Raw genomic sequence first — 55,791 nt, 5'->3', positions numbered from 1 at the left:
GATGTTGCTGAACATCAGCGAGGGTCATGGCGTGCGGGTCTTGCAGATAGTCGATCGCATGCAGGACTTTCAAAAGCGACCTGGCCATCGCCGCCGGGTCGGGCGGCGACTCACACCCTGCCCGCACCGCGTTTACAAGATCCTCTCCCGATGAGGTGGAAAAGAGTGCGCATGTCCATCGGCATGGGTCGCTTCAAGCAATGGCACGATCGATGCACGCCATGATGTTTCCGGCTCCGGACCGCCGCTGCATCTCATGCCGTCAGCACCGAACGCTTCTTTCCCCGCGCGTACGGCAAGGTGTTTTTCGGCCGCCTCCGTCGGACAATATTGCGTATTTCCGTCGCGATCATATAGCCGGATCTGAAACCCACATTCCGTCAATCTTTCATGCGCCGCAATACGGCCGGGCAAGCCCAGCACGGTGGCCAGCTTATCGACGGATAATCCGTCGCTCTGGTCGGACATGCGCGTAGCACGATGCCGGGCGGGATTTCGACGCGTCTGACGCAGAGCGGGTGCGGGCTGTATCGTTTTTGTGACATGATTTTTGGCCATGATTATTCTTCCAGCGATTTATCGCGCGTCACAATGGCAGAGTAAGGGCGGACCGTGCAGCGCATGACTCAGTTTTCAGAGGTATCCTGTCCCGACCGGAAGCTGGAAACTGCCAGCTTCCGATCAGGGGTTGCGGTTAAAGTGAGCGGATCTCACTCAGCAGGGCATCGAATGTCTGGTCTTTCGGCGATTTGCCATCATCGCCCAGCCAGTTCTGACGGCTGAGCAGGCCGTAACTCTCGTCGGAAATACAGGCCCACGTCGCCCAGGGCATGAAGCTTCGCGCGCCCCAGGACGCAAAGAAAAGCCCGTCCTTATTATATCCCGTAATCGCAATGGCATGGCCGCCCACCGGCGTGAGGTCCGAGACCTTGTTGAGATCCCATGTGTCCCCTGGCTCAAGCTCCATAAAGCCCTGCACCACCTGCACACCGCCGATAATCCCGCCGAGGAAGGCGATGCAACGTTTGACGGACATGATATCCTTGCGCTCAACATAGCCGAAAGCGGTCAGAATATCCTTGTCCGGGCCAGGGCGGCGAAAGCCGTTTTTACGCCAGATTTTCAGCACATCCAGAAGAATGACGCCGTCATCGTTAAGCCCCGTCCTAGGGTCGTAGCCAGACACATCAGAATAGTTGGCAACCACCTGATCGGTGGAAAGCAGGACTTGAGACTGCGCGTTTTTCGTCCAGGTCGCAACAAACCCCGCCTGCGACGCCAGGCCGCAACAGCCGCATGTGTCATTGCCCCACATCTGATAATCGACCTTGTCGGACCAATCCTGTTCCTCCGGCACGGCGGGCCAGTGGGCGGCGAGGGCCGGTGTGAGGCGGTATGTTCGCGGGTCACGCTTTGCGGGGCGCTTGCCGAGTTTATAGGCCATGTAATGTCTCCTTGAGATCTTATTATTTGTTTGAAAATGTCGCGACGATGCGCGATGCGGTCGCAGGCCGGGTAAGCGCCTTGTCCGAGCCTGTCGCCACATCATCCGGGATCGCGTTATTGCGCTCCATCCCGTCTTAAGTTGCCTGCTGCGAACTCAATGTCGCGACGTCGCTTTTATCCCTGCCGCAGCGGGGACGTCATGAACCGACGCGACGCCAGGAAGGCGACTGCGTCGGTCTATCGACTTTGTTTAGGGGAAGCCCGCCATGAACGGTGTCAGCGTTGTCTCGCGCGGTTTACGCAAGATATAACCTTTCAATCGGTCACGCCGTGACATGAAGCGTGGCAAGCGCCTGGGCCTCTGTCATCGACGGACCTTTCGCACGCCCGCAGGCGGCGCCGACGGCGATCGTGCCGCTGAGAAGCGCCTCAAAGATGGCGACAATTGTGCGCAAAGCATCCAATGCGGTGGTCACGTCGGCACGGGTCTTGTCATCCAATTCCGTTGAGACGGAGGTGAGCGCTTTTGCAAGACTTTCTGAAAGTTTTTCCAACTCCGTCAGCAGGGCGTCGACTTTAGTCTTCAGGCTGTCGGAATTATAAACGATCGTCACCTGATCCCCGGCCTCCGCTTCAAAAGCGCTGAGCGCGGCTGAAACGCCCTCACTCGCGGCTGAGATGGCCGCGGCGACACCCACACCCAGCGCCGCTGCAACCGGGGGTATGGACAGGATCGTTGAAGCCGCATTGAGGCCTGCCTGCGCGTAGGCGCGGATCTTCGCGACATTAAGGACGAGCGTCGTCGTATTTTTGCCGTCAATGACGGTACAAGCCGGTAAGGCCCCCATAATGGCGGCGGCGGCAGAAAGTCGCAGAGCCTCCCGACGGCTAAACATGTTTTTCATCAGTTGTTCCTGAATTTTTGTTTTTCTCTAAATCATGGTCGCGCTTCAAAACATCGAAACCCGCTTTGTTCAGAAGACTGAACGCGGCTTCCGCATCCTCGCGTTTCACCATGAGGCCCGTGCGCTCACATTGAAGTCGATTTGACGCACGGCCGAGATTGAGCGCGCCCCATGTGACCAGGAGATAATAAATTTTGCGGATCGTATAATTTTTACTTCCCCAGGTTGGTGGCTTGAGCCCTACAGCGAGGATATTGCAAAGCCCTGAAAGCATGAGGATGACAAAAGGCGCGTAAACTGCCCAGTTATCCGGTAGGGTTTTGACAAGCTCGGTGCAGAGCGGATTGAGATTCATGAAACACCTCCAATAAAAAACCGCCCCGGAGGGCGGTGCATCTCTTAAATTCACGATCAGGACGGAGCGTCCAGTTTGCGGGTTGTGTTCAGCGCGTTTCAGCACTGACGCGCCTATCCGAAGCGCCTAGTAAGACGGGGGCCGAGAAGACGCCCGTTCAGGCACCTGTCGCGCCGCCATTCAGGGCGGGGAAACGACATGGACGGAACAGATTGACGCGATGGGACCGCAAACTTCTGGCACATCGCGCCCGGGTCACATGTTTAACATTCCTCTCTGCAAGGAGGGCGCGCAGCGCCGCTTGGTCGAACGAGACCGATGAAAAATAAGGCAGAATTCTCTTATGGGGTTTTGATCCTGATCGACGGCGCGCTTCATCATCCTGATAAAAGCGCAGCGTGACGCCGGCAGGCGCGCGGCGACAGGTGAGTTCGCCGACGAACAATCAGGCCGGATATGGCTGCATCCTCAGACGGGCACGCAACGCATGTTGTTTCAGGAATGCAATGGATGCTCCCGGAATAAATGCCGGATAACCTGACCCTCGCGATTGACCGGCTCGGCATAATCCATACGGCGTGACATAAAGGCGTAACGTCGGAAAACTTCGATGACCCAGGCCCACAGAATATGGCCCAGACTCTCCGAGAAAATTTCTGAAAAAGGCAATTGCCAGAAAGGTGGCGCCCAATGCCCCAGAGGAAGCACGATGCCATGGAAACCGACCGTCACGACAAGACCGAAGGCAGCACCCTGCCACAGGGAAAGGCGGGGAAAGCGCAAACAACCAAGGCAATAGGCCATGGCGAAAATAATGGAGAAGGCATGATGCACGAGAAGCACGCCGAGATTAACGACATGCTGGGCGTAGAAATAGACAATTTTATCAATAGGCAGGCCGCAATCCCGCAGCATCTGGGCTGGCGGGCTCACGCGATCGGGAGTTCTCGGGGGTAAGGGGATTTCACTGCCCCATTTAACGAAGCTGGCAATGTTTCCCCCAATGAAACCCGCCCATATCGCCGTCCAGAAATCCGCTTTTTTGTGACGTCTTGAACCAGTCTGATCTGAAATCATGACAATTCACGCATCGCATTACTCCCATCATTATCCGGGCGAAGGTTGCAATTTATGCAACCAGCGCGCCGGAGAAGGGCCCCGACGCGAAAAGCCGTTGAAAGCGTTATTTTTTCATCTGGCAGGCCGGAAGCTTCATACGGAAAATTGTCGTCGGTCCGGAAATTGGCGGGCTGTTTCGGAAGGCCAGCTCATCAAGGCGTGAGTCCGAGATATAAAGATAGCCATTGGCAATGGCGAAGCCATCAGCCCAGTCCATCACTTTCGGGTTATCGTAGATCTTGTGCGGGATCAGCCTTTTCTGATCTTTCGACAAAGTGAGCATATAGAGCCGATGATGTTCGATATCACCCGCCCAGATCCTGTCGCACGCATCCATCTCGATACCGCCACTCATGACCGATTGGCCGAGATATTGGACCTTCGCATCAAGCTGCTTATCCGTCAGGCCTGTGTCACGCAGGGCGGCCGCGGGGATACGGTAATAATGATGGTCAGTCAGAGGACGGTAATAAACCCAGCTGCGATCAGCGGAGAGCGCGATACCGTCATCCTGCGTGACCGGAAGGCCACCATCTTTCTTCCGCGCGAGCTTGCCGTAAATATGCAGATGCTGCCTTTCATCCGCGACACCGGAGCGCGTATTGGCCAGGACGAGGCGATAAGCGCCCGTATCCAGATTCAGCACCACCAGCCCGCCGCGATCCCATTCATTGGTAATATAGGCGGTGCGGGTTTTGGTATCGACGCGCACATCATTGAGACTGTCTGTCGGCAATATGTCGTGATTAAAAAGATAGGTCCGCAGCACCCTGCCGGAGGCGGGGTCGAATTCCACAAGTTTGGGTGGCAGTTTCTTCTGATCAACAGAAGGGAGAGAGGAATCGAGCACCCAGAGGTGATTTTCATCATCAACCCATAAAGCCGGGACGGACACCCAGACGGGTCGATCACCCGGGTCAGCGTCGAACCTGTTCCACCCCGCATTCGGGAAGGGGATAAGGGCGCCGGTTCTGGCATCGACGCGCACAACACTGGCGCTGTAACGCTTCATGGTCGCCGGGGCGGAGGCAAAGACCGTCCCATTATGGCTGACGCCGACGCCGATCATATTGAAATCAGGCGGGAATTTTTTGACCACCTCAAGTTGCGTCGGCGCTGCCTGCGCCGCGACGGAAAACCCCGCGAGAGTGAGGGTGAGGACGAACAGCTTTTTCATGCGTAGCCAGCTCCCTGTGTTGCGACATCAAGTGTGAAAATAGCGTCCTTCGCGCACATGAACAGGCAATTGCGCTGCGTTCCGCCGAAGGTCAAATTCGAAACGCTGCGTGGAAGTCGGAGACGCCCGATCAATTTGCCTGAGGGATCATAGACCAGCACGCCCCCAAAACCCAAGGGACCGGAAACGCCAACCCATATATTGCCGCTGACATCCGCCTTGATGCCATCCGGCATCAATTTGTGCTGCGCGACATTTGTATGCGTGAAGATGCGCTTGTTACGCAGGGTTTTGCCCTCAACGTCGAAAGCATAGAGATTATAGTGACCGCCCCCTGCCCTCGACGTGTCAATTTCGCTTGACGCGATGTAGAGCACGCGCCCATCGGGGGAGAAGCACAGCCCGTTCGGGCCCGCCAACTCTGAAGCGGACAGGACAGCAGTAATTTCGAGCGTGTGCGGATCAACGTGGAAGACATGTGCCTCCCTGTGCGCGCGACCCCCGATTTCCGTCATGACTTCCGCATCGAGATTCCATTTCAGGCGGGATGCCGTCGCGCCATGGCCTTCAGGCGCGTCAGGATGGCCCTCAAGCAATCGGTCACCATAGGGTGGATCGGTAAACCAGATGCCGCCATCCGGCGCCACAACAATGTCGTTGGGCGAATTGAGTTCACCGCCCTGATATTCCTTAGCGATGACCGTGCAGCTTCCGTCATGCTCCCACCGGATCACCCGTCTGAGACCGTGCTCACAGGTCAGGAGGCGCCCCTCACGGTCAAAACTATTACCGTTGGAGTGATAACTTTCCTTACGGAAAACCGTCATATTATGCGCGTCATGGGCATAACGATATTGCACGCCACCCACAACATCACTCAGCAGCAGGAAGCGCCCCTCCGTACACCAGGCCGGCCCCTCCAGCCAGCGCGCAGGGTGGTGCTGTGTCGCGCGCCAGGCAAGTTCCAGCCCGGCATTGCCGTAAAGAACGTCATTGAATGCAGGATCAAGCGTCAGAATATCGGGGTCCGGCGTGAAGGCATAGGGCGCCCCCGGGCCCCAGAGCCGTGGCGGATTGCTGATGACACTGGGCGGCGCGACAAGCATCCGTCGCGCGACGGCACGGGCGGAATCCGCCGAGGCCAACCCGGCCAGACCGCCTAAAAGCACCGTGCGACGGCTTAAACTCAACCGATTTTCAACCGACGCGGTTCTCTGACTCGTCGACTCGACCTGATCCAGCCGCGTTCGTTCAAACATCATATGCGTTCCTCTGACTTTTCAACGTCCCGGCGATACAACACAATCTTAACAGCCCCAAGATGAGGCCGTGTCGCGGGATGACGGCATCCCGCGCGATTTTTTCATGCTAAAAAACGTGCTGACCTGAGAGAGCTTCCTCTTTCCCCTTCCTCTCGCGCGCTGCGTGATTTTTCAGTGGCAGCACCATGCTGAGGGCAATAGCGAAGATGCTGATCATGGCAATGGCGTAAAGGCCCGCCTTTGGCGTTTCGTAAAACCGGTCGGCGAGAGAGCGGATATTCGGCGCAAAAAATCCGCCCAGATTCCCGATGGAATTGATCAGGGCAACCACGGCCGCCGCGCGCTTGCCGGTAAAAATTGAAAGCGGCAAAATCCAGAACAGGGCGGACAGCACCATGATACAGGAGGCCGCGAGGCTGAGCCCGACAATGCCCGTCACGACGCCATGGATCGCCGACAGCACCAACCCGCCGGAAAATCCGATAAGGCACAGCACAATGCCTGGGCGCAGGCCCAGTCGCCTCTGCACAGGTTGCGGCATCAGCCAGACGGCAAAGGCGGCCGCCAGCCACGGAATGGCCGAAACAAGCCCGACATAGACGCCCTGCCCCTCTTGCAGGATGCGCGAAACCTGCTCTGGCAGGTAGAAAACGACGCCGTAGCTACCAATCTGCATCAACCCGTAAAAGACGACGAGGCAAATGGTTAAAGGGCTGGTAAAGGCTTTCCACATCCCTTCATGGCGCGGCCCTTCGATTTCCCGGGCCTCCTCCGTCAGGATTTCATCCAAAGCGGCGCGTTCCGCCTCCGTCAGCCATGACACCACTTTGGGCCCGTTTGGCAGGATAATGAAAGTTGCGATGCCCATCAGCACGGCCAGCAACCCCTCGACAACAAACATCCATTGCCATCCGGCAAAACCCCAAAGGCCGGAAAGATGGAAGAGCAGGCCGGAAAGTGGATTACCAGCCACCATGGCCATGGGGTAGCCGATATAAAACAGGCCCAATACCTTTGCGCGGGACCTCTGCGGGAACCAGAATGTCAGATACAGCATAACGCCGGGGAAAAACCCAGCCTCCGCAATGCCCAGCAAAAGGCGCATGACGCAAAAGGATGTCGGGCCGACGACAAAGGCCATCCCGGATGAAATCAGCCCCCACGTCACCATGATGCGCGTCATCCAACGCTGCGCGCCAACCCGGTATAAGATCAGATTGCTCGGGATTTCGAATAAAGCATAACCAACAAAAAATATGCCGGCGCCCAATGCAAAGACAGCGTCCGAAATACCGAGATCAACATTGAGCGCCTGTTTCGCGATGCCGACATTTGTCCGATCAAGAAACGCGACCATGTACATCAGCAGCAGGAAAGGCACGATGCGCCGTCGCGCCTTGACCACCGCGCGGGACGCGGCGGGCGGCAACCCGTCTTCAGGGCGATTTGCGGGCGCGCTCACAGGCGGATCTCTCCGCCAAGTTCATCCTCGATATGGGCGCGGATCACCTCGTCATAAGACGTCTCTGACGTGAAACCGAGCGCGATGGCCCGCTTCGGGTCGAAGCCCCGCGCCCAGCCGAGGACGATCTTTTCAATTTCCGCATCCGGCACGCGCCGGATCAACCTGACCGCTTTTTCCCCTGCGACGCGCTTCAAGGCCGCAATCTGCTCCCCGACTGTGATGGAAAGGGCCGGCATACTCAGATTGGGGTCGCCCGCCAGTAATGACGTATCCAGCGCCGCCGCGCGGCGTAGAAACCCGATGGCAGAGCGCGGGCTCGTCATCCAGTGGCGCGTCTCGTCACTGACAGGCAGGATCGCCTCCTGTCCGACAAGTGGCTCCCGAATTATACCGGAGAAGAAACCGGATGCAGCGGCATTGGGCCGGCCCGGTCGGACGGAGATCGTGGGCAGGCGGATGCCGATCCCATCGAAAAAACCTTTACGGCTGTAATCCTGCAAAAGCAGTTCGCCAATGGCTTTCTGCACGCCGTAACTTGTCTGCGGCGTCAGGTGAAAATCATCCGGTATAACATCCGGGAAATCCCCGCCGAAAACAGCATTGGACGACGCGTAAACCACGCGCGGCACCCATTTATGCCGCATCCCATTCAGGCGGATGGCCTCAAATAAAGCCTGCGTGCCTGCGAGATTGACATGGTATCCTTTTTCAAAATCGCGCTCCGCCTCGCCGGAAACCACAGCGGCGAGATGAAAAATCACATCCGGGCGCGGCGCAACGAGATCATGGATGATTTTCACATCCGCGATATCACCCGTGACAATGCGGGATTGGCCGATAAAGGAGGGCAGTGTCGGGGGTGGCACGACATCTGCCAATGTCAATTGCGTAATGGGCTGGGCGGCGATTTGTGGCTGGCGGGCAAAGCTTTCAACAAGTTTGCGCCCGATCATCCCAGCAGCACCGGTGACAAGAATATGCATCGCTCATTCCCAACATTAATATGTTATATTCTGTTTCTAAAATTGAGTTTATTGAGCGTTAAATGTGACGACTACCTCAAATTTTCGAATGAAGTGATCTGATTATGCGATCACTGCTTCGGATAAATGGGCGCGGACCAATGTCGCCGCGGGACTCAAAGTCCGGTTCTTTATCGTGATGACGTGATAATTTCCTAACAAATCCGGTAAAGTGATATCAAGTGATGTGATTCCTGACCAGTCGGAAAAGCTTTGCGCGACGGATTTCGGCACGATCGCGCACATTTCTGAGCTTTCGACAATTTTGAGTGTTGCGTAAGTCGATGCCGTCTCAATTTTACAGCGCGGGATCGAAATGCCGCTGGCGATAAACATCGTGTCAATGGCGCGACGCATCGGGCTCGGCGCCGTCTGCAACACCCATTGCAGCCCGGCCAGGTCGTGCAATGTCAGGGCCCGCTTTCGGGCCACAATGTGCCCACGCCGCGCAATCACCGCGAGAGGCTCGGACCTCGGACCGGCGCAATCGAGCGTGGGGTCGATCACCGCCTCAATCTGACGCCCGATCACAATGTCGAGTTCACCCGCATGAAGGCGTTGCAGGAGGCGGTCACTCGTGTCGGTCACAAGATGCGTCGTGATGCGCGGATGAGACGCTGTCAGCGCCCGCATGGACGGCGCCACCACATCGCCAATACTGGCGACAATCGCACCCAAATGGACCGACCCCATGATACCCGTCGCATATTGGGAGAATTCCTCCTGCAATTTGCGGGCTTCATGCAACATGCTGCGCGCCGTCTGGGCGGCGATTTGTCCGAGCGCGTTGAGTTGCAGGCCCCGCGCATGGCGAGTGCAAAGGGGTGCGCCCGCAAGGGCCTCCAGCTCCGACAAAAGGACGGAGCATGAGGGCTGCGTCATAGCCATATATTCACTCGCGCGTCGCAAACTGCGCGTCTCAGACAGGGCCACGAGCAGGCGCAGATGCCGCAATTTCAGTCGGGAAAGAAAAGCCGAGCGCGTTTCGTCCATTCTGCACCGCGTTATTTTTCCGGACGGCCTCGTTTGAGGCGGCCTTCATTCATTACGGCTTTTTTAAACCAATCTGCACTGCGTGCCTATCTCCATCAGCTCATCGACGCTTCAACCATTCGTAAAGAAGCGAGACGAGGAGGGCGCCCAGCGCAACGGCTTTCGGGCCAAGCGTATTGGCCGCCCAGATCATCTTACGCATGGCCCGATCCCGGGAGTCGCGCGTATCTTCCTGTCTCTGCAGCATTTCCGCGATTTCCAACAACCGGCTATTCTGCTCCTGCCCCTGCGCAAAAAGTTGCTGCACCACCACATCGAGACGCGTCAGATTTTTTTCAATGGATCGCACCTCCTGTCGTAGCACTTCAAATTCCGGTCGCTGGATGTAACTCGTCGGGGTTTCTTTTTCCGTCATCTTTTATTTTTCTCGGATCTCATGGGCCATCGGATGCCACCGATCCTCCCAAATCATTTTCAGCATAAAATTTCTGGACATGACGCGGCGGGTTATTCTCCGCATCTGCGTCTCAAATAATAATTTCTCTCTTCGACCCTCCGGTTCCGTGAAGCGCCGCGCCGAATAACGGCGCACGCCTTAAATCAATCGACGGACAGGGCGGGCGCGCCAGGCAGGTCCGTCACCGTGTCACGGCCGGAACTGATCGCCGTCAGAATTCTGAGATAATCGGCCCATTCTGACGGGACTGATGTCCCCATCAGGACAAATTGATTGAGGACGGTCTCCCGCGCCTGGAGAAGACGCTTCTGCGCCGTGTTGACCCGCCCTTCCTTTTCGGACAGGCCCGTCCCGTCATCCTCCCACATGGGCATGAGGTCCACGCCGCAACCCCTGCGCTGACCCGGTTTCGGCGGGGCGCCACTGAACGCCCGGAAAACATGGTCCGGGATCGGACGCGCATCATCCGGCCAACTCCCGTTCCTCTCATAAACCGGCCTTAATTTCGCGGGGTAAAATCCCTTCTTGGCAGGCGACCAGTAAATATTTTCCGTCATCGTTAAAATCCGATCGCAAGATACGAGCCGGATGCCTCATGCGGCACATTCTGTCCGGCGGCTGTAAAAAGTCGGGTGACGGCGATAAATCCGGTGGGCGTCCAACCCTCAAACACGCCATGGACAGTCGGTGTGGAGTTAAACCATGTGCCCTGCGCCGCGGACTCACATAGTATAACGGCCGCACAGGTGGAGGGGAAAACCATGGGGAATTCAACATTGGCCATGCCCCGCATATTGTCGGTTTTGTAAAACCCCCATTGCAACACCACACCGCCCGGCAATGTGCTATATCCGGGGTTGGCGCGGCTGACTTTCAGGCCCGCACCCTCCAGGATCATCTGCATGACATAAGGGACGGAGGGGAGGCGAAAATCCGTTCCCTTTTTACCTTCCGCCGCAACGAGCGGGCCTTTCGCATCAGCATTTTCAAACCCGGAAAGCGCGGTAATGGCCTGTGCCGCATCCGCGTCAGGATGTGACCGCACGCAATCGGCGGTGGCCGCGGCGGCAGCGGCCTCAGCGATATTCTGCGCCAGCGCCGAGGAGGTCAGAGTCAGTTGCCTGCCATCCTGGTCAATCACGACGACAAAACCACCGCGCGCGTCTGAAACGCTGTTGGCACGGATCAGCCGGACCAATCTTTCCTGGTCACTGGAAATCGCGCTTCGGACAACATCCGTCAGGCGTGCTTCCAGAAAGGCCAGGCTTGGCATGTCGATCGCGCTGCCGGACAGGGTGACGACCCTTAAAATATCTGCCGCATTATCTGTTGCCGGCTGCATCACCATAAAGCGTATTTTGATGTCCGCCGTTGCTGAAGACGGGGTGGTGACGACATCTTCCAGCAAACCGCGCCATTGCGCGCCAGGCGTGCCCGGCACGGACTGGTTCTCATCCGAAAGGGACAGATAAAAGAGGCTCTCCGCCCCGTATGTGACGAGCGCATTTCTGGGATAACCACCGATCAAAGAAGCGAAATCGGCGGAGAAAGGCAGGATGACGCCCGCCTCCCCCCTTTGGCAGGAGGCTGATAACATGCGCAGGATGCCATTAAGGTCCGCGCCATGCGGCGGCAGGCCACCCGCCGCGATCGGGGTCATTGTTTCCAGCGGAAAGCCCTGCCGAACGCCCACGCGCCCGGCGGATGGCTTGTCCTGCGGAAGAGGATAGGTGATTGTCCCGGCTTCCGCCTCGGACGCGAAAACGCGCATGAAGAGCGCTTGGAAATCTGCCAGCTTCATCGGACGGATCTTCCTTTAAGAAAAGGTGAAAAGCCTCACGCGTGCAGGGCCACTTTTTATGGGGCGACATACCGGTAGGTCAGGCGCAGTCCGCTCGGGCGTGGCAGGGCTTTTGAAGTCACGATAATCGTGCTCTGGGCGGGGGTGAGGTCCCAGCTGTAACAGATCGTCATGGTTGTGGCAGACGTTTCCTCGACCCAAATATCCCCGTAAGCGCCGAAGAGAGTCATAAGAATAGCGTTGATATCGGCGATGCTGCCGCTACAGAGATTTGCCGCCGCCTTCGCCAGAATCAGTTGCCGGTAGGCATCGTCTGTCAGGGCGAAGCCCGATGTTACCGCCGTGCCGCGATAGAAAACACCATCATTCATCGGCCGCGCCGTGCCGGAGCGATCATCGGCCTCCTCAAAACCCAGATATTCTGTTTTGGCGACAGGAATGACCCGCGCGATCCCGACAATCCGACCCCAGACATCGAGCCCCCAGCCGGACGCCGTCTTCAGATCAAAGACGCGCTGATACCATTGATCGATGATATTTCGCGGGTCGATGCTTTGATTGAACCCGTCAAGGATCATTCGCAGGCGCGGTGATGCCGCATATTGCGCCAGGATGGTCTCAGACAGGTCACGCATCGTGACTGTCCTTGAGGGTCAGGGTAATGAAGTCTTCCTGAATATAGGGAAGCTGGTAAACCTCCATCGTCAGGAAGGTTTTTTCCGTCGGGATGACCGTCTCCCCGTCACGAAATCCCAGCCTGACGCCAAGAATCTGCACCCAGTCCCCTAAAGCGGCCAGGGACGCATTGAACTGGCTGGCCAATATCTCACTCCCCATCCGCAATCTCGCACGGCCATCCGCACTTTGCGCGGCCTGGAGGACGGCACGACGGATCTGATCCAGCGCATCGGCGGGGATGCGATCATTCTGCAGCAAGGTGACGTCGATATAAATCGCCACATCGTCGGGACGGCTGAAATGAAATTCATATTGCGGTTGTCGCGTTTTATAAGCTGCGTTGCCATCCATGACCGTCACGGTCTCTTGCCCGAATGTGGCGCAACAAGGGGGCTTTTTCTTCAGGATGACCTGGCCGATCGCCGCTGTCTCCCCACCCGCCACGCAGATAAAGAGGTTGTGGGGCGGCAATGTCAGCGCGCCGAAACGCATCGGCTCATCCGTCGGGTTATCCGTCACCCATGCATCCACCACACCATTAAGATCGCGCAGCGCGCCGAGCAGCGCCGCGTTTGTCCCCGTTGCATTGCCTGACAGGATCTGCTGGCGTCGTCGCTCAAAAGCCTGTCGGCTTTCCGTCTCACGACCCAAAGTGCCTGCATGCGGGTTCATGACGTCCTGCAGCCCGGCGACCCCGTTATAGGCACGCAAGGCGCCTGGTGGGCATGTGATCGCACCCGCCTGATCGCATTGCAGCCAGACGGTGGCGGTGCCATTGGCGGGCAGGGTGAGATCATTTTCCGTCAGCCATGCGTGACGCCCGTCAGTCGCCATACGCGCACCTGATCTGAAGCTCTGTCCCGGCGTGCCGGACAGGATAGCTTCCACGCGGGATGGCATCGCAGGCAATCGCGACATAAAATAAAGGGCACCGATCGCGTCCTGCATGCGTCCCGCAGCCAGGGCCGGGTCAATCCCGTTGAGGAGTGCGACAAGCTGGTCGTGACAATCCGCAATGATGGCGGACATGGTCATCGCAATCTGCCCCTGAGGCGTATCGAGGGCCATATTGGCAGCCCCACCCAAAGCCGCGTTGATATCGGCCTGCACCCCTGCCAGCACATCAGGTTCTGACGGAACGACAAACCCCCGATCGGTCAGTTGCAGTTTCGGTACGGATGTCGTGGCTTCAGAACGCGACACGTGTCGTCTCCCCGTTTCGCAAGGTCAGTTCGATCGTGCCATGCAATCGCCGGTCTGACCGATTGAGCGCGGCGATGCAGCGCGCACTCTCCACTTCGGGAACCGTTGCGGCGACCTCCTCGGCAAGCGCGATGAAGCTGGCCTCATTGTGAGACCGTCCCAGTAACTTGCTGAAATAGGGAAGACCGCGCCCCGTATCGTACCAACATTCACCCTGAAAAGTGCGCAGGGCGCAGGCGACATCCTGTGCGACATCATAGGGTGAGGTGCAGAGGGCAAGGTCGCCATTGCGGTCGACGCATAAATCCCAGTCCGCGCCATCAAGTAGAAGCGACGTCATCCGACTCTCCTTTCCCGCTGAACCGGCTTTATCAGATGATGAAGAAGACGAGTGGCCCGACACGCACCGCAGGAGCGCTCAGCCCGACCTGACGCCGTCCCGCTTGTCGGGACCTGTCATGAAATCGCGACGACGATCCCGTTCTCAACGGCAATCATATGGCCGTTCATGGTTGTGAACTGTCCGCTCGCCCCTGTCGCCACACGCAATTTCCCACCGACTTCCGCATCGCCCTTGAGGGATGTGAGGCCCTGCACTTGCACCCCGTCATCAAAACGGGCGCTTTTCCTGACCGTCATCGCTTCAGTGACGTCGAGCCGGCTGCGCAGGGTCGTATCTTCCGCCAAAATGGTGATCTCGTCATTCTCCAGTTTGATGTAGGTTTCCGGACGCGTATTGAGCAGCCCACCGATATAGATGGCGTCAGACGCATCATGCATGCGGAATGTCCGCGGATGGGACGCGGCGCGCGTTTCCTTCACGCCGGAAATATCGCGTCCGCAGATCATAATGGCGCCAATATCCCCAACCTGCGGGTCAAGAATAATGGCCGTTTTACCTCCCTGCACCCGAATATAGGGGACGTTATAAATGACATCGTGCGGGACGGCATGTCCGTCCCCCGTCTGTTGCATCACGAGGGGCAGCACATCCACGGAACCAAGCACGTCCGTCCCCTCGGCATTGACGGCAACCACTTTCACCAGCGTATCGGCCCCCATCATCATCAGCATCCGGCGGATGAGTGAATTGATCGCGTTGAAAGATTGCGCACTGTCAAAAGGGCGCATGGAACCGTGATAAAGCCCCGCCTCCAGAGGCGGGAGCGAATCGACATCGTCATCCATGACCATCCTCCCGATGAAATGATGATGAACGCCGTGCCTCAAACGAGTAGGATGCCGGCATCAAGCGCGGTAAACCAGGCGCCACCCGGCGTTTCAGCGTCCAGCGCATGCATGATGCGGTTAATCCGCCAGAAGCCATTATAGGGCGCCCAGGCGCGACCCGCATGTCCCGCCCCCACCGGGTTCGGCGTGATTTTCGCCCCGATCGCGGGGAGAAACGGGCTCTGAACACGGATCTTTCCGAAAAATCGCAGGCGATGATTAAAGATCATGCGCACGCTGATCCCGGTTGAGGAATAAGACGGCGTGCCGATCATCCCCGTCTCAGCGGAGATCAACGTTGCGCTCTCATCCGTCAATGCCGCATCTTCGGGCCACACATCTAAGGCGCTTCTTCCGATATGATAGACGGACCGGATCGCGTAGCTCAGCAGGGCGATCTGCTGGGCGGCCGTCCCGGGCAGATTGGGGTTGGCGACCTGGGCGGTCACGCCATGATCACGCAGCGTCATGCCCGATTTGGCGGCGATGAGTTGATAAATATCCGCCGCCGCGACATGACCCTTAAAAGATGTCGCCGCAATCGGTCGGGCCGCTGCAATACAGCTTGAAGACGCCGCGACGACAAAGCCGATCTCCGGCATGGTTGAAAAATCAGCCGCGGCACTGACGATCCCGCCCGAGAAAACTTCGACCCGCCCCCTCACTTTATCTTCCACCGCAACGGACACGTAATTATCCGAGATGGTCGCCGGCGCCCGTTGAATGACGCTCAGGCGGTTGATGATATTCAGCGAGAGCCCGTCAATGCGAAGAGACGCTGTTGAACTCGCCTCCATCCCGGTTTCGAGGATACGGCAACGCACGCGGTAATCCTCAAGGATCACCGTATCCGCCTCCCGCGCCGCGCCGAGGCCACCCTGCGTGATGGTGAAGGTCACGACCAGTTTGCGTTTCTCAAACGCGATGGCGCCCGCCTCCGGGTAAGTGCGATCAGCGCACATGATGGCCCGCGACGTAAATCAGCACGAAACGATCTGTCAGCCCGGAATAATCCGGGTCACTCTGTCCATTGAGATCCATGAAAGTGAGGTCACCCGGCGCGTCGAGATAAGTCTCACGAACCAGCCAGGTGCGATCACGGCAGAGGCGGTTCAGTAAAATTGGTGTTCCAGCGCGGTAGAGTGAAAGGTAAAGGCCACTTTCCCTCTGTCGCACATCGACCCGCATGGATTGCCCCGATAATGTGACGCGCAGGGACTGGGCAGGCAGGCTCGAAAGGGGAATCTGCACGCCGCCATAAAGGGCGACAGGATTTCTCACAGAATTTCTCCCGAAAGAAAACGGTCGATGGTGGCGCTGTCCGCCTCTGAGTCATCAGAAAGGGGAAGGGACTGCACAACCCCGGACGCAATGGTCGGCGCGGCGGAGACCCGGCGCGTTGCGGGTGCCTGCGTCACGCGGCTGCTGCGTACTTCCCGAATCGTGACCTCAGCGACAGGCATCGTCACGCCGGACTCGACCCGCCGCGTGAAACGGTAATGGCTGACATTGCCATTTCGGAATTGCTGCTCCGGCATGCGGATATCGTAGAGCTGCGTATCCTGAACGATATCTTCCAGCCGGGAGAAAAAGCTTTGCCGGACCCGCAACCCTTCATCACCGATCAGCCCCCCAACGAGGCGGCGCAGCGGGTCATCAACCTGCGACAGGACCCCACCCGTTTCCGAGCCGTCACAGAGGAAGGAAATAACGCAGACCCACGGCCGCGCGACCTTGTTATAGGCCGCGAATTGCCCGTTCTCCACTGGCGCCGTGGTGATGTCGAAACTTCGCTGGAAATCAAGCTGCCAGACATGCGCGGCTGTCAGCACAGGTTCCCCGTTTTTATCAAACAACCCCCAATTGCGCGCCGCGAGGCTGGTCTCCAATCTTGAGACGATCTGGCCAAGGGCGGTGGATGCGGCGGCTGACACGCCTCTTTCAACCGACTCTCCCAGAAGCGCCGGAACACCGATCGCGGTCGGCACCGTCCAGATGGCGGGGAGTGGTAGCGCAGGAAAGGCCATTCGAGGGCTCCTCTCACGATCACGGGAACATCAAGTAGGGGCCGCCATCGCCGGGAGGCACCGTCATATCGGCGCGCGTCAAACCGGTGATGCGGGTAGGTGCGGCTTCGCGCCATCGCCTCGCATCAGTGGGGCATGCTTCAACGTGTATCTGTCGCGCCCCATCGGGAAATGATTCGCGTGGCGAAAAACAAGCTGGCCAGTTCAATCATCGTCTGCGTCACAATAACGGCCGGAATAACAGGAAGCCCACCGGGCACCGTCAACGCCAGAGGCAATACCACCAGAGAATTTCGCGTCCCCGCACTGAAGGCCACAGCGCGGCTCGACGGTGCCTCAAGCCGCCACAACCGGGCAACGACCCAGCCGAGACACGGCGCGGCCACGGAAAAAGTGATGTAGAAAGGAGCCACCTTGAGAACGTCGCGCCACGCGCCGCCGAGGTGGGGCGCCATCGCGGCGACGATGATGAAGAGCACACAGGCTGTGACGGGCACAGGCAGAAGGCTGAGCAGCGACGCGATGGCATTGCCCACCATCGTGCGCGCCGTCAGGGATTGCGTAAAAAGGGCGAGAATGAGGGGCAGCACGATCAGCCATATGAAGGCACGGAAAAACGGTGCTGAATGCACGATGCCCGTTCCCGACGCGCCGAGCATAATTTGGAGATAGAGAGGCAGAAACACCATTTGAGCGATCAGAAGCACGGGCACGGCCCCCAGCAGCCGCCCGGCATCTGCCCGCCCCAGATGGGCGAACGTCACAACGTAATCAATGCACGGGCAGAGCAGGACGATGAGGACGCCCAGTTTGATGACGCGATCATGCGGGAGATAAGGCGCGAGTAACGCGACAAAGAGCGGCACAATGACAAAATTTGCCGTCAGTAACGCACCGAGAAAGCGCAATTGGGTGAAGGCCCGCCCAAGGGCGATGAGGGGCACCTGCAAAAATGTTGCATAGAGCATTAACCCGAGAGAAGGATTGATCAAAGCTTCAAAACGGGTGGCGTCCGGCAACGTCCTGGCAGTCAGAAGCCCCAAACTCACAGCGATGATGTAAAGCGCGCTCTGGTGATGTCCCAGACGATTCTGGATTTTGAGAAATCGGTTCATCGAGACCACCCGAACTGGTTTCCCCGTGCAACCCGCCCCCATCATCCGCGCGTCGCGTCAGAATATGGGACGGTGGCGCGAAACCTGGTTTAAGATCGCGTCAAATGCCGCCTGTGGCGTGATGACCGCCTTTAACCTATTCGGCGCGACATGCCCAGCCTATGCGGGGTACCGCGTCATTATGGTGGATGTCCTATCGCTCGTCCTGTACCGCCTCACATCAATCCGATATTCGCCTGCCCGGCGAGAAGCGTCTCCTGTGAAAACGGCGATGTGAAAATGTCCGGCCCGCCAGGTGTGGCCGGATCGGCCCTGCTATCATCCGGCCCATTGTCCCGACGCGTTACCATGCGGCCTGGATCTCTTTCGACCGCCTGACGCGTTTCAAAATTCTGCCGGGTCGGGGCCATTGCGAATTGCGGCGCATTCTGCAGAAAAGAGCGCCATGAAGCCCCTTTATCGTCCGACGGCGCGTTGCGACGCACATTCCTGACCGCGGCTGACGTACGAATGTCGTGGCCGGCTCCGATCCTTTCATCCGTCATTTGACGCCCCTCTGAGATGGAACGCTCGGGCTCGGAAAGCGACATCGCCGCGCATGTAAAGTTTGCTTCTCCGCGCCGCAAGGGCCTCCCTTTCCCCTCTCCTCGCCCGCGATCATGTTGGCCGCGGCGTGCCTGCCCTAAAGCCAGGCAACCGTGAAGCATAGGGCCCGGCGCAGAATTTTCCGATCGCGTTCCGTGCCCGGTTTCCGTCCGCTTTGACGGCGGCGGACGCATATGCGGTCTTCGGGGAGATAACGTCTCATCGTATCTGGAAGCGCGCACCGTCGCGTCACGCCGAAGCGGGCGGAAGGCCCGGTTTCTCACCCTGTCTGACAATCTATTTTCACGGGTGCCGCGGTCAGCGCGGGATGAAGGCGTGCGGCCCCGGGCGGAGATTCTGAAAGGGTCGAAGCGCTCAACCCCCGCGCGCTGCTTTGCACGTCGCTGGGTTGGCGGCCCGAATGTGGCAGTCACTTCATGCGCTTGCAGGCGTCCATGGCCTGGACGCGGCGCGCGGCGGTGCCGCATGGTGTACGGTAATCCGCGCCCGGCAAAACGGTGCGCAGCGATGCCTGTTTCCTTACCCCCCGTAAAGACGCGGTCAGAAAATTGCCGAAGTGACGCCGCGGCGATGTTTCGTCTCCGGGGAAAATGGGTCGCGCGCGCATGTCTCGACGCGCGGCGCGTGACAAATGCATGTCTTCGCGATGGAAAGGTCCCATCTGACGGGAAAAGATCAGCATTTCCGTTCAAGCCTGCCTGCCGTGACGACCCTCGAAAAGCGGGTTTTGCAGCATGAGCGGGTCTGGGTGCGCTGTGGCGCGCGGCGTGACCGCCCATGTGTGCCAGTCCCGCGCGCCATGGGTCGCGCCGCGGCGACGGGAAGAGGCGTTTTCCGCTTATATGTCCAATCCCAGATCTGGAGGACGGGCGTATCGATGTCGCGCCGCCAGAGTCACCTCGCCTTCCCCTTTCCGTTGAAACAATATGGGACGTCTCGTGAACGGCCCGCCCCCGTCTCGAAAGCGAAAAAGGCGCAGATAATTGACGTTGTGCAGCATCGCCATGGCCCCGCCATCCGTGCCGCCCCGCGCGCCTCTGTTTGGCGAGGTCGACATGACGATATCCCCGGATGTGATGCGGATCGTGTCGGGCCGGGCTTCGGGAAACGACATCCTGCGGCGCCACGCGCAAGAGACGCATCAGTCTGAGCATGGGATGCGGTTTCCCAAGGCGACGGTGAGAGTGCGTCAGAAGGGCGGCTGGCGACGTGCCCTTGCGGCGCTTCGGTTTCGGCCTTTTGAACGTCACGTTGAAAACGCGTCCTGCCGGAAAAGCCTGTTTCAAGAGGCGCCTCCCTGACGATTATAGGCATTGACCATGGCGGCCTCGAAGAGGAGATGAAAATCCTCACTGTCATAAATCGTCTGCAATTCGTGCAAGGTGGCGAGGCGGGATTGCAGCACCAGGGCGAAGGCGCTGGACAGGTTTACGCAGCGGGCCTCGGCGCGTCTTCCTTCTCCAAATCCGACGTCGCTTTCCCATCGGGGGAGAAGAGGCGTTGCACGCCCGAAAAAAAATCCGTGTGCAACCGGAAAACCGCCTCCCGCAATATCGCGATGGTCAGTGCGTCCTCAACATCATCGGGCCGAAGCGGCATCTCGACACCCGGATGACGCGGGTCCGGGCGGCGGAAGACGCAATCCGTCAGCGCGTCAAAAAGTGCGTCCGCCGTGTCTGGCGGGATATAAGCCAGAAGTTCAAGACCCCGCCCGACCAGGCCCGCAATGCCCTGCTCAATGTCGAGATCCTCAATCTCAACCTGGCTTTGCAGCAAGGCGTAAATGACGCGTCGGCCCCAGCGATCCGCATCCCAGGCCGACATACGCCGGATATAGAAGGTTTTACCGTAATCATCACCTGGCTCGGAAATGGTGATTTCGATCTCACGCCGCGCCATCAGACGCCAACCGGGAAGACCCGCTCCCACCGCAATTTGAAGGCGCGGTTCGCCAGGATACGCGTCCCATCCGGCAGTGGCGCGCCGGAAAGCAAGACGCCTTTGCTGAAGGTATATTTCCGACCGATGCCCGGCAGGGTCAGCTCCCCATCCAAACGGTAGATTGTACGGGATGTTGACTGCGCGGTCATGATGACTTCAAAATCCACCACACTTGGGGAAGCCGCACTGAGATATAACGTCATATCGACAGGGCGCGGAACGAACCCGGCATTGAGATGCCCATCAATACTCATCTGAGTCTCGACCTGGTCCAGCGCATTTGCCTCCCAGGCGCGATCCGTCCCCCAGTTCTCAAGCGTGAGCGGTGCGTTGAACAACGTTTCGACCGTCAGGGTGAAGACCCCGTCAGCTGACGACAGATTAAACGCCATTACACCACCTCCACGACATTGAAATCGATGCTTTGCACGCTACCGCCGTCATTGTACCAAAGCATGGCCCCGGGAATCTTGCGGGCAGCCCTTTGCTCCGGGCTGGCGGAGGACGCGCCGGGATGCAGATAATATCCCTGATTATAGAGCTCATTGGAGATATCGCGCCCGGCGGCGCGGTTGGCGGTGTCTTTCTGGTCCGGCGACAAGGTGACGCCGGTGCGGATGATCCCGAAATTTGCGGCTCTGACCAACACATCCCGGCAAGCGGCGGTAATCATCGCATCGCCTTCGGCGGTAAATGGGATGGCACGTTGCTGCATAAAAAGTGTGATCAGCGCATATTGAAGCTGATTGGCCAGCCATGTCTGGCAGATCAGGGCATCCGCCCATTGGCTTGGCCCCAGGACGCGACCATCATAGAAAAACGCGAAACTCCCCGTTGCCGCGCCGTAATCGCCGTAGAAACTGTAATTTCCATCGAGCAATGTCTGCGCGTCAGCGGCCTCGGAAACGCTTGGCGTCACGAAATCACTTTGCGTAAAAGCCAAAGCGCGCCGCCCGTCCGTCCTGTCAAAATCGAGCGTCGCCATCCATGTCAGTGCAAGCGCAGCGGCTTTGAAATCCTTATAGACGAGGGAGATATTGCGCGTATTGGCGAGATTTTGCAGAAACCGTCCGAGCGACCATTTGGAAGCATCTGTTCCCTGATCCTTGACAAGCGCATTAATATTATCGTCCCAGATGACGGCCCAATATCGGGTATTGAGCAGCAGCCAGTAAGCGATGCTGCGTGCGACGTCCTGTGACGGCACAAAGGCCGGCGCAAAGCCGACCCAACTGCTCCAACCCTGCGCGACCTTGTCGAGATCGACTGAAATCTTACTGGCATCATCCGATACGCCTGCGAAGAAAATCTGCGTAGGTAAACGCGACACATCTTTCAACCCACCGAAAATCACCGACGCCATCTGATGCTCAACGGAGCCGGCGCCGAATAGCGACGCAGCATCCGAGGGAGAATCAGATGAGATGACGTCGCCCGGTCCGACGACATCCATATTACGCGTCAGAATGAGCGGGTCGAGGAAGTTGCTGGGGGTTTGCGGCGTGATGACACGCGGGACGACATTGACGATTTGTGAAAGGGGTATACCAGACAAAGCCGTTTCTCCTTTTTCATTCGGCTCGGTGGGTCGGCGCGACCTGGATGGCGGCGGCCTCCGCCGTGTCAATCCGGGCCGACATGGTCTGATTAAGCTGGAAGGCCAATTCCCACTTCCAGCCAACAACGTAACCGCGCGCGTCATCCCGTGCCACGTCACTGACGGGAGACGTTGATTCGAGCGGTGTCACCTGCATATCCTGCGCGTGAAACCATGAGATGACGGACGGGTCATTAAAGTGCAGCGCGATCCAGTGACTGATCGCTTCCGCATCGTCTCCAGCAATCGACAGCTCGATATCGAGGCGCAATATTGTGTAGGTCGTGACCGTCCCCTCCGAGAAACCCCGCCATGGTCTCGAAAGCCACGTCGTCAGGAGGGGACGCATCAGGATGTAAAGCCCGGTCGGCGCCGGGACGTTATTCTGATGCGCCCTCATAATGACCGTCCCCTCAGGCAGGAGGGTCAGCAGCCAACGCCGCAACAATGTCAGCGCCGTCGACATGTCCGGTTTGGGGAAAGACTGATTCATGACCATCATCCTGGTAAACGGCCCCGCCAGGGCGCGATGCGATCAACCGGCGGGGCCCCGCGCGCGGGGGGCCCTGTCCGGTCCGGCGTTTTGTCATGGTGGCCCGCCATTCTCACCGTCAAAGCCGCGTTGCGCACCTGTGCCCGAGGGGAAGGAGGAGAGGTTGCCCACATGTCACGTCACAGCGCCCGCATGAACTGCATGGCGCTGTGCCATGCGTGACGGGCATCCGCGTCATCTACGGACGGAACCCGTTAAGATGAGACGCGGAATGCCCGACGACGGCGCTTTAGGCGGCCGCTTCCCTGAATGTCACGACGCTGTTCGCCGGGATGGTCGTTTTAAAACTGTTTGACGACGTGTCCAGATGGATGTCGTCCAGTTTTTTCCAATTATTATCTTCGCCCTCTGCGGTCAGATAAGGCGTCAGAACCTGAATGCCGGAATCGACCACCTCAAACTCGATATCGCTATCAAGGTCACTTTGATTGATTGTGACCATCGTGAGAGAGTCGGCGTTAGTCGGGTCCTTGTAGGCTGAATAAAGGACGCCATTATAGGATGTGTTTCTCGACGTCGTGAGACGCGTATAACCAGGGCTGATGAACTTCGTGTAATTGCCGTATACGGAATATACTTTCCCCTTGGTGTAAGTCTCGCCATCCGTTTTGATCAGGCATTCATTACTCGTCTTTTCGACGCCCAGCCAGAAGGTGAAGGCATTGACGTTCCCTCGCGTGAGGAAACCATGAAGACTGGAGGCAAACTCCAGACCTTTCTTCATGCTCGGGTCAAACTCTGTGGTTTCAGAGATCTCGGTGATCCATCTCTGTTTGCTGAAACGATCGAAGACCCAGTTATAGGATTTCTGGTTGTAGGTCACATCCGTGTCACCACTGAGAGGGTTCGGGATGGTGTAACCGTGACTGGCGCAGATCTCCACTTTGTCCAACGTGCCACTCACCCACATGATGCAGAGACTGCAGAATGTGTAGATATCAGACACGGCCCAGTTGGCGCATTCTCCGATAATTGTCTTCGTGTTGGCGCCGAAGCGATTGAGCGTGACGTGAAGCTTGGGCACAAATCGTGCAACATCGGTCGGCAGCCAGATCGTACCGGCCCAGCTGGGGGTCGGAAATTCCGGTTCGTTCATGGGGGAGACAGCATAGAGAGGGATGCCCACCCGCTCGAAATCCATGCTGATCTTCAGAATGTAACAGCAGAAAACATCATCATTTTTAGGGTCAAGCCTATTGAAATCTTTTCCCTCAATCTGGCCGGGGATGGTCTTCATCCAGGCAGGGGGTGACCAGGTGCTGGCGAAGATCTTGTCGATGTCATATTTCTCTTTGGCGTTTCTCAATACCCAATATTGATTAATGGGTTCCTCCAGGTCCGAACTCTTGTAATCGTAATCAATCTCAGCTCTCAGGATGGACAGGTGCAGACCCTCTTTTGAAAAAAGGTCACTCAACATGCTGTCCCGGTTTTTATCCTCGTAAAAAACCGTCCCGCGCCCCGCGAACACGCCGAAACCGTCAATCGCCTGGGCTGGCGCGCTGTAATAGATTTTTTCTTTTTTATCCCAGAAGAAATTCAGAGGTTCGGATTTGCCGGATTGTTTCGTCGCCCCATCCATTGCGTCGGCACCGTCAGGGCGCGCGCTGCGCAGCGACTGAATTTGTGAGAGTAAGTCTTCAACTTCCGATAAAATGCTCAGATCATAGATGTCGCTTTGCGCTACGAGATCACTCACTGAGACGCCACAGAAATAATCCGAAAATTTCGAGTAATCGAGCGTCGATTTATCAAAGTCATCACGTTTTGTGATTTCGTTGATTGCGTCTTTTGTCTCCTGCAGAATTTGAAGTATGACATCTTTCATTTTATTCGTTCCATTATTAATTTTTTTTCGGATCTTATGGATAAAATTCTTCAATTAAATAATCATCGAGCTTTTTCAGGGGCTCGGAAATAAGGGGCTTTCCCCCTCTTTACGGGATCGGTCCCTTCTGCCCCTTGAACGTGTCACGTCTGACGCAAAAAGGAGGGTGATGATCAAGGTAATGCGACTTCACGGCACATTTATAAGAAGCGTGAAGTCCGTCATGAAAAGGAGGGCGTCATTTGATCCCGCCCACCCATCATGAAAGGGTGATCCCGCCTTCAGACACTGTGGAGACGTTTTTTCAGACTAATTTCTGTCCGTTCCTCAAGTGACTTTAGCGCGGCGTCATGATGTGACGACTTAATTCTTTTTCTGAAATAGGAGAACGGACGTCGATTGAGACATCCCGCCTCAGTGAGAGTGAAGATCCGCGTTGAACCGTTCGACCTTAACCGCATTTCGCGGCTGTCGGGACATGTCATCCTTGCAGGCGGCTAAATGACGCCCTGACGGTTGACGCCGTGACGCCGCAGCGAGGCATAGGGCTCGGACCCCGTGCGGAAGCCGGATACACGGCCCTTCCCCGCCTGGGTCACATGCGCGAGGCTGGCGGTTGTCGCTTCCATACGCGTTGGGGCATCATCATCGCTCTGCCGCGTCACGATCAGTTTTGACCAGCCCTCCTGATCCCAAACCTCAAGCACTTGCGTCACCCGCCAATCCGCCCCGAAGAACCGGATCATATCACCCCCTCTTTGACGGGACGCACTGAGAGGCTGGATCGGGTGCTGGATATAGACAATGCGATGCTCTGCCTGACGCGGAAGCTTGTCGAGCAGCGAAATTTCAGCGGAGGTTGCGGCCTGGACCTGCAACCGGACTGGAATATCGTCGTGCTCCACGCGCGCCGTCCCGTCATCATCAATAACGGTGCGCGTTGCACGACGCCACACGCCTCCGACGCACACATGAACGCGCCGCAGCGCTGACCCCGCAGCCTGAATAATCGACATGGCTCTCTCCATGTTTGGTTTGGAAATTGGGAGTTCGGATTTGCGAGGCGCCATCCGGCAACCTCGCGCAGAAACCTTCCACGTGCCGGGCGCACCCCGCCTGTCATAAGTGCCCCACCTGGGACCGGCTTAGAAAACGGGGCTCGTCGTCACGGCCAGATTTTTGCCCGTGACGCGCGTGCCGGGATGAAGCGCATACTGCGCCACGCGGAAATTGCCTGCCAATAGGTTGCGCCGAACTGGCTTTGCATAAACCATGTCGCGGAGGGCGGCTGTCCCCCCCGTCATATCTGACGGAGATGGAGCCCTGACGCGCCTCCGTGACCAGCCCGACCGAGCCCGGCCCCGCGCCGCCCGCCGCCTCCGGTCGTGAAAGCCAGGCGAGATGCGCCACGAGGAGGTCGAGGAGCCAGGCCCGGCTTTTGAGATCGCGCACGATGCTCGCCGCGCTGTTATTAAGATAGAGGTATTGCGCCATATCGAAATATGCCGCCGCCCGATCCGCCGGCGTAAAATCCGCCAACTCGGAGAAATGCGCGGCCCAATGGGCGTAGTCAAACGTGACAACGCCCGAATCGCCCCCCGCAAACGTTTCAGACGCCGAGGTGGTGGCCACATGTCCCGGCGCGTCAAAAACCTGCTTGCCCGCTAACGTCCGGTCACGATCACCGGACGCTGTGTCACGTGAAGCTTCGGCCTCTTCATCCGCGTCAGATGGCGAGGTGAGATACAGATCGACTTCCAAACCAGGGCTTTCTGCCTCAGAGTGCGGGGAAGATGCGTCATCAGATGCGTGGCGTTCTTCATCGGACATGGTTCAGCCCCCTGTCATGGATGTATCCGCACTGACCGAAGAAACCGGTAATTTATTCGGATCGAGACCTTCAAAACCTGTCGGTGACTGCGCCCACTCACTGGCCTGGTCCCGCGCGCGGCGTCGGGTCGTGTCCGCGAAAATCAGATTCCGGCGGAGGAGATCACTTTCCTTATTCTGAAGGACCCACGCCTCCCAGAAATCGCGGGAAACACGGGTGACGCCGTGGCAGCCTAATATCCGGTTATCCCGAATATCAAAACGCGCATCCTCCCGGGCGCCTTTGAGACTCACCTCAGCGATCGGCCGCAGCAACGCTGTGACAGGCTGGCCCGATTGGTGGGCCTGGCGTCGGGTCATAATTTCCTCCGGGTCATAAAGGCGCAGGATGACGCCGGAGGGGACACGGCAGATCACATGCACCATCTCACCCACTTCCGCCGCGCGACCCTTTTCAGAAGGGGCGGATGGCGCTTTCCCGCGGTCGCGCGACGCTTCAACGGGTTGGGAGCGGGTTTTGAAACGTGTCAGCACCGGTCAGATCCCCACCATCGTCGCGCAAGCCTGCGGGCGCCGCCAGATCGTGCCCCAACCGCCCTGCGACATTTTCTGCTGCATGTAGCTCGAATAAGTCTCAAGCCGGTGCATCAGGAGTTTTTCAGTGAAGGCCGTCGTCACCGTGTCAACGCCATCAAGGCGCGGCACGAATAATTGCATCATGGCGACATTCTGCGCCCCACCGGATAAGGATGGCCCCGCTTCCGGCAGGGTGCGGATCACCATATTCGGGAAGCCTTTTTTGAGCATATCTTCCAACGTGAGACCGTATGAGACGATATATTTCAGCACCGGGGCACGTTCGGACGGGATGACGGCGACAAGCTCCGTCTCCGTATCGATTTGGCCCGCCAATTGCTGTGTCAGCTGCGAGAAAAGCGAAACAAAATCGCCATAGACGGCGATGGCATCATTTGTGTCCGTCCAGCTTGTCACCGTGCCCTTGCCACCTGGCGAGGCTTTCGCAGTCGGTTGGATCGCCGCCGGGAGGCGCGGGTCGTTCAGCGCGCCGTAAAGTGCCCTCCCGGCAATGCCGAAAAGATTCATTTTATTGGACGCCTTGTTGAGGACGGTTGCTCCGGCCAGGCGTTGTTCCGTCGCCAGCGCCACCCCGGCAAGCCCCAGCATCTGCACGTCCAGATCCCCATATCGCGCCCAGGTCTGGAAATAGAAGGACTCGCGGGAGACCCAGTTTATACGGGTGTTCGCCATGCCATTGGGCTCATAATCTCCGTAGGGCGTCACGTAACCGGCACTTTCCGCCTCCGGGAACATCATCGTCCGCCTTGTACAATCGCCTTTTTTGCCGCTGCCATAAATCTGTTCCGACCGGGTCGGCGTCACCAGCGCGCGGACGACCTGAGGGTCAATCGTGGTTGTCAGCACATCGGGAATGCCCGGCAGGGGGCGGGTGCCGGACGCATCATCCATCGCGCTGAGAGAATGGGGTTCCGTCGCGTAATGCGTGACACCGGGCAGATGAATACCCCAATCCGCGGCGAGGCGTTGCGCTTCCTGGCGAAATGGCACCATCATTGCATACTCCCTTCACGCGAATGGCCAATGGCCGAGATGACGATGACCTCCCCCGCCTGCCCGCCCTGCGCCACAGTAAAACATGTTGCGATGACGTCAGCCGGCATTTGATCAGGTGCGGAAGTAATGATTGCACCTGTGCCCGGTTGCGCGAAGACGGCCTGGCCCGCCATCGCGATTGTTTCCGTGATGACAAAAATATCGCCCGCCCGCGCAATGGTCACCGCGTCGCCCGCAGGGATCATGGGGAGCTGATCATCCGAGAGGGTAAGCATCGTGCTGTCCAGACGGCGCATGACGATGCCAAGGGGGGCTTCCGTCGCTTTCGGCGTGTGGCTGACACTTTGCCCGGCCCAGCCTGAGGAAGACCCGACAAACGCATCATCCTTGAGCCAGACGAAACGCCCGACCGTCAGCCCTTTTTCATCCGCTCTTATCCCGACACCGCGCGCGATGGCCGGATAATAGGGATTGCAGGAAGCGATATCGCCGGGAAAGCCGATTTTGAGGTCGAAACTCAGTATTTCTGCTGTATCCATATCATACCTCCTTACAGTTTTTTGGGCACCGCAATGCCGCTGAGTATGGAGTGTGCTGCGCTGGCAGCATCAGGATCACGATTGCTGTAAATGGACCGCGCGGGCGCCGGCATCATGGCGCCGCCATAGAGGCCTGCCGTCCCGAGTGGCGACGGCCTTTCCGCCAGGTCATGAGGGGTCGGGCCCGCCCAGTCCGGGACGTCAGCCGCCCGCCCCCCGACCAGGGATGGATGCGGCATGAGCCCGATACGGCTTGAAAATCGATTGACCAGGGCGACAACCGCCGAAAGCGCTGATTCATGAATGGATGAAGCGGGCAGGTCGATCTGATCCAGCGCGTAACGGTAAATATCCTCTGCAACGTCCAGACCCATCACCTCTCCAACCAGGGGGCGAACGGCCTGCCGCGCTGCTTCAGCACGCTGGTTACGCAGGCGCTCCTGCCTGATGGCTTCATCGAGGGCCGAAATTGCGCTCCCTTCGGGGTTCATGTCCGCTTCAGCCCCGCGATCCTTTGTCCCGGCATCGCGGCATGCGGGTGCCACCGGCCGCACGCGATCTGATGGTGTTTCCATCGCGCCGGGTATCTCGACGCAAGGTGCCGTGCCATCCTCCTCGTCGGACGCGTTCACTGAGGGTTTCGCCTGTCGCTGCGTCGGAATGGCCGCCTGGATCTCTCTTGAGACGACCCGTTTCAGCCAGAGTTTAAGGGCGTCAAAAGGCGTTTCGACGGTCAAAGTGCCATCGCGCAACGCGTCTGAAAGCGTCTGGGCGAGTGACTGGAGGGCCTCGGCTTGCTGTATGGATTCAGGGTCATCTTCCCGATCGGGCGGCGCCTCCGGTTTCCGGCCTGTCTCCTGCTTTTCGAGCGAGAGGGCGGCACTCTGTGGGCGGGCGGCACATTCCGGCGGTTCGGGCAGCGGTGCCTGGTCTCCAATGACGGCGCGCGGGACACGGGGCGTCTCAACCAGAGCGAGATGATTGAAACGGATATCGTCCATCTTCAGGCCATATTCCTGGCCGTCACACAGGCCCGCCTCCGCCACCACGCGATAACTGTACCCTGCGGAGACGCCGCATCTGACGCCTGCGGAGATACTGTCAATGGCCGCATTATCCCAGAATGTCAGGTCGGCCGACACGGTTTCACCGTCAAAGACGGCCTTTCCGACCGCACCGACCGTGATACCACGCGGATGTTGGGAAGCATTGACGGGCAAATGGGAGAGCAGGATGGGCTTGCCATTGAAACTCGATGCCGCCTTCTGAAGGACGTCGGCCGGACGATAGACCGGATAGATCCGGTCCGGCTTCAGGCCAAGACGGGCATGGTCCGGGATTTCCCTTCCCCAATAGGGCGAGATGCCCGCCGCACTGAGTACGCATTTCGTGATATGAAGATGACCATCAGCATCGATATGACGGACCGTCTCATCCAGCGCCATTACGGTTTGGAACGGCGCTGGCGGGGACGGCCGTGGATCATCCAGCCATTGGGGGTCCTTGCAGGGACCGGGGTGGGTCAATTCCATTTCAGTCACCCTGTCTATGGCCCGGGGCTTTGGCGCTATCGGGCGTTTATTGTTTTTTTCGGCTTCGATGATGAAACATGCAGACCGGGGCGACGCGGCATCGTGAGGCGCGGCCTGTCATGTCAAACGAAGCATCAGGGGCGACGCGTTTGGATGACAGACCATCCTTGATGGTCGAGGCCATGCGACGCGTCAGCGCATGCCACATAAAAAGGGCGCAGACTTTCCCGTCCGCGCCCCCTTTTTTTGCTTCATCGCGTCATGAGGCGCGATGTGGCTTCCTTACATATTGGGCAGGACAGGCATGTAATTGAAAAGCTGCATCCCGAGACGGATCGTCATGATCACGAGCACCAATGTGGAGAGGAAAAATATAACCGACCGCACAGGAATGATATTGACGAGGCAATGCCAGAGGCTGTGCAGAACGCGCAGAATAACATAAGCCCACGCCATCCAGACGGCGGTGAAATCAGCATGACCCGACAGCATGGTGATCAGGGCGAGCGCATAGAAAATCGTCGGCTGCTCAAAAAGATTGTTGGCGTTGTCCCCTTTCCAACGTGTCCGGGGGGAAAAATTTTGTTCTGCCTCGATTTTAGTGGCGTAATTGCCGGGGGCATTGCCCGCGCGCGAGGCACGCATCATTTCGGGCATACGTACGACGGCCATCCAGATAACGATCAATAACGTCCAGGCAATTAACGCCAGAATAGGCAAAAACATGGTTCACTCCTTAGCTAGCTGATTTGACACTAAACTTCAGTTGCGTGAGCCAGTTTCTTTAATGAGACTTTAAAAGATTGGTTTAAAGCGTGGTTTGTGACTTTTGTACCATTCACACGACATTGTCGAATCGATGCCGCCCCTCCCCCGAACCACGTGAAGGGCCGTTAACAACATGTATATATACAGACCCTATACCGTTGAAAAATTTCAGAATCCCGTCTCGGGGACGTAATGAACGCCTCTTTCCCCCAAGGCGCTTCAGACCGTGTCAACCCCCGGGACGCACAGATAAAAGCAGAAACGCGCCGCCATATAAGTGAGGTCAAGCGTGAAAAAAATATAGAGGATGAAGCGCACGGCGACGGCATTGACCAGGCTCTGCCACATGCTGTGCACGATCCTGAGCACGACGTACACCCATGACGCGATAAGAAAGATGCCGTCATCGACACCGCTCAGCGTCGCAGCGAAGCACAGGGCGTAAAAAAGGATGGGCTGCTCAAGCAGGTGATTGGCATTGTCACCGATCCACTTCACGGTATCAGGGAGGGCGGGCTTGTCTGACGGCGACGGCGTTGCCGGAACCGTTTCCTCGCCGCGCTGCGCATAGCGCACCGCCAGCATGACGCGGGCGACGACCATCCAGAGAGTCATGAAGAGCGACCACACGATCAGTGCGATCACGGGCAGGATCAGGGGCGGGAAATCCGCATTTTCCCCGATATACTGAAACATTTTTAGCGCGATCTTCCCGTCGAGGTTACAGCAATGCCTGATGCGAAACTTTCATAACGAAGTCTCAAGCATAAGGTGCAACCGGCCCAGCGGCAAGGCGTCTACGCGCCTCGTCGGTGGAGACGACCCCGCCTTTCACCAAAGCTGAGACAGTTTCCGCCCTTGACCGTTCGATTCCGGCGCGGGTTTTCTCATCCATCTGCCATAAGGGGTTGAAGATGAAATCTATTTTCGGATCGATCTCACCCCATAAGTCAATCTGGACAAGATCAAGCACGCGTTGCACGATCGGGCGGATCAAAGCCTCCTGAAACGCGGAAATCTCATCGTAAAAGACCCGGATCTCCCCATCGGACGAGGCATTGAGTCCCGAGGGCTGCAACCCGAAAAGCTTGACGAGCGGGATACCGGGGATTGACGCCATTGCTTCCATGGATTGCGCGAGGAGCTTGTCCAGTCCATTGAGGGGTGTTGACAGAATTTTGGCATCCTCCGCATTTTTATCCGCGATAATGGTCGATTGTCCTTCCGCGACATCCTGCATCAATGCCGCGCGCCCATGGATTGAGCTGGCGTCAATATCTGCGAAAGACATGCCTGGAAAGGGGTCAGGGCCGGTCATTGGGGCCTGCATATTGCCGGCCATGTCGGTCAATAAAACAAGCCGTGAGAAGTTTGCCGTAATCCCCGCCACCGCGTTCCGCGTGCGGAGGAAATTATGCACGTAGCTTTTTAATTGCTGCGTCAGGGACAGCCCGCCAAAATTAAAAGCCGGTTTGAGAATATCCGACACTTCATAAGGCACCATCGTCAGCAGGCGGCTGCGATCGACAAGCCGACCCTGTACCCACCAGTTGCGGGGCCGATAATGGTCAGGGGAAAGTGGATTATCCACGTCATAACTGTTCGGGGTTGTCCAGACAGGCTCAATGGCGACAAGGCGCTCAAGCGTCGCACGTCCCATCCCTTGAGACGTGGCGCGTAACGGCGCGGATTGCGCTGCCGTATCAAGTGACTGATTTTTCAGACCGACCCAGACATGGCCAATGCCATATGTCAGGGCCTGAAGAACCTGGCGCTTGACGACATCACGCAGCGCCAGTCTGCGGCATGACTGCTCAAGCTGGTCGAGACGCTCACGCGTTGCAGCGTCATCATGCCCGTGACCGCGATAGATAAAGCGAAGCCAGGCACGCGTGCATTCCCGCGCGATGACTTCACACGGCTTCCGGAATTCCGCGCGCTGCGCCATTTCAGCGAGATGCGCATAACCCGGAAAGCCCAGCCCATCCGCAATGTAATTTTCGACGAGAGACGGATTTGAGTCCACCCAATGACGCAGCGCCGTCAAACTGGCATCCATGGCCACTTTGTCAAAGCCGGGCCCGCGCACGCCTTGTGGAGGTTCGTAGGGCGCAAGACGGTCCTCCAAAGCCTGTTGCGCAATGGCTGGATGGCTTGCGGGACGGTTATAACGGAAACGCCGCCGGGAAGAATTCTCACCGGCTGGTTGGCGCGTCGCCCGCGTTGACATTCTGCCACCGGCCCCGTTGGGAGGGCGAAGGATCGGCTCCTCCCTCTCCACCATGGTGCGTGACCGCCGCGTGAGGAAACGAGGCTTCCTGCGACGGGTTGACTCCGTCATGCGCTTCATTCTCATGCTTCCTTTCGCGCCTGCCTCAGCCTGGCTCAGGGCTTCCATGATGCGTGGACGCAGCTTAACCCGGGCTGCGGTCAAATATGTCCCGCCGCGCTGGCCAAGCCGTCTAATCAGTCTGGCGCGGCGCTTTCAGATACCCCCCGAAGTGCGGCATCTGGCGACGATGGCGGATGAGGGGCGACAGAGCATAACGTAACGCGTCAATCCCGTGATTCCAGCGATCCTCAATTTTGGGCAGTATGTCGCCTGTATGCGGGTCTGTCAGATAGCTATATCGCCGGAATTCCTGCCCGATCTGTGGACAGCGTGGATGGACGATAATCTGCCGAAACGCTTTGAGGCGGGCGATCCCGTCTTCGAGGCTGCCGGGCCATTTATCGACGCCGCGAATACGGAACCCACCCGCACGCGCCATGTAGCTGATGGTTTCCGGTCGGGCGGAATCCGCCAGAATGGGCCATGTCCCCGCGCCCGGAATGCGCAGAAACAACGCGGGAAGCGCGTCGATTTCCGTCTTGACGCCGTAGGCTTCATAATCAACGTAAACGCAGTCATCCTGCACGAAGCATCGGATCAGGACCGTCGGGTCCTGCGCGAAACCCCAGTCAGCGCCAAAATAAAATCGCGCATCGGGTGGGGTTTCAAAGGCTCCGAAGATGACGCGGTCCTGGAAAATGACCGCCGCCGATTGCTGCCGACATGCACCTTCCCAGACATGCTCATAAAGTTGAGGATCATGCTTTAAAAGTCGCAGCCTTTCCCCTTCCAACGTGTCCGGAAACCACGGATTATCCCGCCAGTTCACCTGCCTGACCAGCGCGTCATCATCTCCTTTGAGGCGTTGTGCGAGGACATGGATGGGGTCTTCCGGCCGGTCGGGATTGTACGTGACCCAGATTTCAGAGCCCGTCTTGCGGATGGTGGGGATCAGTATGTCGAGTGACGTCTGGCTGATCGATTGACCTTCCTCAACCCAGCAAATATCAATTCCCTCCGTTGACTTGATGCCCTGTATATTGCGCGCCAGTCCCTTGAATAAAAACTCCGCGCCGCATCGCGAGGTAATCCGGTCGCGTCGCACCGTAAACCACGCTGTCAGGCCGAGGGCGGTAATCTGGTCTTCCAACAGGCGTTGCACGGACTCATGTGTGGCGTTCTGAAATTCCCGCACACACAGAATGCGCAGGTTTCGCGTCGCGGCCATCGCCACGAGGACACGCGCGACCGTCCATGACTTGGAAGAACCACGTCCGCCATACCAGATGCGGTAGCGATAGGGACGGGAGAAATCACCGAAGGCTGGCGGTATCTCAATCGCGCGTTCCATTTAGGTAGGGCACGATTTTCAGGATAGGCACAGTCTCCGGCGCGTTCTTCTCTGTAGGACGACGTGGCGCTGACCGGCCGAGCGCCCGGTTCAGAATTTCCCGGATGGCGGCGACACGGGTCGCGTCACTGTCGCAGGCGCGTGCAATTTCGGCCAGTTGACGCAAGGCCTCTGACGCGTAACGCTGCGCGAGCGCTTCAACGGCGATAAGATCATCATCCGCCTTCGACATTGTAACCCGGTTTCTTGTCCGGCCCGATCGACGCTGCGGGGAAGCGGCTTCGGGCGCAGAGGGATCAAGGGCCTGAAGCGTCGCCGCGTCCCGCGCACCGGATTTGCCTTTTATCTTGCGGGAGGTTGGTTTCTTGAGGGGCTGGCTTGTGACGCGACCCGCAGATGCGTTTACCTTGTCGTCCATTATCTGCTGCATCGCGGATGACGCTTTTTTCTCCGTAACGCCCTGACGGCCTCGCTTTTTCGGCGCGGAAATATGTTGCTTCATCATCCCCTCTTCCGCGCTGAGAAACGATGCCGCGCCCGCTTTTTCTGCCGCATGCGCACGGGACCTGTTGACAGGGCGGCGCAATAAGGCGGCACCGGGAGTCTGAGGTCACCTCTCCTCAAGCAGAACGCTGATTGTCATGATGGGCGGGGATGGGGTCAGCGCACCCATGAAAACACGACGGGAGAGTGATCAGCGTCGTGATGCATGGATGGAGAGACCCCGTTTACGCAGCTTCCGTAGCTTTGCTGCATCCCCGCCCCCCTACACGCCCCATCACATTGAGCCTACGCATAGCGACCCGGCCCCCCGAGAAAAACCACCCCGACGATAACTCTTTTTTCCTACCCACAGCCCCCTGTTGCATCGCGCCGCAGGGAGATCTGAAAGTATCGTGCGCGTGACGCACGCGGCGCTCTTCTGTGTGTGACGACACAGTTAGCAGCCGGACGGTTATTCAACGTGACTGACTTTATCTGCGAGAGGCGTGACGCCACCCGTGAACGTGATGCGGCACCCCCGGATGAGGGCGCGCAGCGCCATCGACCTTATTGTTGTTATTTGTCGATGACGGGCATGTCTCAAAAAATTTTGTAACAAATGAATGATGGCGTGCGGGGCATCAATTTACCGCGTCCATGATAAAGAATCGGGATACGGGTTGAATTACACGTCAAAAAAAACGTGCTGCACGCCAAACATTGGACTTGGCACAAAAGGTGATTCGTTTGTCGACTGAATATTTCGCATTTCGCGATGATCTACTGGACACATAACGTCCATTGTTGTCGTAATCCTAGCATAGCTGCATGCGGCCTTCAATCTCCTTCTTTTTATTTTTGTGCTCCTCCTTGTAAAAATCTCTTAATTGTTCAAGCACCAGCGCGATCTGGGCCGACGTTTTGCCCCGTGCCACGGTTGCGGAAAGATGGGGAAACAAGATTTTACCCATTTTAACGAAACTTAATTCTTCCACATAAACAAGTCGAAGACGCAGTTCGGCCGCCGCACCCAGGGCGCGCCTCACATTGGCCACGCGCGCGCAGGTCATGGCGCGAAGGACATGCCAGGAGACGGCATCATGCCGCGTCGCATTATTGACCGGCCATGGCTCCCGATATTCCACGTAATCGAAGAAGGCGAATGTGTAGTCACGGAACCAGCGCTCCCCGGCATCGGCGCAATCCTGATCGACATCACCCGAATTGATGAGCGCCTGAACGGTCGTCAGGACACGTCGCGGCGCCCCATGCGTAAACATCGTTTTTGTCAGCCGCTCCGGGGTAGGATCATTACAGGCGAAATCGTCAGTAGGAGTGGCGCATTCAGGGCGGGTCATTTTTTTTGGCATTGTATCCCTCATTATTGTTGTGGGTTTGTTGGTGAGTAGCCCGTGAATCTCCCGGCGCTGCGCCGATTGCCACGCCCGGTCCAGGCTGGACACGTCAGGAACGACGCAATCGCAATCAAGAAAGAACTGGCAAGATCCTGCCAACGCGGCAGAATGCGGCTGCGGACCGGAAAAGGCGCGTTCCGCGGCTGAAAAATCGGGAGTGGAATGAGGAATTGCCCCCCGCCCGCCAACGTGTCATGAGGTGGGGAGTTGAAACATAACTTCGCATGTCCATGATCTGCTGCCCATGATGTCGCTCCGGCCTGCCATTAAGCGACGCTGCGGCATCTCATATAAGTGAGCTCCGCAGAGCGCCCCGACAATGTTGATTAGTTCGAGTGATGTGACAAACATGAATGAACCCCATTGCCTGACCTGGCGCCACGGCAGCGACTCTCTGGACACCACGCAGCATGACGCGTGTAACATTAGCACCGCTAATATCCTGTGACAATCCTGACGACACATCCACTGCGATGTTGAGGTGTTCCCCGAGCCATGCCGCCATCCTTGACTGACCTTAAACGCCCGCGCTCCGCGGATATGATTGCCTTCGGCAGAAGGCTGAAAAAACTGCGCATCAAACTCGGCATGACGCAATCACAGCTTGCCGTTCATCTTGGCGTCAGTGAAAACGCCATTGTGCAATATGAGACGGGACGCTCCTTCCCCCGTCGGCCGCGCCTGCTGATTCTGGCCAAGGTTCTGGAAGTGGATCTGACATTTCTGCTTTCGGGCGCTACGACGGGTGAGGGACAGGCCCGCAGCGATTTTGAGCTCGCGGCATTGCGCCTCTTCAGGCTTATTCCCCATGCAGCTCAGCCGGATATGCTCGAAGCCATGCGGCTTTACGCCCGCGCTTTTAAATCGGAAACGAAATAACTACCAGGTTTCTGGCAAGGTCGCTTAGCAAGTGGTTGAAGTTTAATATTAGTTCTGCTAATGTTTTTCTGTCCTGAGAATAACAAAAAAGGCAGGTGACGGGATGCCCAAATCATCCACCCTTATTAAAAGCCAGACGCGTCAGTCATTGCAGCGTCAAGTCTTTCATCGCGCATTTTCGGAGGTTGAACGTTGGGACACGGATTATACGGATCGGCCGCGCGTGACGCTGGACTATCTTGAGTCGCTGGTTGACCAGGATGACGAGATGCGGGATTTCTCGGTCGCGGCGCTGATCCGCTGTCTTACACGCGCGGTCTGAAAAGGTCGGTCAACAACAACAGCTTGACGATGACTTCAGACTGAAGCAGCGCGTGGACGCCGTCCCGACGTCGCGCCCACGCCTTGCATCCTCTCTCGACGCTACAAAACCTGCCCGCCCTTGCCGCACTCTGGATGCATCAGCCCCCTGGGACTTATAAGGGCATCGGATGAAATAGAAGGCTGATTGCCGCCTCACTTCAATTGAGTCGCATGCACCGCGACCCGATGGACGGATGTCTGACGCGGCGACGCATGACTGCGCCGCCATCATTTTTCAGATACTGTCTGTGACCGGCATATTGACCAATGCCTTACCCGTAAATTGACGATGCTCAAGATCGTTCAGAAATTTCGGCAAGTCATCAAAACGGCGCGTCACCATTTCTTCAGGATGGAGAGACTGCGCCGCCAGACATGCCAGCAGGCGCTCCCCCGCTTTCGTGAGATCATGCCAATCCGCGTCATCGCCAAACGTATGAAGGCCGTTGATCGTCACTTCATGCATCGACGTTGCACGCGTGAAAATCGGGTCCGGCCATGTATCCAGTCGGCCAAGGATGCAGACAATATGTCCGTTCGCCTTCATGGCCGGGGCGAGATTGACGGCATAATCCGCACCGACCGTATCGATGACGGCGTGATACTGATTTCTCAGTTCCGACGCGAAATGATCATCTGATACGGCGGTGCCGGGAAGGCAATGTTGCGCGCCAAGGGTGCGCAGGCGCTCCCAATGACGTTCATGGCACATGACGGTGACGGCAAAACCGCGATCAGCGGCAAGTTGAACGAGATAATTCCCGACTGCACCCCCGGCGCCCGAAACCAGAAGCTTCGCGCCGACGCGGACGGGCAACTTGGAGAGGGCCTGCCACGCGGTGAGAGCCGGGCATGGCATACTGGCCGCCGTGCCAAAATCCAACGCATCCGGCATCACCATCAATGCACGTCCCTGGATAGGCGTGTATTCAGCAAAGCTGCCGGGGCGAATAAGATTTTGATGATAGGCAACGCGACGCCCGACCCAGGCCGGATCAAGTTTCGCACCGACTTCCACGACGATTCCGGCGCCATCGACACCGGGAATGTGGCCGGGCTTCATGGGCGCAATGCGCTCGCCAAGGGCCTTCCAGTCAACCGGGTTCAGCCCGGCCACGTAATTGCGCACGAGGACTTCATCATCTGCAAGTTGGGGTCGGGATACGTGCCGCATTTCCAACGCGAGCGCCGACGTCCCTTCAACCCAGCACCAGGCGCGATATTGCGCAGGGACTTTATGTTCTGTCATTTTACCTATCCTTTATCCATACAGGTCGACGCCAAGACGGGGATGCTGGATCGGGTCGCCATGCGGGACATCCTGCCCCATCCATATGAAGGGCACGCGCCCGTCTCACGGTCCGAAAGGACCGTAGCGAAACGCTTCCTGAGGGCGCGTCCTGAAACTTCCAGGGCGCGATGTCCGCTCAGATCTGCACTTTGATCACGAAAGGTCGGGCGCCGACCGCGTGTTTTTCCACCGTGACACATGCCGCATTTTGACCGGTTTGGGAAGCTGAAAATAAAAATATGTTTATGTATTGTTAAAATCTGTCCCCCCAATTGCCGCGGTTTTCAGGCATCAGGCGGGGGGGCCAATCGACGTTGCGCCCGGCGACAGATACGCCGCGTGCCAGGGTGATCAGGCTGTGCGATGCGCCATGACTGGCAGAGGGCGATGACAAACGCCGGATTGTCCTTCCCCGCGTCATTGAGCCAGTTCGCGACCGAATCCTGGACATATTTATGTGTCTCAGTCTGTAAAGGGTTCAGTAAGGGCAGGATCGGTGACGGGTCACGCCGCAAAGCGGGAATATGCCGGGTCCAGACACCGCGCGGCCGCAGAACTTCAACGGCGAAACGCCTTATATTCGGGTCCGGGTCACGCACCCAGGGGGTGAGCGTGTCGATTGCCTCCGCAAGGCGCGCGGCGAGCGCGGGGCGAACGGCCATCCACGCCCATTCCCGCACACCGAAATGCCGGTCAGCCGCGAAAGGCCGGATGGCGCGACAAAATCCGCCGGCAGTCTGCGGCGCTTCTCTACTGAGCGCTTCGACCGTCGCATAAGCCGCAAAGCCGCGGACTGTGTCACTGGCGTGGGATTGCAGGGCGCGGATCTCCGCCTCTGAATAACGCGACCCGATCAGCGTCCCGGCACGCCGCATGCGCGACACAAATCCCTGATTCTGGAGATCCAACGCGGCAATGTCGGTTGGAGGGAGGCCAAGGCGTTGGAGAAGGCGCGCCATATCGATCGCCAGCATATCTGCGAGATGACGCGTTTCAGCTTTACCTTCCTGGAGTGCAGCGAAATGCGCGGGCGGAATAATCATCGTCACGACAGGCCAATCCCCCAACCGGAAATTTTTACCACATGGAGACGGGACAGCGAGTCGCGCCGTCTCAACATGATTTTACCATCACACGGCGCCATAGCGATTCCCGGCCCGGCTGGCTGCGGCCCCGGCGGCAAAATCGACGATCACCGTCAAATCCCCATCTTTCACTTTCATGTGGCGCGGCTGAAATCGTCCGTTTTCTTCGGCGTCGGATCAGTATATCTTTGAGAAATTGTAGGAAGGAATAATCATTTGCTACAATCGAGAGACATACCACAAGAAAACGTGCGGCAGATTTTTGCCCGAAGATTGCGTGCGGAGAGAGATGCACGTGCCATTACACAGAAGCAGATTTGTGAGAGGACCGGACTTGGTCAGCCATTTATTTCAAATGTCGAGAGAGGGAAAATCACGATCAGTCTCGATAATGCCGGGAAGGTGGCGGCGGCCCTCGGCCTGCCACTATATAAGCTTCTCGAACCATGTGGGCATGGGAGGGGTGGCTGATGATGACATTGTCGGCCCGGGCGTCACGCCCGGGTTTTGATGAAAATGAGGCGGGTCTTCTTCCGTTAACGCGCCCAGATGCGCCGCATCACCGCCTAGAAAACGGTATTGACCGCAAATTGTGGGGCGACATTCATATTGGTATTATGGCCAGCGACATAAATGGCGCAGCCGGCAATAATGCCGAAGCGCGGCGACCAGCTGAATTCCATCGCCGGCGCGACCTGCCAATCAGATGAGGAGGCCCCTTTTGTGTTGACGGTCCTACCATTGCCATCGACACCGCGCACGCGGGCACCATTCGCCCAGTCACGTGCGAAATCCATCGCGATGACCCAGCGTTGGCTGAGACCATATTCAAGCGAGAAGCCTGCCTGTCCGTTAATGCCCGGGCGGCCCCAGCCGCGAAATCCCCTCTCCGTCCCGTATGAGGTGATATCAACGAGCCGCGCTGAACTGATCGCCCGTCGGAAATTCCCCCAGGCGCGCACGCGGAAATTATGACCATTCGGGAAAATGAACGTCGATTGCTGCACAATCGCGGTACGGAACACCCAGGCCCCGCCCCCGACGCCATCCGTTGCGCGTCCAAGATGTGAATAGTCCCCGGTCGGAGCCAACACGCCGGCAAAGACAGCGACTGTCGGCACGTAATGCTCCGGGTGGGGTTTGACGACCGTCAGAATGGCATCCAGCGGAAGATCATTGAATTTGATGCCGCTTGAGGTCGGGCCGTGATCCTTCCAACCGTAGGACATGGCGGGAAATGTCTGAAGGCTGAGACGGTCCGTCACCCCATATTTGAACATCGTGCTGCTGGTGACGGTGCGCTGATGGGCCGGCAGCGGGAGACGCACCCCATCGGCACGGAAAAATCCCGCTGGCTCCGTATAGGTCATATAGGGCTCGATCCCCAGAATGCCGGCTTTCGGCTGGGCACCTGACGGTGAGACGAGTGAACCCGTATACCATTGCTCATAATGATGGGAGGGTAAACCGCCTTCCGCTTTGGCAAGAGGTATGTCGAGCAGCATGACGAGAACAGCGAGCAGGGCAATTTGCAGGGATTTCATCAGACGAAAATCTCTCATCATCGGTTTTTTCATTCACCAAAGGGGGAGGCAACGCAATTTCAGGTTAACAGATTTGACATTGTTAATGTTAAACTTTGAGGTGCATCAAGCCCGTAACCCCGTTTTTCTGGCATAGTGGTTCATGACGCGGGAACTGTTGCAATTTCGATACAAATATAAATGTGAGATTAAAGTACAGATGGGATGAATCCGACATGATCGCGCCCTTGGCGTTTCCTCTTCATACCGCGTCATATCGTGGCGATCTTTCCATGACCAAAATCCGGCGGAAACTGTAAACGGGGCGTTACACTGCGCCCGGCGCGGTGGAAAAGTTATAGTCTGCTCCGTGCGATTAATCATAAAAGCGCATGTTTCGCTAAAAAATCTGTACGGAATGTTGTGGAAACGGGTTAGAATGGCTCAGGCAACTCAAATATCTCATATTTTGGAACAGGGCACGCCGACCCAAACATATTTCGCCCATCTTGATCCAGGAAAGACAGGTATCGGACCGATGTCTCGCTCAGATTGTCATCCTTCGGAAAAGCGCGCTCATCCGCGCCCAACCATCGCCACCCTCGCCGTCACCCTGCGGGATGACAGCGTGCTTCTCGTCCGGCGCAATAACGCGTCAGAGGCCGCAAGATGGGGCCTTCCCGGTGGGGAAGTCAATTGGGGGGAGACGATACTCGACGCGGCGCAGCGGGAAATGTCGGAAGAATCAGGCCTGACGACCCGGCCACGCCACGCTTTTTCAGCGCATGAAATCATCGAGACCGACGATGCGGGAAATCCCAGTCGGCATATTATTTTTATCGCCGTACTTTGCGCCTGGATTGATGGGCAGCCCGGTGGCGGCGATGATGCTCATGAAGCGCGCTGGTTTCGCCTGGAAGATCTCGCTAATCCGGGTCTGAACCTCAATGCGAATGTCGTTGAAATTGTGCGTCAGGCCGCCGCCTTTCACCACGACCATGCTTTTGGCAGTTCAATGACTGTCGGCGCCTAAATCATGACCCCTTCCAGAAATCGGATCTGAGAGAAAAAGAAGAAGACGCGGCCGAAATCGGAAAATTTTTCCCCTACCCCCTTGACGCGTCAGGACAGGAATAAGATTTCACCCGCGATCTCTGCCTGAAATTGACATTGCCTCAGCAATTCTTTGCCGCCATGAAGGCTATGAGCGATGACGTCACGGCGATGACGTGACGCCGGACCGCTCTCGGTCAAAACTGCGCGCGGTTAAACCAGGCGTTGCACGCCGGGTCTCGCGTGGGGAAAGAAAGAGAGGAAAGATTTGGTACCACACACGCTCATACCGAACCTCCTGACCATCGCAGGCACGGACCCCACCGGCGGGGCGGGTATTCAGGCGGATCTCAAAACGTTCTCGGCGCTCGGTGCGTATGGCATGTCCGTCATCACCGCCGTGGTGGCACAAAATACGCGCGGCGTAAGAGCTGTCACCCCGATGACGCCGGACTGTGTCGCCGCTCAGATTGACGCTGTGTTCGATGATGTGCGTGTGGATGCTGTCAAAATCGGCATGTTGCATAATGAGGGCATTATTGCGGCCGTCGCCTCACGCCTGCGCCATTATCGACCCGCTTACATTGTCCTTGACCCCGTCATGATGGCGAAAAGCGGTGACCATCTGCTTGACCCGAACGCGATCAGCGCACTCAAGACGCAATTACTCCCCGCCGTGACGCTTGTGACACCCAACCTGCCGGAAGCTGCCGCCCTGCTTGGCGCTTTGGAAGCACAATCTGATGATGATATTCGGGCGCAATTGCACGAGTTCTCAAAGCTCGGCGCGCGCGCCACGCTGCTTAAAGGTGGTCACAGCCATGATCCCGCCGTCAGCACGGATTGGCTAAGCGACATGGCGCGCGCCGAGGATGAACCGATTGCCTTCACCTCTCCACGGATCGTCACGCAATGTGATCATGGCACTGGTTGCACGCTCTCTGCAGCCATCGCGGCGCTGCTGCCGCATCACGATCTGATCCGCGCCATTCGCTGCGCGAAAACCTATCTTGATGGCGCACTAAGTGCGGCCAAGGCGCTTTCAGTGGGCCAGGGACACGGCCCCCTGCATCATTTCCATGCAATATGGCCGACCCATCCGGCAGCACGCTGAGACAGATTTTGTCTCCAGAAATGGGCACGACCTGATAATGCGCCTGCACAGAATTCCAGGCCACCCTGCCCTGAAGGACGACACCCTGCTCATGGGGCGCGCCCTGAATGCGGGACATGCAAGCGCGCGCAACAACCTTGAAAAGGTTGGAAAATCGGGGCGCGCACGAGACGTTTAAAATAATTTTTCCAACTAAATCCGGGCAAGCTATTCCCGCGCACTTTATAATGCGCGCCTCACGCAACAAAAAAAATAAGACGGATGTGATTGATGTTAAGAAAAGCAACGTCAGCAATGCTGCTGATGGCAAGCTGTGCGATTAATGCGCACGCCACGACACCCTCCGGTGGATGGACACTTAAAGAAACGAATATCACCGCAAAAGATTACTCACTGCGCATTGATGTCGACCCTGGAGAAAAATATAATCTTCCCGGCATGGCGCCCTCATCCGTCTATTGGGCACAGATGGTCAGATTCAACGAGCCGGAAGAATGGTATAAAAGCCGAACCGGCTACCTTGGCCTGATGCGCGGCGACGGCGTCAAGCGCGCTATCGCGTCCATCTGGGGCGGGCTTGACGCAAAAGCCGGCGCCATTCCTGTTGTGAAATGTAATGAGTTCGGCGCCTGCGTCAGCATCAACGGACCGTATGACTGGAAGGTCGGCCATAATTATCGCCTCCGCATGGAGAAAAGCGCGCGGACGCCGTCCGACGCACAGGGCGTCTGGTGGGAATACACGCTTGCCGATCTGACGACAGGCACAGTCGACATCCTCGGAGAGCTTAAAACACCATTATGGGGTGGTCTGCGCAACAATAACGGCGTTTTTCTGGAATATTTCCAAGGCCCCTTTGATTGCGCCACACTGCGCCACGCGCGCGTGACGATGGGACAGATCAGAGGAAATTACGGTGAAGCCAGTGCGTTGGCTTCCTCAAACGGAAATGCCTATGGCGAGACCGACAATTGCGCGAAGGCAAATATCCTGCCCGGCATGACCTCGGCTGATTATGGCTCGGCATCATGGGACACGCAAGGCACGCTGACGTTGTTGGGAGACAAGTTCAGGGGCCTCCATCAATGGGGCAAATATGAAAACACGGCCAAAAAAGGCATGATGTTTGTCAAAGACGTCACGGCGACGGAGCCTTATATCTTCGAAGCTTTGCATGACGGCAAGTACGGGCCTTTCCCGGTAGAGGGGCAGGATAATACGGATTGGAAGTCGATCGGTGCCGGCTACCCCATCATCAATGACCTCCGTCTACGCGACCAGCGCATCCGTGAATGGAATGAGAGAAAAAATGACGACGTCAAGATAGGCGATTACTTTATCTATCATAATCCTTACAACGGAGATACGGAGTATTTCCAGATCAAGAGCAAGGACGCCTGGTATTACCCGACTGACAAATCAGACAATGACGGTTGGCATTATGTCGGTCGGCTGGCCAAAAAGAGTGACGTGCTCTGGTCCCACGTTCCTGAGCATCAACGTGATACGAAAAACCCTGTTGGTAAAAAAGGTTGGGTCTATAAAGACGCGTCACACGGCGATTATTACATCCTCCGAAATGACGGTCAGTACGGCGAATTCCCTGCCGCTACAGAGGACAATCAGTGGTGGCAATATCTCGGTAAAGCCGTTTAAAAACTGTCTCAGGTAACGCCATAAGTTACGGAGGGGCCGCATCCCCGCACACTTTATAGCGTGTGTCACTGGAGGCGTGCGGCCCCCTTCACCTTCAGTTGATAAGCCGTCTTCATGATGAGACGCGCGTCAAATAATTTTGGAAACGGAACTGATCAATGATAAGGAAAGCGACGTCAGCTTTGTTGCTGATGGCAAGCTGCGCCATCAATGCGCACGCCATCATTCCGTCGGGCGGCTGGACCCTCAAAGACGAAACACCCCAATCAGAAGATTACGCCATGCGGATTGACGTCGATCCGGGCGCGAAAATCGGGACGTCGTTTGACATCCCATCAAATGCTTTTTGGGGAGAGGACATTATTTTCAAGGAGGCACGCGGTGGAAATCTCGGCCTCTCACGGGAGGATGGCCAGAAATTCGCCCTCGTACGGATTTGGGGAGGGCTTGAGGCGAAATCGGGCGCTCTACCATCCGTCCATTGTGATGACACGGATGAATGTGTCGGGCTGAAAGGATTTTTCGACTGGCGGGTCGGGCATAATTACCGCTTCCGCGTTGAAAAAAGTCCACGCACAACATCTGACGCTTCAGGCGATTGGTGGCAGATTACGTTGGCGGATCTGACATCCGGGACAATCTCATTCCTCGGAGAGATCAAAACCGTCAAAACAGATGGCATTGAGCGTTTCAGTAATGCTTATCTTCAATATCCGGCGATACCGGAGGCGACGGAAGATTGCATAAGCCACCGGCACACACGGGCCACTTTGGGCCAGACCCGCGGCATGTGGGGTAGTGTAGGCGCGCTCGCCTACTCGAACGGCATGTCTTACGGCAAGCCGGATGTCTGTGACGCGACCATCCGCCTCCCGGATATGACGCCCAAGGATTACAGTTCCGCCTCCTGGGAGAAAGATGATGCTGTGACGTTGCTCGGCAATAATTTCATGGGGATTCATCAATGGGGTGATTTCGGGAAACAGGCAAAAAAAGGCATGTTGTTTGTCAAGGATCTTTCCGAGGATGAGCCATACATCTACGAGGCGCTGGACGATGGTGAATATGGCATCTTCCCGAGAGAGGGACTTGATAATGATCACTGGAAGTCTCTCGGCAAGGGCTATCCGATCATGAATGATCTCCTCTCCCGCCAACAGCGACTTCGGGAATGGCGCGAGCGTAACGATGATGAAACGGCGATCGGCGATTACTTCATTTACCATAACCCGTATTTTGACGAGACTGAGTATTTTACGCTGACAAAGAAAGGTGCGGGTGAATTCCCCATCGATAAATCGGATAATGATTACTGGCATTATGTCGGACGCTATCCAAAGAAGGATGATGCGCTTTCCTCACGCCTGACCCTGCATTTCCAGGAAGAAAATGGCGGGGAGGGTAAAAAAGGATGGCTCTATTTCGATATGTCATCGGACGGCTTTTATATCCTTCGAAAAGATGGCGCTTATGGGGCCTTCCCGCAAATCACGGGTGATAATGAGTGGTGGCTGTATATCGGACATCATTCCTGAACGGCGCATGATGGGATGAGACCACGTAACGGGGCCGGGTCACGATGCGATACAGGTCTGCATCACGCGGCCCCGCCCCGCAGGATGGGGTGCGAGGAGGTTCAATCATCAATGATGGTGGCTCGCCGGATGATGGCCATTTCCCAGCACGATAGAATTGTCAGCCATACTCTCAACAATTAATAATAAACGGACAGAATAATCATGAAAAAGGTGACGTCGGCCTTACTCCTTATGGCAAGCTGCGCCGGAACTGCCGGGGCCGCGACCCCGTCAGGCGATTGGACGCTTCGAGATTTCGCCGGTTATGCAAAAGATTACGCACTCAGGATCGATGTTGATCCGGGAGAGACCTATTTAACGGAAAACCCGTCCCCGTCTTCCGTCTTCTGGCCCGAATATATCAGTTTCATCGAGCATGAAGAGTATAAGAAAAGCCGATACGGGTTCCTTGGCCTCATGCGTGGGAATGGTATCAAATTCGCCATTGTGACCGTTTGGGGCGGGCTTGACGCCAGAAGCGGCGCCCTTCAGGCGTCAAAATGCTTTGATGATAATCCGTGCGTCAGCATCAAAGGTCATTATGATTGGAAGGTCGGGCATAATTATCGCTTCCGAATGCAGAAGAATGCGAGCCTGGCGTCGGACACCGCAGGCGAGTGGTGGCAGTTCACGCTGGCCGACCTGACAATGGGGACGGTCTCTGTGCTGGGCAGCCTCAAATTACCTTATTGGGGTGGGGTCAGCCCGTCAAACCGGGCCTTACAAACTTATATCGACGGTCCTTATGACTGCGCCTCCATCCGGCATGCGCGCGTGACAATGGGTCAGATAAGGGCCAATTATAATGGCTCCAACATTCTCAAATCATCGAATGTCTCGCTACCGGGTGAGCCCGATCTGTGCGCGAGTGAGAACATCCTCCCCGGAATGAGCGCGGAAGATTACGGAAGCGCCGCAACAAATGATGATGGCACCTTCACCTTTTCCGGGGATAATTTCCGCGGTCTTCATCAATGGGGCCAGTTTGAAGGTGAGGCCCGAAAAGACATGATGTTCGTCAAAGATCTCACAGCGGCAGAGCCCTATATCTTTGAAGCGCGGCATGATGGCAAATACGGCCCCTTCCCGCCGGAAGGTGAGGATAATGAGGATTGGACGTCGATCGGTGTCGGCTTCCCCATCATCAACGACCTCCGTTTGCGCCATCAGCGCGTAAGGGAATGGCGTGAGCGCAATAACCCGGATGTCCGTATCGGAGATTATTTTATTTACCACAACACCCATAACGGAGACACTGAATATTTTCAGCTTAAAATGAAGCAGGGATCGACCTTCCCGATCGACAAGACGGATGATGCTTTCTGGCGATATGTCGGTCGCTACCAAAAAAAAACCGACAAATTATGGTCTTTTTTACCCGTGCGTGAGCGTGACGCGGCACATCCGACGGGGAAAAAGGGGTGGCTTTACAAGAGTTCACTCGGCGCACTTTACCGTCTGCGTCAGGATGGCGAATATGGAGAATTACCCTATTTGCTGGAAAATAATAAATGGTGGGAGTTTGTCGGTTTCTCTCCGTAAAAAAGCCCGCGCAAACCCCGCCCTGCTCATGGCCGGACTTCATCGGGGGACATCCGGCAACGCGTGAAGATGTGCCAGGAGAATGGGGGTATTGTCACCAGGAAGGCCCATCTGAAAGCGCAACCGGGAGGGCTCAGGCTCCTCATTGCAGTTTGACATGCAGCGCCCCCTCCAGACCGACGCCTGCTGAACAAGCTCCCGCGCGCGTTCAGCGACCGGTTCCGGGTCATGATGCAGAAAAAGGGACAGACTGAGATAAACGCGCTCAAATGCGACGAACTGATAATAAGGCAAAGAAAGCAGGCCCGAACAATGTTGAAGAAGATAACAGCGACAATGCTGCTGATGGCAGGCTGCGCATTTCATGCGCACGCCACCACACCTTCGGGTGGATGGGCGCTTAAAGAAAAGACCATTGAGGCAAAAGATTATTCACTGCGCATTGATGTTGACCCCGGGGAAAATACAGTGTCCCCGGCATGGCGCCTTCATCCGTTTATTGGGCGCAATATGTCGCCTTCAATGATGCGGATGGGGGCTATCTCGGCCTGATGCGAGGCGATGGCGTCAAGCGCGCCATCGTGTCCATCTGGGGCGGGCTTGACGCAAAAGGCGGCGTCATTCCTGTCGTGAAATGTAACGAGTCCGGACCCTGCGTCAGCGTGAATGGACCGTTTGATTGGAAGGTCGGCCATAATTATCGCTTCCGAATGGAAAAAAGTGCCCGCACGCCGTCCGATGAGACAGGTGACTGGTGGCAATTCACTCTCGCAGACCTCACGACGAAGAAACTTTATCTACTCGGGGAATTAAAAACCAAAAAAGCGGGGGGTATACGGAATTGGAACCGCGTTTTCCTGGAGTATTTCCAAGGCCCCTTCGATTGCGCGACATTGCGCCACGCGCGCGTGACAATGGGACAGATCAAGGGCAATTACGGAAACGCCAGCGACCTGGCATCATCTGACGGGCGGTCTTACGGTGATCCGGACATTTGCGCGAAAGACAACATCCTGCCCGGGATGACCGCGACTGATTACGGCTCCGCATCATGGGACACGCAAGGCACGTTATCGCTGTTGGGAGACCAGTTCAGAGGCCTCCATCAATGGGGCAAATATGAAAATACGGCCAAAAAAAGCATGATGTTTGTCAAAGACGTCACGGCAACGGAGCCTTATATTTTCGAGGCCCTGCATGATGGCGCGTACGGCCCCTTCCCGGCGGAAGGCGAGGATAATAATGATTGGAGATCCGTCGGGATCGGCTATCCCATTATCAACGACCTTCGCTTTCAGAGAAAAAGGGTGCATGAATGGAAAGAGAGGTATCGTCTCGATATCGAAATCGGGGACTATTTTATTTACCGTAACCCGATAAACCACGACACCGAATATTTTAAAATGAAACGCAAATATCCGAACAGCTTCCCTACGGACAAAACGGATAATGACGACTGGGCCTATATTGGTCGCTACCCGAAACAGGGTGAGGCGCTCTCACCCCATTTAAGTCCCCGTATAAAACATTATCATGATCAGTCATATAAAAATGGCTGGCTTTTTCGGGATGACGACAATCAGGCACTTTATATCGTCAAGGATGAAAATGGCTTGATGAGTTTCCCGGATAAGCCGGGAGATAATGAATGGTGGACGTTTATCGGATATCATGAATAAGCGCGACGGAGGGGCGGCGGATTTCCGCCCCATACCGCGTGATCAGCCGATCGTGAGACGCCGATAATCCGCAATGGACTGCGCGTAAAGCCGCAGCTCTTCCGTCACTTTTTCAGGCGTTAGGACGGAGATGGGCACGCCGATGCCACTCACCCCGGTATTCAGCACGTCAGCAATATGGGGCACATCTGTGCCACCCAGGGCGATAACCGGCATTTGGCACCGATCAACGAAGGCCTTGAGACCACTGCACCCGATCGGCGTCACCCAATCCGGCATACCGGACGTCTCATAAACCGGGCCCGTCCCGATGAAATCGATCAATTCCGGGTCGGCAGAAGCGGCTTCTGCGGCGTTGAATGTTGTGAGGCCGATCAGCGCTTTCTCTCCCAATCGACGACGTGCTTCCGGAATAAGCGTGGCCCGCGTTCGAAATTGGACGCCGCTTGCGCCGATTGCCAGCGCCGCGTCCAGAGATTCATTAACAATCAGAGGGATATGACGCTCATCCAGAACGGATTTCAGCGCGAGACCGGCGGTGATCATGCGAGCCGTGTCGTTGGTTTCTTCCCGAAGCTGTATGGCGGTCGCCCCGCCATCAATGGCCTCCTGCGCTGCGGAGACGACCCGGCTGAGCGTTAAAACGGGAAGATCAAGCCCCACATATAGCGAAAAATCGCATTTCCTTACCACATTTCGCCCCTTGCTTGTTGCTATCCCGTTAAGACAGGGACGTTATCGCATGTTTCGAAACAATTATACCGTCACTTTCAGGATGCGCCCTCCTGACACCACAAACTGCCCTGACTTAAGCAATAACGCAAGTGTACGTGACATTTGAGTAGGATACGCGCCCCACAACGCGCAACCAGGCCTCATGCTCGGAAGGAAATGGGACGAACATCGTCTTTGACTGCCTGAACGTCCAGAAAGTTGAAAATGAGGATCGCATATTATTAGAGCGCAATATTGGTTTGTCGGGACAGGTTTGCGCCATCACCGGCCCGCTTCACTTACTTTATGTTTAAAAAGACGCAATGCATGTCCGGCCTCCCTCACGCGGAGGATGCCGGGCATTAAGAAACAGACGGCGGTCGATCGTCAGTCGAACGACCCGTTCTGCACCATATAGAGGTCGCCACTTTCCCGATAGCGCGCGGCCATGGAAGCAAGTCCTTCTTTCTGGGCATCGGCGCGAATGTCGTGGGAAATTCGCATGGAGCAGAATTTCGGCCCGCACATGGAACAGAAATGCGCCAGCTTGTGCGCGTCTTTCGGGAGGGTCTGGTCATGGAAATCACGTGCCGTTTCCGGGTCAAGGGAGAGATTGAACTGATCCTCCCACCGAAACTCGAAGCGCGCACGTGAGATGGCGTCATCCCGCATCTGCGCGGCGGGGTGTCCCTTCGCCAGGTCCGCTGCATGGGCCGCCAGTTTATATGTGATGACGCCCGTTTTGACATCCTGACGATCGGGAAGTCCGAGATGCTCCTTGGGGGTGACGTAACAGAGCATGGCGGTCCCGAACCAACCGATCATCGCCGCGCCAATCGCGGAGGTGATATGGTCATATCCTGGCGCGATATCGGTCGTCAGTGGGCCGAGCGTGTAAAAGGGCGCTTCATCGCACGTCGCGAGCTGCTTCGTCATATTTTCCCGGATCTTATGCATCGGGACGTGGCCCGGCCCTTCAATCATCACCTGACAATCTTTCGCGGCGGCGATTTTCGCAAGTTCTCCCAATGTCTCAAGCTCAGCGAACTGCGCGGCATCGTTGGCGTCGGCAATTGCGCCCGGGCGCAATCCGTCGCCCAGGGAGAAGCTGACGTCATAGGCGCGGGCGATGTCGCAGATTTCCTCAAAATGCGTGTAAAGGAAGCTTTCACAATGATGGTGCAGGCACCATTTTGCCATGATCGACCCGCCGCGTGAGACGATCCCCGCGATGCGCGGCACCGTGAGCGGGATGTGATGCAGGCGCAGACCTGCATGGATCGTGATGTAATCCACGCCCTGCTCCGCCTGCTCCAGCAATGTGTCGCGGTAGACGTCCCAGGAGAGATCTTCCGCCACGCCATTCACTTTTTCCAACGCCTGATAGAGCGGCACGGTGCCGATGGGCACAGGGGAATTTCGGATGATCCATTCCCGAATATTATGGATGTTCCGCCCGGTCGATAGATCCATCACCGTATCCGCTCCCCAACGCGTGGCCCAGACCATTTTGTCGACCTCCTCCTCCATGGAGGAAGCAATGGCGGAATTGCCGATATTCGCATTGATTTTGACAAGGAAATTCCGGCCGATAATCATCGGTTCAGCTTCCGGATGGTTGATATTGGCCGGGATGATCGCCCGCCCGCGTGCAATTTCGTCACGCACAAATTCAGGCGTGATGACATCGGGGATGGCGGCGCCAAAATTCTGTGCAGCGCGCGCTTCACCCGCCGCCGGCACGGCGCCTTCCATTTTCTGCCGCCCCAGATTCTCCCGGATAGCGACGTACTCCATCTCCGGCGTGATAATCCCGGCCCGCGCATAGGCCCGTTGCGTCACGGCCCGCCCGGCCCGCGCCCGCAATGGGCGGTTGACGACCGGGAAGGAAGGCGTGAGCTGCGCCCCTTTGGCAAAACCATTATCCGCCGCCTGCACGACGCGGCCATCATAAAATTCGACATCACCACGCTTGACGACCCACTCCGTTCGGAAGCGCGGAAGCCCGGATTTGATATTGATCCTTGCTTCAGGATCCGTGTAAGGGCCGGACGTATCATAGACCCGCAAAGGGGGTTCCCCCGCTGTCGGGTGCACATCAATCTCCCGCATGGGCACGTTGATCTGCGCATGGCGTTCTCCCGCAACATAGATGCGCCGTGACGCAGGCAATGGCCCGGTCGAAAGCGGTTGGGGATTGCTAAATTTACCGGATGAAGCCTTGGCGTCATCAGCCTCAATGGCGGCATTTTCAGGGGTTGCGTGCGCGTCTTGTTGGGTCATGGATCGTCCACCTATCGCTTGAGATATGGTCTGGACCCAGTTGCGTGACGATGGGGGATGGATGAGGACATGCGCCCAATGCGGCACCCCTCATGCAGTAACCTTCCCTACGCCAGTATAAACTGGATCAGGTTCAACGGGTCACTGCGCTGCGTCACGGCGTAGCAGTTTCTCAGCCCCTTGTCAGGGCTCCCCCGGTCTTGCCCGCGAGTGTGAGGTGGGACGGGGGCATTGTCAAATGGTTTGGAGGCTTGCGTAATAGCTGCAAGATGATGTATATACATAGTGTCTACAAGCCGGAGATATGTCATGCGATCAATCGTGCGGAAATGGGGTAATAGCGCCGCGATACGCTTGCCCGCGCATCTGCTTGAATCGGCAGGCCTCCTCGTCAATCGGCCAGTGGAAATTTTGAGGGAGGAGGGGCGCATTATCATACAGGCTGCCCAGCCAGAACCATTATCCCTCAACAATCTCGTTGACGCGATCACAGAAGATAATTGTCACGATGAAACAGATTTTGGCCCCGGGATCGGTAAGGAGGTCTGGTGATGGCCGCATGGGTGCCGGATTGCGGTGACATTGTGTGGCTCGCCTTCGACTCCCAGGCAGGATGGGAACAATCCGGCCACCGCCCCGCCATCGTGCTGTCACCCGCCAGCTATAATGGGAAGGCTGGTATGATTTTATGTTGTCCGACAACGACGAAAATCAAATCCTACCCATTCGAAGTCACCTTGAAGGGGGAACCAGCCAGCGTGGCACTTGCGGATCAGATCCGCAGCCTCGATTGGCGCGCCCGACGCGCAAAATTGAAAGGCCGCGTGTCCCATGAGGAACTTGAGGCGATCCGGGCGCGTGTGCGGTTAGTTGTGGGTTGATTGGGCGATGACGGGCCGCGCGGGGTTTTGACCGATTGACAGAATGTCTTGATGCCCGTCGATAAGTGGCAATCCGAAACGTCGGATAGACCTCAAATCAATGATCTGCCCTGATATTGTCAAAGTAATTTGCAAGGACGCCGCAGGTGTGACGGACAGCAAAAACGATACACGTAAGTGCCTGCACCCGACCATCATGTCCTGAGAAACTGGAGCGGGCGATGGGATTCGAACCCACGACCCCAACCTTGGCAAGGTTGTGCTCTACCCCTGAGCTACGCCCGCACTCCGTGGGAATGGTGAATAAGTGATGTTGCCCGCGCTTGCAAGAGCCGAAAGAGAAAATTCTGCGTGATTCGCCCGATAGCTTCGATGCCGGGCTTCCACCTCACCTTTGTGACACGCGGCGCAAAGCTTCCTGAAGCTGAAAAATCGTAAGTGGCGCGTCTGTAAGGTCCATCATGGCGTAACGCAACCCACGCATGGCGGAAAGAAGGTAGAAGCAGTTGCGCAGATGAGGCTGTCCATCCAGCTGGCGGTTCAGCTCCAGCACGGCCGTGCCGGACCGGGCGAAGGCAAGATTGGCCAGCCCGGCCCCATGGGGCGCGATGATGAGTTCCGCCCCGCGGAAAAGCGCGATTTGCGTCGATATGTCCATATCATCAAGACTGACTGTCGCAATCTCCTGCGCCGCCAGCACGTGATCGATGACCGTCTGGTCCTGAGCGGAGATACGCTGATCAGCCGATTGCGCGCGAGAGATAAAAAACCGCTTCGGTAAAAAAGCGACGCGCGGCGTTGTGAAACGGTCAAATTCTGCGTGGACCTGCGGGACACGCAGGTAAAGCTCAGGCATTTTAGGTGTGTGCCACATGAAATAAAGCTGTCGCACCGGATAGATCCCCTGTGAAACCGGCGTCACATAGGGGATCAGACCTGAAACCCGCAATGTCTCATGATGATAGCCGCGTGGCAGGACGGGGCGATGGGGTTCGATGCAGGCTTCCGCGTCCGGCAGCAATATCGGCGTGGCGCGCGGCAGAAAAGGTCGCGCCACGCAGCTTTTGGAAATCGCGTAAAGCAGCCAATGATAATGGTTGGACGTGCTGCGATCAAACCCGGCAAAAGCGTGGCTGAAAGGCGCATGACGCGGAAATGTCGGGAGGGCCATGGCGGGGTCGGTCAGTGCTCTCTCACGGAAACAGGACGGCTCCTCCACGAGTTCATGATTTTCCGTCAGGATGACCCCATTAAGTTGAGGCGCGACGATGAGGAAAGCATTTTGCAACATATAGAGGGAAAGGGTCAGCGGGGAAAAATTCACGAACCCTTTCGCCGCCTCTCGACGGGCATGATAAGGGAGTAGACCCCGGTCAAAATTGTCGAAATCCTGTCCGGTAAAGGCTTCAATTGGCGCTGGGAGCGTTGTTTCAGGACAAATCGCAATATCCCTGCGTTCAAGTGAAAGTGCATCGACAGATTTCGCGTCTGCAAATTGCATGGCCCTGCAACCTCCCCTTGAAATGAC

61 protein-coding genes, 1 tRNA gene and 1 riboswitch (1 of these 63 cut by a window edge) are annotated in these 55,791 nt (G+C 57.0%); of the genes, 13 read left to right on the top strand and 49 right to left on the bottom strand.

Annotated features, from left to right (window positions below; genetic code table 11):
- The 23 genes from CGLAMM_RS10625 to CGLAMM_RS10515 all read right to left on the bottom strand — a co-directional run.
- On the bottom strand, positions 1 to 127 hold the 5' portion of the coding sequence (locus CGLAMM_RS10625) for a hypothetical protein (protein ID WP_418115673.1). Its footprint begins 77 nt before the window's first position; only the first 127 of its 204 coding nucleotides appear in the window; the start codon lies at positions 125 to 127; the stop codon falls past the left edge of the window.
- Between the two features lie 5 nt (positions 128 to 132).
- On the bottom strand, positions 133 to 558 hold the full coding sequence (locus CGLAMM_RS10620) for a hypothetical protein (protein WP_394819253.1): 426 nt from the start codon (positions 556 to 558) through the stop codon (positions 133 to 135).
- A gap of 136 nt (positions 559 to 694) precedes the next feature.
- Positions 695 to 1,444: a hypothetical protein gene (locus CGLAMM_RS10615; protein WP_394819252.1), complete on the bottom strand. Its 750-nt coding sequence runs from the start codon at positions 1,442 to 1,444 to the stop codon at positions 695 to 697.
- Between the two features lie 325 nt (positions 1,445 to 1,769).
- Positions 1,770 to 2,351, bottom strand: coding sequence for a hypothetical protein (locus CGLAMM_RS10610; RefSeq protein ID WP_394819251.1), 582 nt, complete (start codon positions 2,349 to 2,351; stop codon positions 1,770 to 1,772).
- Positions 2,335 to 2,706: a hypothetical protein gene (locus CGLAMM_RS10605; protein WP_394819250.1), complete on the bottom strand. Its 372-nt coding sequence runs from the start codon at positions 2,704 to 2,706 to the stop codon at positions 2,335 to 2,337. Before CGLAMM_RS10605 ends, CGLAMM_RS10610 begins: the two co-directional genes overlap by 17 nt.
- 495 nt (positions 2,707 to 3,201) lie before the next feature.
- The gene (locus CGLAMM_RS10600; protein WP_394819249.1) at positions 3,202 to 3,783 is read right to left on the bottom strand and encodes a YagU family protein; all 582 of its coding nucleotides are present in this window, start codon (positions 3,781 to 3,783) and stop codon (positions 3,202 to 3,204) included.
- Positions 3,784 to 3,889: 106 nt separating this feature from the next.
- Positions 3,890 to 5,002, bottom strand: coding sequence for an L-dopachrome tautomerase-related protein (locus tag CGLAMM_RS10595; RefSeq protein WP_394819248.1), 1,113 nt, complete (start codon positions 5,000 to 5,002; stop codon positions 3,890 to 3,892).
- Positions 4,999 to 6,261, bottom strand: coding sequence for an SMP-30/gluconolactonase/LRE family protein (locus CGLAMM_RS10590; protein WP_394819247.1), 1,263 nt, complete (start codon positions 6,259 to 6,261; stop codon positions 4,999 to 5,001). The genes CGLAMM_RS10595 and CGLAMM_RS10590 overlap by 4 nt, the downstream gene beginning before the upstream one ends.
- 109 nt (positions 6,262 to 6,370) lie before the next feature.
- Positions 6,371 to 7,726, bottom strand: coding sequence for an MFS transporter (locus CGLAMM_RS10585; protein ID WP_394819246.1), 1,356 nt, complete (start codon positions 7,724 to 7,726; stop codon positions 6,371 to 6,373).
- Positions 7,723 to 8,712: a D-erythronate dehydrogenase gene (gene denD / locus CGLAMM_RS10580; RefSeq protein WP_394819245.1), complete on the bottom strand. Its 990-nt coding sequence runs from the start codon at positions 8,710 to 8,712 to the stop codon at positions 7,723 to 7,725. The genes CGLAMM_RS10585 and denD overlap by 4 nt, the downstream gene beginning before the upstream one ends.
- Before the next feature lie 102 nt (positions 8,713 to 8,814).
- Positions 8,815 to 9,744 carry a LysR family transcriptional regulator gene (locus tag CGLAMM_RS10575; protein ID WP_394819244.1) on the bottom strand — a complete coding sequence of 310 codons (930 nt, stop codon included), beginning with the start codon at positions 9,742 to 9,744 and terminating at the stop codon, positions 8,815 to 8,817.
- 100 nt (positions 9,745 to 9,844) lie between these two features.
- Positions 9,845 to 10,159 carry a hypothetical protein gene (locus CGLAMM_RS10570; protein ID WP_394819243.1) on the bottom strand — a complete coding sequence of 105 codons (315 nt, stop codon included), beginning with the start codon at positions 10,157 to 10,159 and terminating at the stop codon, positions 9,845 to 9,847.
- 185 nt (positions 10,160 to 10,344) lie between these two features.
- Positions 10,345 to 10,758: a tail fiber assembly protein gene (locus CGLAMM_RS10565; RefSeq protein WP_394819242.1), complete on the bottom strand. Its 414-nt coding sequence runs from the start codon at positions 10,756 to 10,758 to the stop codon at positions 10,345 to 10,347.
- Between the two features lie 2 nt (positions 10,759 to 10,760).
- Positions 10,761 to 12,002 carry a gp53-like domain-containing protein gene (locus CGLAMM_RS10560; protein WP_418115672.1) on the bottom strand — a complete coding sequence of 414 codons (1,242 nt, stop codon included), beginning with the start codon at positions 12,000 to 12,002 and terminating at the stop codon, positions 10,761 to 10,763.
- Between the two features lie 56 nt (positions 12,003 to 12,058).
- Entirely contained in the window at positions 12,059 to 12,637 is a 579-nt protein-coding gene (locus tag CGLAMM_RS10555) for a baseplate wedge 1 family protein (RefSeq protein ID WP_394819239.1), read from the bottom strand.
- Complete coding sequence (locus CGLAMM_RS10550; RefSeq protein ID WP_394819238.1) at positions 12,630 to 13,883, bottom strand: baseplate J/gp47 family protein; 1,254 nt, start codon at positions 13,881 to 13,883, stop codon at positions 12,630 to 12,632. The genes CGLAMM_RS10555 and CGLAMM_RS10550 overlap by 8 nt, the downstream gene beginning before the upstream one ends.
- On the bottom strand, positions 13,870 to 14,223 hold the full coding sequence (locus CGLAMM_RS10545) for a contractile injection system sheath initiator (RefSeq protein WP_394819237.1): 354 nt from the start codon (positions 14,221 to 14,223) through the stop codon (positions 13,870 to 13,872). The genes CGLAMM_RS10550 and CGLAMM_RS10545 overlap by 14 nt, the downstream gene beginning before the upstream one ends.
- A gap of 116 nt (positions 14,224 to 14,339) precedes the next feature.
- Positions 14,340 to 15,071, bottom strand: a complete 732-nt coding sequence (locus CGLAMM_RS10540) for a Gp138 family membrane-puncturing spike protein (RefSeq protein WP_394819236.1) — start codon at positions 15,069 to 15,071, stop codon at positions 14,340 to 14,342.
- Positions 15,072 to 15,109: 38 nt separating this feature from the next.
- Positions 15,110 to 16,075 (bottom strand): baseplate hub protein, encoded by a 966-nt coding sequence (locus tag CGLAMM_RS10535; protein ID WP_394819235.1) that lies wholly within the window; start codon positions 16,073 to 16,075, stop codon positions 15,110 to 15,112.
- A complete protein-coding gene (locus CGLAMM_RS10530) occupies positions 16,065 to 16,394 on the bottom strand; it encodes a phage baseplate plug family protein (protein WP_394819234.1) in 330 nt (109 codons plus the stop codon). The genes CGLAMM_RS10535 and CGLAMM_RS10530 overlap by 11 nt, the downstream gene beginning before the upstream one ends.
- On the bottom strand, positions 16,391 to 17,140 hold the full coding sequence (locus tag CGLAMM_RS10525; RefSeq protein ID WP_394819233.1) for a hypothetical protein: 750 nt from the start codon (positions 17,138 to 17,140) through the stop codon (positions 16,391 to 16,393). Before CGLAMM_RS10525 ends, CGLAMM_RS10530 begins: the two co-directional genes overlap by 4 nt.
- 140 nt (positions 17,141 to 17,280) lie before the next feature.
- A complete protein-coding gene (locus CGLAMM_RS10520; RefSeq protein WP_394819232.1) occupies positions 17,281 to 18,255 on the bottom strand; it encodes an arsenic resistance protein in 975 nt (324 codons plus the stop codon).
- Between the two features lie 215 nt (positions 18,256 to 18,470).
- A complete protein-coding gene (locus CGLAMM_RS10515) occupies positions 18,471 to 18,800 on the bottom strand; it encodes a hypothetical protein (protein ID WP_394819231.1) in 330 nt (109 codons plus the stop codon).
- A gap of 707 nt (positions 18,801 to 19,507) precedes the next feature.
- Here CGLAMM_RS10515 and CGLAMM_RS10510 point away from each other — a divergent pair.
- Positions 19,508 to 20,011 (top strand): hypothetical protein, encoded by a 504-nt coding sequence (locus CGLAMM_RS10510; protein WP_418115671.1) that lies wholly within the window; start codon positions 19,508 to 19,510, stop codon positions 20,009 to 20,011.
- Positions 20,012 to 20,143: 132 nt separating this feature from the next.
- Here the strand turns inward: CGLAMM_RS10510 and CGLAMM_RS10505 are convergent, their stop codons facing one another.
- From CGLAMM_RS10505 to CGLAMM_RS10420, 18 genes are all read right to left on the bottom strand, one after another.
- Positions 20,144 to 20,266: a hypothetical protein gene (locus CGLAMM_RS10505; protein WP_394819229.1), complete on the bottom strand. Its 123-nt coding sequence runs from the start codon at positions 20,264 to 20,266 to the stop codon at positions 20,144 to 20,146.
- A gap of 23 nt (positions 20,267 to 20,289) precedes the next feature.
- Positions 20,290 to 20,760, bottom strand: a complete 471-nt coding sequence (locus CGLAMM_RS10500) for a hypothetical protein (protein WP_394819228.1) — start codon at positions 20,758 to 20,760, stop codon at positions 20,290 to 20,292.
- Positions 20,760 to 21,194 (bottom strand): phage tail fiber protein, encoded by a 435-nt coding sequence (locus tag CGLAMM_RS10495; RefSeq protein WP_394819227.1) that lies wholly within the window; start codon positions 21,192 to 21,194, stop codon positions 20,760 to 20,762. The genes CGLAMM_RS10500 and CGLAMM_RS10495 overlap by 1 nt, the downstream gene beginning before the upstream one ends.
- On the bottom strand, positions 21,194 to 22,357 hold the full coding sequence (locus CGLAMM_RS10490) for a DUF3383 family protein (protein ID WP_394819226.1): 1,164 nt from the start codon (positions 22,355 to 22,357) through the stop codon (positions 21,194 to 21,196). The genes CGLAMM_RS10495 and CGLAMM_RS10490 overlap by 1 nt, the downstream gene beginning before the upstream one ends.
- A gap of 16 nt (positions 22,358 to 22,373) precedes the next feature.
- On the bottom strand, positions 22,374 to 22,892 hold the full coding sequence (locus tag CGLAMM_RS10485) for a phage neck terminator protein (protein ID WP_418115670.1): 519 nt from the start codon (positions 22,890 to 22,892) through the stop codon (positions 22,374 to 22,376).
- A gap of 289 nt (positions 22,893 to 23,181) precedes the next feature.
- Entirely contained in the window at positions 23,182 to 24,780 is a 1,599-nt protein-coding gene (locus CGLAMM_RS10480) for a glycoside hydrolase (protein ID WP_394819223.1), read from the bottom strand.
- Between the two features lie 497 nt (positions 24,781 to 25,277).
- Complete coding sequence (locus CGLAMM_RS10475) at positions 25,278 to 25,796, bottom strand: hypothetical protein (protein ID WP_394819222.1); 519 nt, start codon at positions 25,794 to 25,796, stop codon at positions 25,278 to 25,280.
- A 103-nt stretch (positions 25,797 to 25,899) separates the two neighbouring features.
- Positions 25,900 to 26,610, bottom strand: a complete 711-nt coding sequence (locus tag CGLAMM_RS10470) for a DUF4054 domain-containing protein (protein ID WP_394819221.1) — start codon at positions 26,608 to 26,610, stop codon at positions 25,900 to 25,902.
- 3 nt (positions 26,611 to 26,613) lie between these two features.
- Positions 26,614 to 27,144, bottom strand: coding sequence for a hypothetical protein (locus CGLAMM_RS10465; RefSeq protein ID WP_394819220.1), 531 nt, complete (start codon positions 27,142 to 27,144; stop codon positions 26,614 to 26,616).
- A 3-nt stretch (positions 27,145 to 27,147) separates the two neighbouring features.
- The gene (locus CGLAMM_RS10460) at positions 27,148 to 28,203 is read right to left on the bottom strand and encodes a hypothetical protein (protein WP_394819219.1); all 1,056 of its coding nucleotides are present in this window, start codon (positions 28,201 to 28,203) and stop codon (positions 27,148 to 27,150) included.
- Entirely contained in the window at positions 28,200 to 28,742 is a 543-nt protein-coding gene (locus CGLAMM_RS10455; RefSeq protein WP_394819218.1) for a structural cement protein Gp24, read from the bottom strand. The genes CGLAMM_RS10460 and CGLAMM_RS10455 overlap by 4 nt, the downstream gene beginning before the upstream one ends.
- A gap of 11 nt (positions 28,743 to 28,753) precedes the next feature.
- Positions 28,754 to 30,274 (bottom strand): DUF2213 domain-containing protein, encoded by a 1,521-nt coding sequence (locus CGLAMM_RS10450; RefSeq protein WP_394819217.1) that lies wholly within the window; start codon positions 30,272 to 30,274, stop codon positions 28,754 to 28,756.
- A 282-nt stretch (positions 30,275 to 30,556) separates the two neighbouring features.
- Positions 30,557 to 31,000 carry an MAPEG family protein gene (locus CGLAMM_RS10445; RefSeq protein WP_394819216.1) on the bottom strand — a complete coding sequence of 148 codons (444 nt, stop codon included), beginning with the start codon at positions 30,998 to 31,000 and terminating at the stop codon, positions 30,557 to 30,559.
- A 261-nt stretch (positions 31,001 to 31,261) separates the two neighbouring features.
- Positions 31,262 to 31,738 (bottom strand): MAPEG family protein, encoded by a 477-nt coding sequence (locus CGLAMM_RS10440; protein ID WP_394819215.1) that lies wholly within the window; start codon positions 31,736 to 31,738, stop codon positions 31,262 to 31,264.
- A 64-nt stretch (positions 31,739 to 31,802) separates the two neighbouring features.
- A complete protein-coding gene (locus CGLAMM_RS10435) occupies positions 31,803 to 33,392 on the bottom strand; it encodes an anti-CBASS protein Acb1 family protein (protein WP_418115669.1) in 1,590 nt (529 codons plus the stop codon).
- Between the two features lie 112 nt (positions 33,393 to 33,504).
- Complete coding sequence (locus CGLAMM_RS10430; RefSeq protein WP_418115668.1) at positions 33,505 to 34,725, bottom strand: PBSX family phage terminase large subunit; 1,221 nt, start codon at positions 34,723 to 34,725, stop codon at positions 33,505 to 33,507.
- Positions 34,709 to 35,311, bottom strand: coding sequence for a hypothetical protein (locus tag CGLAMM_RS10425; protein ID WP_418115667.1), 603 nt, complete (start codon positions 35,309 to 35,311; stop codon positions 34,709 to 34,711). The genes CGLAMM_RS10430 and CGLAMM_RS10425 overlap by 17 nt, the downstream gene beginning before the upstream one ends.
- A gap of 712 nt (positions 35,312 to 36,023) precedes the next feature.
- On the bottom strand, positions 36,024 to 36,566 hold the full coding sequence (locus tag CGLAMM_RS10420) for a hypothetical protein (protein WP_418115666.1): 543 nt from the start codon (positions 36,564 to 36,566) through the stop codon (positions 36,024 to 36,026).
- A gap of 552 nt (positions 36,567 to 37,118) precedes the next feature.
- On the opposite strand from CGLAMM_RS10420, the gene CGLAMM_RS10415 reads away from it, so the two are divergent.
- Positions 37,119 to 37,502 (top strand): helix-turn-helix domain-containing protein, encoded by a 384-nt coding sequence (locus CGLAMM_RS10415; RefSeq protein ID WP_418115665.1) that lies wholly within the window; start codon positions 37,119 to 37,121, stop codon positions 37,500 to 37,502.
- A 103-nt stretch (positions 37,503 to 37,605) separates the two neighbouring features.
- Positions 37,606 to 37,824 carry a hypothetical protein gene (locus CGLAMM_RS10410; RefSeq protein WP_319806428.1) on the top strand — a complete coding sequence of 73 codons (219 nt, stop codon included), beginning with the start codon at positions 37,606 to 37,608 and terminating at the stop codon, positions 37,822 to 37,824.
- Between the two features lie 276 nt (positions 37,825 to 38,100).
- On the opposite strand, the gene CGLAMM_RS10405 is transcribed toward CGLAMM_RS10410, so the two are convergent.
- Both CGLAMM_RS10405 and CGLAMM_RS10400 read right to left on the bottom strand, forming a co-directional pair.
- Complete coding sequence (locus CGLAMM_RS10405) at positions 38,101 to 39,114, bottom strand: zinc-binding dehydrogenase (protein ID WP_394819209.1); 1,014 nt, start codon at positions 39,112 to 39,114, stop codon at positions 38,101 to 38,103.
- Between the two features lie 326 nt (positions 39,115 to 39,440).
- Positions 39,441 to 40,205 carry a DNA alkylation repair protein gene (locus tag CGLAMM_RS10400; protein WP_418115664.1) on the bottom strand — a complete coding sequence of 255 codons (765 nt, stop codon included), beginning with the start codon at positions 40,203 to 40,205 and terminating at the stop codon, positions 39,441 to 39,443.
- Between the two features lie 285 nt (positions 40,206 to 40,490).
- Between CGLAMM_RS10400 and CGLAMM_RS10395 the strand changes: the two genes are divergently transcribed.
- Positions 40,491 to 40,712: a helix-turn-helix domain-containing protein gene (locus CGLAMM_RS10395; RefSeq protein ID WP_394819208.1), complete on the top strand. Its 222-nt coding sequence runs from the start codon at positions 40,491 to 40,493 to the stop codon at positions 40,710 to 40,712.
- 95 nt (positions 40,713 to 40,807) lie between these two features.
- Here CGLAMM_RS10395 and CGLAMM_RS10390 read toward each other — a convergent pair whose 3' ends face one another.
- The gene (locus CGLAMM_RS10390) at positions 40,808 to 41,785 is read right to left on the bottom strand and encodes a hypothetical protein (protein WP_394819207.1); all 978 of its coding nucleotides are present in this window, start codon (positions 41,783 to 41,785) and stop codon (positions 40,808 to 40,810) included.
- 517 nt (positions 41,786 to 42,302) lie between these two features.
- On the opposite strand from CGLAMM_RS10390, the gene CGLAMM_RS10385 reads away from it, so the two are divergent.
- The 6 genes from CGLAMM_RS10385 (at position 42,303) to CGLAMM_RS10360 (ending at position 48,706) form a co-directional block, all read left to right on the top strand.
- Positions 42,303 to 42,797 carry an NUDIX hydrolase gene (locus CGLAMM_RS10385; RefSeq protein ID WP_394819206.1) on the top strand — a complete coding sequence of 165 codons (495 nt, stop codon included), beginning with the start codon at positions 42,303 to 42,305 and terminating at the stop codon, positions 42,795 to 42,797.
- A 288-nt stretch (positions 42,798 to 43,085) separates the two neighbouring features.
- Positions 43,086 to 43,931, top strand: coding sequence for a bifunctional hydroxymethylpyrimidine kinase/phosphomethylpyrimidine kinase (thiD, locus tag CGLAMM_RS10380; protein WP_394819205.1), 846 nt, complete (start codon positions 43,086 to 43,088; stop codon positions 43,929 to 43,931).
- A 107-nt stretch (positions 43,932 to 44,038) separates the two neighbouring features.
- Entirely contained in the window at positions 44,039 to 44,254 is a 216-nt protein-coding gene (locus CGLAMM_RS10375; RefSeq protein ID WP_418115663.1) for a hypothetical protein, read from the top strand.
- Positions 44,235 to 45,587 (top strand): hypothetical protein, encoded by a 1,353-nt coding sequence (locus tag CGLAMM_RS10370; RefSeq protein WP_418115662.1) that lies wholly within the window; start codon positions 44,235 to 44,237, stop codon positions 45,585 to 45,587. The genes CGLAMM_RS10375 and CGLAMM_RS10370 overlap by 20 nt, the downstream gene beginning before the upstream one ends.
- A 158-nt stretch (positions 45,588 to 45,745) precedes the next feature.
- The gene (locus CGLAMM_RS10365) at positions 45,746 to 47,122 is read left to right on the top strand and encodes a hypothetical protein (RefSeq protein ID WP_394819203.1); all 1,377 of its coding nucleotides are present in this window, start codon (positions 45,746 to 45,748) and stop codon (positions 47,120 to 47,122) included.
- Between the two features lie 204 nt (positions 47,123 to 47,326).
- Entirely contained in the window at positions 47,327 to 48,706 is a 1,380-nt protein-coding gene (locus tag CGLAMM_RS10360; protein WP_394819202.1) for a hypothetical protein, read from the top strand.
- 39 nt (positions 48,707 to 48,745) lie between these two features.
- On the opposite strand, the gene CGLAMM_RS10355 is transcribed toward CGLAMM_RS10360, so the two are convergent.
- Positions 48,746 to 49,078, bottom strand: a complete 333-nt coding sequence (locus CGLAMM_RS10355) for a hypothetical protein (protein WP_418115661.1) — start codon at positions 49,076 to 49,078, stop codon at positions 48,746 to 48,748.
- A 107-nt stretch (positions 49,079 to 49,185) separates the two neighbouring features.
- On the opposite strand from CGLAMM_RS10355, the gene CGLAMM_RS10350 reads away from it, so the two are divergent.
- Positions 49,186 to 50,385, top strand: coding sequence for a DUF3472 domain-containing protein (locus CGLAMM_RS10350; RefSeq protein WP_418115660.1), 1,200 nt, complete (start codon positions 49,186 to 49,188; stop codon positions 50,383 to 50,385).
- A 42-nt stretch (positions 50,386 to 50,427) separates the two neighbouring features.
- On the opposite strand, the gene CGLAMM_RS10345 is transcribed toward CGLAMM_RS10350, so the two are convergent.
- Together CGLAMM_RS10345 and thiC are read right to left on the bottom strand one after the other, a co-directional pair.
- Positions 50,428 to 51,078 carry a thiamine phosphate synthase gene (locus CGLAMM_RS10345; RefSeq protein ID WP_394819198.1) on the bottom strand — a complete coding sequence of 217 codons (651 nt, stop codon included), beginning with the start codon at positions 51,076 to 51,078 and terminating at the stop codon, positions 50,428 to 50,430.
- 408 nt (positions 51,079 to 51,486) lie between these two features.
- Positions 51,487 to 53,382 carry a phosphomethylpyrimidine synthase ThiC gene (gene thiC / locus CGLAMM_RS10340; protein ID WP_394819197.1) on the bottom strand — a complete coding sequence of 632 codons (1,896 nt, stop codon included), beginning with the start codon at positions 53,380 to 53,382 and terminating at the stop codon, positions 51,487 to 51,489.
- Between the two features lie 86 nt (positions 53,383 to 53,468).
- A riboswitch (TPP riboswitch) is annotated at positions 53,469 to 53,588 on the bottom strand.
- A 103-nt stretch (positions 53,589 to 53,691) separates the two neighbouring features.
- On the opposite strand from thiC, the gene CGLAMM_RS10335 reads away from it, so the two are divergent.
- Both CGLAMM_RS10335 and mazF read left to right on the top strand, forming a co-directional pair.
- Entirely contained in the window at positions 53,692 to 53,934 is a 243-nt protein-coding gene (locus CGLAMM_RS10335; protein ID WP_394819196.1) for an AbrB/MazE/SpoVT family DNA-binding domain-containing protein, read from the top strand.
- A complete protein-coding gene (gene mazF / locus CGLAMM_RS10330) occupies positions 53,934 to 54,263 on the top strand; it encodes an endoribonuclease MazF (RefSeq protein WP_394819714.1) in 330 nt (109 codons plus the stop codon). The genes CGLAMM_RS10335 and mazF overlap by 1 nt, the downstream gene beginning before the upstream one ends.
- A gap of 210 nt (positions 54,264 to 54,473) precedes the next feature.
- Here mazF and CGLAMM_RS10325 read toward each other — a convergent pair.
- Positions 54,474 to 54,548, bottom strand: a tRNA-Gly gene (locus CGLAMM_RS10325).
- A gap of 103 nt (positions 54,549 to 54,651) precedes the next feature.
- Positions 54,652 to 55,764, bottom strand: a complete 1,113-nt coding sequence (locus CGLAMM_RS10320) for a glycosyltransferase family 61 protein (protein ID WP_394819195.1) — start codon at positions 55,762 to 55,764, stop codon at positions 54,652 to 54,654.
- Positions 55,765 to 55,791: the final 27 nt, after the last annotated feature.

Source organism: Sorlinia euscelidii, assembly GCF_036452135.1.
Taxonomy (GTDB): domain Bacteria; phylum Pseudomonadota; class Alphaproteobacteria; order Acetobacterales; family Acetobacteraceae; genus Sorlinia; species Sorlinia euscelidii.
This window is presented reverse-complemented; position numbering and strand designations above follow the sequence as displayed.

What these genes read in the sequence shown, in the direction of transcription:
- CGLAMM_RS10620 (WP_394819253.1), bottom strand. Translation starts at nt 558, where the DNA reads ATGGCCAAAAATCATGTCACAAAAACGATACAGCCCGCACCCGCTCTG.
- CGLAMM_RS10615 (WP_394819252.1), bottom strand. Translation starts at nt 1,444, where the DNA reads ATGGCCTATAAACTCGGCAAGCGCCCCGCAAAGCGTGACCCGCGAACA.
- CGLAMM_RS10610 (WP_394819251.1), bottom strand. Translation starts at nt 2,351, where the DNA reads ATGAAAAACATGTTTAGCCGTCGGGAGGCTCTGCGACTTTCTGCCGCC.
- CGLAMM_RS10605 (WP_394819250.1), bottom strand. Translation starts at nt 2,706, where the DNA reads ATGAATCTCAATCCGCTCTGCACCGAGCTTGTCAAAACCCTACCGGAT.
- CGLAMM_RS10600 (WP_394819249.1), bottom strand. Translation starts at nt 3,783, where the DNA reads ATGATTTCAGATCAGACTGGTTCAAGACGTCACAAAAAAGCGGATTTC.
- CGLAMM_RS10595 (WP_394819248.1), bottom strand. Translation starts at nt 5,002, where the DNA reads ATGAAAAAGCTGTTCGTCCTCACCCTCACTCTCGCGGGGTTTTCCGTC.
- CGLAMM_RS10590 (WP_394819247.1), bottom strand. Translation starts at nt 6,261, where the DNA reads ATGTTTGAACGAACGCGGCTGGATCAGGTCGAGTCGACGAGTCAGAGA.
- denD (WP_394819245.1), bottom strand. Translation starts at nt 8,712, where the DNA reads ATGCATATTCTTGTCACCGGTGCTGCTGGGATGATCGGGCGCAAACTT.
- CGLAMM_RS10575 (WP_394819244.1), bottom strand. Translation starts at nt 9,744, where the DNA reads ATGGACGAAACGCGCTCGGCTTTTCTTTCCCGACTGAAATTGCGGCAT.
- CGLAMM_RS10570 (WP_394819243.1), bottom strand. Translation starts at nt 10,159, where the DNA reads ATGACGGAAAAAGAAACCCCGACGAGTTACATCCAGCGACCGGAATTT.
- CGLAMM_RS10565 (WP_394819242.1), bottom strand. Translation starts at nt 10,758, where the DNA reads ATGACGGAAAATATTTACTGGTCGCCTGCCAAGAAGGGATTTTACCCC.
- CGLAMM_RS10560 (WP_418115672.1), bottom strand. Translation starts at nt 12,002, where the DNA reads ATGAAGCTGGCAGATTTCCAAGCGCTCTTCATGCGCGTTTTCGCGTCC.
- CGLAMM_RS10555 (WP_394819239.1), bottom strand. Translation starts at nt 12,637, where the DNA reads ATGCGTGACCTGTCTGAGACCATCCTGGCGCAATATGCGGCATCACCG.
- CGLAMM_RS10545 (WP_394819237.1), bottom strand. Translation starts at nt 14,223, where the DNA reads ATGACGTCGCTTCTACTTGATGGCGCGGACTGGGATTTATGCGTCGAC.
- CGLAMM_RS10540 (WP_394819236.1), bottom strand. Translation starts at nt 15,071, where the DNA reads ATGGATGACGATGTCGATTCGCTCCCGCCTCTGGAGGCGGGGCTTTAT.
- CGLAMM_RS10535 (WP_394819235.1), bottom strand. Translation starts at nt 16,075, where the DNA reads ATGTGCGCTGATCGCACTTACCCGGAGGCGGGCGCCATCGCGTTTGAG.
- CGLAMM_RS10525 (WP_394819233.1), bottom strand. Translation starts at nt 17,140, where the DNA reads ATGGCCTTTCCTGCGCTACCACTCCCCGCCATCTGGACGGTGCCGACC.
- CGLAMM_RS10520 (WP_394819232.1), bottom strand. Translation starts at nt 18,255, where the DNA reads ATGAACCGATTTCTCAAAATCCAGAATCGTCTGGGACATCACCAGAGC.
- CGLAMM_RS10515 (WP_394819231.1), bottom strand. Translation starts at nt 18,800, where the DNA reads ATGACGGATGAAAGGATCGGAGCCGGCCACGACATTCGTACGTCAGCC.
- CGLAMM_RS10510 (WP_418115671.1), top strand. Translation starts at nt 19,508, where the DNA reads ATGGAAAGGTCCCATCTGACGGGAAAAGATCAGCATTTCCGTTCAAGC.
- CGLAMM_RS10500 (WP_394819228.1), bottom strand. Translation starts at nt 20,760, where the DNA reads ATGGCGCGGCGTGAGATCGAAATCACCATTTCCGAGCCAGGTGATGAT.
- CGLAMM_RS10495 (WP_394819227.1), bottom strand. Translation starts at nt 21,194, where the DNA reads ATGGCGTTTAATCTGTCGTCAGCTGACGGGGTCTTCACCCTGACGGTC.
- CGLAMM_RS10485 (WP_418115670.1), bottom strand. Translation starts at nt 22,892, where the DNA reads ATGAATCAGTCTTTCCCCAAACCGGACATGTCGACGGCGCTGACATTG.
- CGLAMM_RS10480 (WP_394819223.1), bottom strand. Translation starts at nt 24,780, where the DNA reads ATGAAAGATGTCATACTTCAAATTCTGCAGGAGACAAAAGACGCAATC.
- CGLAMM_RS10475 (WP_394819222.1), bottom strand. Translation starts at nt 25,796, where the DNA reads ATGTCGATTATTCAGGCTGCGGGGTCAGCGCTGCGGCGCGTTCATGTG.
- CGLAMM_RS10470 (WP_394819221.1), bottom strand. Translation starts at nt 26,610, where the DNA reads ATGTCCGATGAAGAACGCCACGCATCTGATGACGCATCTTCCCCGCAC.
- CGLAMM_RS10460 (WP_394819219.1), bottom strand. Translation starts at nt 28,203, where the DNA reads ATGATGGTGCCATTTCGCCAGGAAGCGCAACGCCTCGCCGCGGATTGG.
- CGLAMM_RS10455 (WP_394819218.1), bottom strand. Translation starts at nt 28,742, where the DNA reads ATGGATACAGCAGAAATACTGAGTTTCGACCTCAAAATCGGCTTTCCC.
- CGLAMM_RS10450 (WP_394819217.1), bottom strand. Translation starts at nt 30,274, where the DNA reads ATGGAATTGACCCACCCCGGTCCCTGCAAGGACCCCCAATGGCTGGAT.
- CGLAMM_RS10445 (WP_394819216.1), bottom strand. Translation starts at nt 31,000, where the DNA reads ATGTTTTTGCCTATTCTGGCGTTAATTGCCTGGACGTTATTGATCGTT.
- CGLAMM_RS10440 (WP_394819215.1), bottom strand. Translation starts at nt 31,738, where the DNA reads ATGTTTCAGTATATCGGGGAAAATGCGGATTTCCCGCCCCTGATCCTG.
- CGLAMM_RS10435 (WP_418115669.1), bottom strand. Translation starts at nt 33,392, where the DNA reads ATGAAGCGCATGACGGAGTCAACCCGTCGCAGGAAGCCTCGTTTCCTC.
- CGLAMM_RS10430 (WP_418115668.1), bottom strand. Translation starts at nt 34,725, where the DNA reads ATGGAACGCGCGATTGAGATACCGCCAGCCTTCGGTGATTTCTCCCGT.
- CGLAMM_RS10420 (WP_418115666.1), bottom strand. Translation starts at nt 36,566, where the DNA reads ATGACCCGCCCTGAATGCGCCACTCCTACTGACGATTTCGCCTGTAAT.
- CGLAMM_RS10415 (WP_418115665.1), top strand. Translation starts at nt 37,119, where the DNA reads ATGCCGCCATCCTTGACTGACCTTAAACGCCCGCGCTCCGCGGATATG.
- CGLAMM_RS10410 (WP_319806428.1), top strand. Translation starts at nt 37,606, where the DNA reads ATGCCCAAATCATCCACCCTTATTAAAAGCCAGACGCGTCAGTCATTG.
- CGLAMM_RS10405 (WP_394819209.1), bottom strand. Translation starts at nt 39,114, where the DNA reads ATGACAGAACATAAAGTCCCTGCGCAATATCGCGCCTGGTGCTGGGTT.
- CGLAMM_RS10390 (WP_394819207.1), bottom strand. Translation starts at nt 41,785, where the DNA reads ATGAAATCCCTGCAAATTGCCCTGCTCGCTGTTCTCGTCATGCTGCTC.
- CGLAMM_RS10385 (WP_394819206.1), top strand. Translation starts at nt 42,303, where the DNA reads ATGTCTCGCTCAGATTGTCATCCTTCGGAAAAGCGCGCTCATCCGCGC.
- CGLAMM_RS10375 (WP_418115663.1), top strand. Translation starts at nt 44,039, where the DNA reads ATGCGGGACATGCAAGCGCGCGCAACAACCTTGAAAAGGTTGGAAAAT.
- CGLAMM_RS10370 (WP_418115662.1), top strand. Translation starts at nt 44,235, where the DNA reads ATGGCAAGCTGTGCGATTAATGCGCACGCCACGACACCCTCCGGTGGA.
- CGLAMM_RS10365 (WP_394819203.1), top strand. Translation starts at nt 45,746, where the DNA reads ATGATAAGGAAAGCGACGTCAGCTTTGTTGCTGATGGCAAGCTGCGCC.
- CGLAMM_RS10360 (WP_394819202.1), top strand. Translation starts at nt 47,327, where the DNA reads ATGAAAAAGGTGACGTCGGCCTTACTCCTTATGGCAAGCTGCGCCGGA.
- CGLAMM_RS10350 (WP_418115660.1), top strand. Translation starts at nt 49,186, where the DNA reads ATGGCGCCTTCATCCGTTTATTGGGCGCAATATGTCGCCTTCAATGAT.
- thiC (WP_394819197.1), bottom strand. Translation starts at nt 53,382, where the DNA reads ATGACCCAACAAGACGCGCACGCAACCCCTGAAAATGCCGCCATTGAG.
- CGLAMM_RS10335 (WP_394819196.1), top strand. Translation starts at nt 53,692, where the DNA reads ATGCGATCAATCGTGCGGAAATGGGGTAATAGCGCCGCGATACGCTTG.
- mazF (WP_394819714.1), top strand. Translation starts at nt 53,934, where the DNA reads ATGGCCGCATGGGTGCCGGATTGCGGTGACATTGTGTGGCTCGCCTTC.
- CGLAMM_RS10320 (WP_394819195.1), bottom strand. Translation starts at nt 55,764, where the DNA reads ATGCAATTTGCAGACGCGAAATCTGTCGATGCACTTTCACTTGAACGC.